58 protein-coding genes, 1 pseudogene and 1 riboswitch are annotated in these 56,146 nt (G+C 41.8%); of the genes and pseudogenes, 24 read left to right on the top strand and 35 right to left on the bottom strand.

What is annotated here, in order from left to right; translation table 11 throughout:
• Positions 1-64: 64 nt before the first annotated feature.
• Positions 65-856 (bottom strand): adenosylcobinamide-GDP ribazoletransferase, encoded by a 792-nt coding sequence (cobS, locus tag G3T18_RS08150; RefSeq protein WP_224410047.1) that lies wholly within the window; start codon positions 854-856, stop codon positions 65-67.
• Between the two features lie 261 nt (positions 857-1,117).
• Between cobS and G3T18_RS08145 the strand changes: the two genes are divergently transcribed.
• The 3 genes from G3T18_RS08145 (at position 1,118) to G3T18_RS08135 (ending at position 3,029) form a co-directional block, all read left to right on the top strand.
• Positions 1,118-1,567 carry a hypothetical protein gene (locus tag G3T18_RS08145; protein WP_224410046.1) on the top strand — a complete coding sequence of 150 codons (450 nt, stop codon included), beginning with the start codon at positions 1,118-1,120 and terminating at the stop codon, positions 1,565-1,567.
• Positions 1,568-1,729: 162 nt separating this feature from the next.
• Positions 1,730-2,842 (top strand): tRNA guanosine(34) transglycosylase Tgt, encoded by a 1,113-nt coding sequence (gene tgt, locus G3T18_RS08140; RefSeq protein ID WP_397333921.1) that lies wholly within the window; start codon positions 1,730-1,732, stop codon positions 2,840-2,842.
• Between the two features lie 49 nt (positions 2,843-2,891).
• On the top strand, positions 2,892-3,029 hold the full coding sequence (locus G3T18_RS08135) for a photosystem II reaction center protein K (protein ID WP_048868254.1): 138 nt from the start codon (positions 2,892-2,894) through the stop codon (positions 3,027-3,029).
• Between the two features lie 109 nt (positions 3,030-3,138).
• Here the strand turns inward: G3T18_RS08135 and G3T18_RS08130 are convergent, their stop codons facing one another.
• Both G3T18_RS08130 and G3T18_RS08125 read right to left on the bottom strand, forming a co-directional pair.
• Positions 3,139-3,693 carry a glutathione S-transferase family protein gene (locus G3T18_RS08130; protein WP_224410045.1) on the bottom strand — a complete coding sequence of 185 codons (555 nt, stop codon included), beginning with the start codon at positions 3,691-3,693 and terminating at the stop codon, positions 3,139-3,141.
• A gap of 13 nt (positions 3,694-3,706) precedes the next feature.
• On the bottom strand, positions 3,707-4,171 hold the full coding sequence (locus G3T18_RS08125) for a hypothetical protein (RefSeq protein ID WP_224410044.1): 465 nt from the start codon (positions 4,169-4,171) through the stop codon (positions 3,707-3,709).
• 309 nt (positions 4,172-4,480) lie between these two features.
• On the opposite strand from G3T18_RS08125, the gene G3T18_RS08120 reads away from it, so the two are divergent.
• The gene (locus G3T18_RS08120) at positions 4,481-5,197 is read left to right on the top strand and encodes a tetratricopeptide repeat protein (protein WP_224410043.1); all 717 of its coding nucleotides are present in this window, start codon (positions 4,481-4,483) and stop codon (positions 5,195-5,197) included.
• An 11-nt stretch (positions 5,198-5,208) separates the two neighbouring features.
• On the opposite strand, the gene G3T18_RS08115 is transcribed toward G3T18_RS08120, so the two are convergent.
• The gene (locus G3T18_RS08115) at positions 5,209-5,583 is read right to left on the bottom strand and encodes a slr1601 family putative cell division protein (RefSeq protein WP_224410042.1); all 375 of its coding nucleotides are present in this window, start codon (positions 5,581-5,583) and stop codon (positions 5,209-5,211) included.
• Between the two features lie 173 nt (positions 5,584-5,756).
• On the opposite strand from G3T18_RS08115, the gene G3T18_RS08110 reads away from it, so the two are divergent.
• Positions 5,757-5,951 (top strand): hypothetical protein, encoded by a 195-nt coding sequence (locus G3T18_RS08110; RefSeq protein ID WP_224410041.1) that lies wholly within the window; start codon positions 5,757-5,759, stop codon positions 5,949-5,951.
• A 263-nt stretch (positions 5,952-6,214) separates the two neighbouring features.
• On the opposite strand, the gene psaM is transcribed toward G3T18_RS08110, so the two are convergent.
• Positions 6,215-6,310: a photosystem I reaction center subunit XII gene (psaM, locus tag G3T18_RS08105; protein WP_224410040.1), complete on the bottom strand. Its 96-nt coding sequence runs from the start codon at positions 6,308-6,310 to the stop codon at positions 6,215-6,217.
• Positions 6,311-6,682: 372 nt separating this feature from the next.
• Between psaM and G3T18_RS08100 the strand changes: the two genes are divergently transcribed.
• Entirely contained in the window at positions 6,683-7,384 is a 702-nt protein-coding gene (locus G3T18_RS08100) for a TerC family protein (RefSeq protein WP_224410039.1), read from the top strand.
• Between the two features lie 110 nt (positions 7,385-7,494).
• Here G3T18_RS08100 and ndk read toward each other — a convergent pair whose 3' ends face one another.
• The 3 genes from ndk to G3T18_RS08085 all read right to left on the bottom strand — a co-directional run bounded on the left by ndk (position 7,495) and on the right by G3T18_RS08085 (position 10,482).
• Positions 7,495-7,950 carry a nucleoside-diphosphate kinase gene (ndk, locus tag G3T18_RS08095; protein WP_224410038.1) on the bottom strand — a complete coding sequence of 152 codons (456 nt, stop codon included), beginning with the start codon at positions 7,948-7,950 and terminating at the stop codon, positions 7,495-7,497.
• Between the two features lie 33 nt (positions 7,951-7,983).
• Positions 7,984-8,958, bottom strand: coding sequence for a sodium:calcium antiporter (locus G3T18_RS08090; RefSeq protein WP_224410037.1), 975 nt, complete (start codon positions 8,956-8,958; stop codon positions 7,984-7,986).
• Positions 8,959-9,435: 477 nt separating this feature from the next.
• Complete coding sequence (locus G3T18_RS08085) at positions 9,436-10,482, bottom strand: D-alanine--D-alanine ligase family protein (RefSeq protein WP_224410036.1); 1,047 nt, start codon at positions 10,480-10,482, stop codon at positions 9,436-9,438.
• A gap of 377 nt (positions 10,483-10,859) precedes the next feature.
• On the opposite strand from G3T18_RS08085, the gene G3T18_RS08080 reads away from it, so the two are divergent.
• On the top strand, positions 10,860-11,462 hold the full coding sequence (locus G3T18_RS08080) for a PEP-CTERM sorting domain-containing protein (RefSeq protein ID WP_224410035.1): 603 nt from the start codon (positions 10,860-10,862) through the stop codon (positions 11,460-11,462).
• A 70-nt stretch (positions 11,463-11,532) separates the two neighbouring features.
• Here the strand turns inward: G3T18_RS08080 and miaB are convergent, their stop codons facing one another.
• Positions 11,533-12,891: a tRNA (N6-isopentenyl adenosine(37)-C2)-methylthiotransferase MiaB gene (gene miaB / locus G3T18_RS08075; RefSeq protein ID WP_224410034.1), complete on the bottom strand. Its 1,359-nt coding sequence runs from the start codon at positions 12,889-12,891 to the stop codon at positions 11,533-11,535.
• 402 nt (positions 12,892-13,293) lie between these two features.
• Here miaB and hpsJ-A point away from each other — a divergent pair, with 402 nt between their 5' ends.
• Genes hpsJ-A through G3T18_RS08055 form a run of 4 tightly spaced genes read left to right on the top strand, consistent with a single transcriptional unit; the run spans position 13,294 to position 16,594 of the window.
• Positions 13,294-14,109 carry an HpsJ-like protein, cyanoexosortase A-associated gene (gene hpsJ-A / locus G3T18_RS08070; RefSeq protein ID WP_224410033.1) on the top strand — a complete coding sequence of 272 codons (816 nt, stop codon included), beginning with the start codon at positions 13,294-13,296 and terminating at the stop codon, positions 14,107-14,109.
• 7 nt (positions 14,110-14,116) lie between these two features.
• A complete protein-coding gene (gene crtA, locus G3T18_RS08065; protein ID WP_224410032.1) occupies positions 14,117-14,995 on the top strand; it encodes a cyanoexosortase A in 879 nt (292 codons plus the stop codon).
• The gene (locus tag G3T18_RS08060) at positions 14,992-15,678 is read left to right on the top strand and encodes a cyanoexosortase A system-associated protein (RefSeq protein WP_224410031.1); all 687 of its coding nucleotides are present in this window, start codon (positions 14,992-14,994) and stop codon (positions 15,676-15,678) included. The genes crtA and G3T18_RS08060 overlap by 4 nt, the downstream gene beginning before the upstream one ends.
• A 43-nt stretch (positions 15,679-15,721) precedes the next feature.
• Positions 15,722-16,594 carry a PFE-CTERM domain-containing protein gene (locus G3T18_RS08055; protein ID WP_224410030.1) on the top strand — a complete coding sequence of 291 codons (873 nt, stop codon included), beginning with the start codon at positions 15,722-15,724 and terminating at the stop codon, positions 16,592-16,594.
• Positions 16,595-16,605: 11 nt separating this feature from the next.
• Here the strand turns inward: G3T18_RS08055 and G3T18_RS08050 are convergent, their stop codons facing one another.
• The 5 genes from G3T18_RS08050 to G3T18_RS08030 all read right to left on the bottom strand — a co-directional run bounded on the left by G3T18_RS08050 (position 16,606) and on the right by G3T18_RS08030 (position 20,980).
• Positions 16,606-18,039 (bottom strand): carotenoid oxygenase family protein, encoded by a 1,434-nt coding sequence (locus G3T18_RS08050; RefSeq protein WP_224410029.1) that lies wholly within the window; start codon positions 18,037-18,039, stop codon positions 16,606-16,608.
• Positions 18,040-18,168: 129 nt separating this feature from the next.
• A complete protein-coding gene (locus G3T18_RS08045; protein ID WP_224410028.1) occupies positions 18,169-19,230 on the bottom strand; it encodes a hemolysin family protein in 1,062 nt (353 codons plus the stop codon).
• A gap of 89 nt (positions 19,231-19,319) precedes the next feature.
• The gene (gloA, locus tag G3T18_RS08040) at positions 19,320-19,748 is read right to left on the bottom strand and encodes a lactoylglutathione lyase (protein ID WP_224410027.1); all 429 of its coding nucleotides are present in this window, start codon (positions 19,746-19,748) and stop codon (positions 19,320-19,322) included.
• A 157-nt stretch (positions 19,749-19,905) separates the two neighbouring features.
• Positions 19,906-20,448, bottom strand: coding sequence for an FHA domain-containing protein (locus G3T18_RS25735; protein WP_224410026.1), 543 nt, complete (start codon positions 20,446-20,448; stop codon positions 19,906-19,908).
• Positions 20,342-20,980: an SPFH domain-containing protein gene (locus tag G3T18_RS08030; RefSeq protein ID WP_224410025.1), complete on the bottom strand. Its 639-nt coding sequence runs from the start codon at positions 20,978-20,980 to the stop codon at positions 20,342-20,344. Before G3T18_RS08030 ends, G3T18_RS25735 begins: the two co-directional genes overlap by 107 nt.
• A gap of 22 nt (positions 20,981-21,002) precedes the next feature.
• Between G3T18_RS08030 and G3T18_RS08025 the strand changes: the two genes are divergently transcribed.
• Positions 21,003-21,155 (top strand): hypothetical protein, encoded by a 153-nt coding sequence (locus tag G3T18_RS08025; RefSeq protein ID WP_224410024.1) that lies wholly within the window; start codon positions 21,003-21,005, stop codon positions 21,153-21,155.
• Between the two features lie 16 nt (positions 21,156-21,171).
• Here G3T18_RS08025 and G3T18_RS08020 read toward each other — a convergent pair whose 3' ends face one another.
• From G3T18_RS08020 to G3T18_RS08010, 3 genes are all read right to left on the bottom strand, one after another.
• Positions 21,172-22,254: an ATP-dependent 6-phosphofructokinase gene (locus G3T18_RS08020; protein WP_224410023.1), complete on the bottom strand. Its 1,083-nt coding sequence runs from the start codon at positions 22,252-22,254 to the stop codon at positions 21,172-21,174.
• A 74-nt stretch (positions 22,255-22,328) separates the two neighbouring features.
• Positions 22,329-23,036 carry a ferritin-like domain-containing protein gene (locus G3T18_RS08015; protein WP_224410022.1) on the bottom strand — a complete coding sequence of 236 codons (708 nt, stop codon included), beginning with the start codon at positions 23,034-23,036 and terminating at the stop codon, positions 22,329-22,331.
• 208 nt (positions 23,037-23,244) lie between these two features.
• A complete protein-coding gene (locus tag G3T18_RS08010) occupies positions 23,245-24,243 on the bottom strand; it encodes a hypothetical protein (protein WP_224410021.1) in 999 nt (332 codons plus the stop codon).
• Between the two features lie 376 nt (positions 24,244-24,619).
• On the opposite strand from G3T18_RS08010, the gene G3T18_RS08005 reads away from it, so the two are divergent.
• A complete protein-coding gene (locus tag G3T18_RS08005; protein ID WP_224410020.1) occupies positions 24,620-25,081 on the top strand; it encodes a hypothetical protein in 462 nt (153 codons plus the stop codon).
• A gap of 111 nt (positions 25,082-25,192) precedes the next feature.
• Here G3T18_RS08005 and G3T18_RS08000 read toward each other — a convergent pair whose 3' ends face one another.
• The 3 genes from G3T18_RS08000 to queG all read right to left on the bottom strand — a co-directional run bounded on the left by G3T18_RS08000 (position 25,193) and on the right by queG (position 27,865).
• Entirely contained in the window at positions 25,193-25,837 is a 645-nt protein-coding gene (locus G3T18_RS08000) for an HAD-IA family hydrolase (protein ID WP_224410019.1), read from the bottom strand.
• Between the two features lie 207 nt (positions 25,838-26,044).
• Positions 26,045-26,818 (bottom strand): PFE-CTERM domain-containing protein, encoded by a 774-nt coding sequence (locus tag G3T18_RS07995; protein WP_224410018.1) that lies wholly within the window; start codon positions 26,816-26,818, stop codon positions 26,045-26,047.
• A 117-nt stretch (positions 26,819-26,935) separates the two neighbouring features.
• On the bottom strand, positions 26,936-27,865 hold the full coding sequence (gene queG, locus G3T18_RS07990; protein WP_224410057.1) for a tRNA epoxyqueuosine(34) reductase QueG: 930 nt from the start codon (positions 27,863-27,865) through the stop codon (positions 26,936-26,938).
• Between the two features lie 172 nt (positions 27,866-28,037).
• On the opposite strand from queG, the gene G3T18_RS07985 reads away from it, so the two are divergent.
• Positions 28,038-28,541 carry an orange carotenoid protein N-terminal domain-containing protein gene (locus tag G3T18_RS07985; RefSeq protein ID WP_224410017.1) on the top strand — a complete coding sequence of 168 codons (504 nt, stop codon included), beginning with the start codon at positions 28,038-28,040 and terminating at the stop codon, positions 28,539-28,541.
• 102 nt (positions 28,542-28,643) lie between these two features.
• A complete protein-coding gene (locus G3T18_RS07980) occupies positions 28,644-29,060 on the top strand; it encodes a nuclear transport factor 2 family protein (protein WP_224410016.1) in 417 nt (138 codons plus the stop codon).
• A 32-nt stretch (positions 29,061-29,092) separates the two neighbouring features.
• On the opposite strand, the gene G3T18_RS07975 is transcribed toward G3T18_RS07980, so the two are convergent.
• The 4 genes from G3T18_RS07975 to G3T18_RS07960 all read right to left on the bottom strand — a co-directional run bounded on the left by G3T18_RS07975 (position 29,093) and on the right by G3T18_RS07960 (position 33,190).
• Positions 29,093-29,527 carry a hypothetical protein gene (locus G3T18_RS07975; protein ID WP_224410015.1) on the bottom strand — a complete coding sequence of 145 codons (435 nt, stop codon included), beginning with the start codon at positions 29,525-29,527 and terminating at the stop codon, positions 29,093-29,095.
• A gap of 396 nt (positions 29,528-29,923) precedes the next feature.
• On the bottom strand, positions 29,924-30,352 hold the full coding sequence (locus tag G3T18_RS07970) for an ATP-binding protein (protein WP_224410014.1): 429 nt from the start codon (positions 30,350-30,352) through the stop codon (positions 29,924-29,926).
• A gap of 3 nt (positions 30,353-30,355) precedes the next feature.
• Positions 30,356-32,086 (bottom strand): SpoIIE family protein phosphatase, encoded by a 1,731-nt coding sequence (locus tag G3T18_RS07965; protein ID WP_224410013.1) that lies wholly within the window; start codon positions 32,084-32,086, stop codon positions 30,356-30,358.
• A 384-nt stretch (positions 32,087-32,470) separates the two neighbouring features.
• Positions 32,471-33,190: a response regulator transcription factor gene (locus G3T18_RS07960; protein ID WP_224410012.1), complete on the bottom strand. Its 720-nt coding sequence runs from the start codon at positions 33,188-33,190 to the stop codon at positions 32,471-32,473.
• 766 nt (positions 33,191-33,956) lie between these two features.
• On the opposite strand from G3T18_RS07960, the gene G3T18_RS07955 reads away from it, so the two are divergent.
• Positions 33,957-36,740, top strand: a complete 2,784-nt coding sequence (locus G3T18_RS07955; RefSeq protein ID WP_224410011.1) for an ATP-binding protein — start codon at positions 33,957-33,959, stop codon at positions 36,738-36,740.
• Between the two features lie 27 nt (positions 36,741-36,767).
• On the opposite strand, the gene rsmH is transcribed toward G3T18_RS07955, so the two are convergent.
• On the bottom strand, positions 36,768-37,652 hold the full coding sequence (gene rsmH / locus G3T18_RS07950) for a 16S rRNA (cytosine(1402)-N(4))-methyltransferase RsmH (protein WP_224410010.1): 885 nt from the start codon (positions 37,650-37,652) through the stop codon (positions 36,768-36,770).
• A 392-nt stretch (positions 37,653-38,044) separates the two neighbouring features.
• Between rsmH and G3T18_RS07945 the strand changes: the two genes are divergently transcribed.
• A complete protein-coding gene (locus G3T18_RS07945) occupies positions 38,045-39,229 on the top strand; it encodes an NAD(P)H-quinone oxidoreductase subunit H (protein WP_224410009.1) in 1,185 nt (394 codons plus the stop codon).
• 500 nt (positions 39,230-39,729) lie between these two features.
• Here G3T18_RS07945 and G3T18_RS07940 read toward each other — a convergent pair whose 3' ends face one another.
• The 5 genes from G3T18_RS07940 to G3T18_RS25465 form a co-directional block, all read right to left on the bottom strand.
• Positions 39,730-40,629 carry a WD40 repeat domain-containing protein gene (locus G3T18_RS07940; RefSeq protein ID WP_224410008.1) on the bottom strand — a complete coding sequence of 300 codons (900 nt, stop codon included), beginning with the start codon at positions 40,627-40,629 and terminating at the stop codon, positions 39,730-39,732.
• Positions 40,630-40,822: 193 nt separating this feature from the next.
• The gene (locus G3T18_RS07935) at positions 40,823-41,584 is read right to left on the bottom strand and encodes a class II aldolase/adducin family protein (RefSeq protein ID WP_224410007.1); all 762 of its coding nucleotides are present in this window, start codon (positions 41,582-41,584) and stop codon (positions 40,823-40,825) included.
• A gap of 72 nt (positions 41,585-41,656) precedes the next feature.
• Positions 41,657-41,899: an HNH endonuclease gene (locus G3T18_RS07930; protein WP_224410006.1), complete on the bottom strand. Its 243-nt coding sequence runs from the start codon at positions 41,897-41,899 to the stop codon at positions 41,657-41,659.
• A complete protein-coding gene (locus tag G3T18_RS07925; RefSeq protein ID WP_224410005.1) occupies positions 41,892-42,314 on the bottom strand; it encodes a KGK domain-containing protein in 423 nt (140 codons plus the stop codon). Before G3T18_RS07925 ends, G3T18_RS07930 begins: the two co-directional genes overlap by 8 nt.
• 124 nt (positions 42,315-42,438) lie before the next feature.
• A complete protein-coding gene (locus G3T18_RS25465) occupies positions 42,439-44,925 on the bottom strand; it encodes a dynamin family protein (RefSeq protein ID WP_263480316.1) in 2,487 nt (828 codons plus the stop codon).
• A gap of 116 nt (positions 44,926-45,041) precedes the next feature.
• Here G3T18_RS25465 and G3T18_RS07910 point away from each other — a divergent pair, with 116 nt between their 5' ends.
• From G3T18_RS07910 to G3T18_RS07885, 6 genes are all read left to right on the top strand, one after another.
• Complete coding sequence (locus G3T18_RS07910) at positions 45,042-45,278, top strand: DUF6887 family protein (RefSeq protein ID WP_224410004.1); 237 nt, start codon at positions 45,042-45,044, stop codon at positions 45,276-45,278.
• A 27-nt stretch (positions 45,279-45,305) separates the two neighbouring features.
• On the top strand, positions 45,306-45,773 hold the full coding sequence (locus G3T18_RS07905; protein WP_224410003.1) for a CYTH domain-containing protein: 468 nt from the start codon (positions 45,306-45,308) through the stop codon (positions 45,771-45,773).
• Positions 45,774-45,969: 196 nt separating this feature from the next.
• Positions 45,970-46,114: riboswitch (guanidine-I (ykkC/yxkD leader) on the top strand.
• A gap of 73 nt (positions 46,115-46,187) precedes the next feature.
• Complete coding sequence (locus tag G3T18_RS07900; RefSeq protein WP_224410002.1) at positions 46,188-47,381, top strand: agmatinase family protein; 1,194 nt, start codon at positions 46,188-46,190, stop codon at positions 47,379-47,381.
• A gap of 76 nt (positions 47,382-47,457) precedes the next feature.
• Positions 47,458-47,814 carry a hydrogenase maturation nickel metallochaperone HypA gene (hypA, locus tag G3T18_RS07895; RefSeq protein WP_224410001.1) on the top strand — a complete coding sequence of 119 codons (357 nt, stop codon included), beginning with the start codon at positions 47,458-47,460 and terminating at the stop codon, positions 47,812-47,814.
• Between the two features lie 163 nt (positions 47,815-47,977).
• Positions 47,978-48,676, top strand: a complete 699-nt coding sequence (gene hypB, locus G3T18_RS07890) for a hydrogenase nickel incorporation protein HypB (protein ID WP_224410000.1) — start codon at positions 47,978-47,980, stop codon at positions 48,674-48,676.
• A 95-nt stretch (positions 48,677-48,771) separates the two neighbouring features.
• Positions 48,772-50,271, top strand: coding sequence for a sodium:solute symporter family protein (locus G3T18_RS07885; RefSeq protein ID WP_224409999.1), 1,500 nt, complete (start codon positions 48,772-48,774; stop codon positions 50,269-50,271).
• 180 nt (positions 50,272-50,451) lie between these two features.
• On the opposite strand, the gene G3T18_RS07880 is transcribed toward G3T18_RS07885, so the two are convergent.
• The 5 genes from G3T18_RS07880 to nuoH form a co-directional block, all read right to left on the bottom strand.
• On the bottom strand, positions 50,452-51,771 hold the full coding sequence (locus tag G3T18_RS07880; RefSeq protein ID WP_224409998.1) for a 3-isopropylmalate dehydratase large subunit: 1,320 nt from the start codon (positions 51,769-51,771) through the stop codon (positions 50,452-50,454).
• A 226-nt stretch (positions 51,772-51,997) separates the two neighbouring features.
• Positions 51,998-52,309, bottom strand: coding sequence for an NADH-quinone oxidoreductase subunit NuoK (gene nuoK / locus G3T18_RS07875; RefSeq protein WP_224409997.1), 312 nt, complete (start codon positions 52,307-52,309; stop codon positions 51,998-52,000).
• A gap of 63 nt (positions 52,310-52,372) precedes the next feature.
• Positions 52,373-52,996, bottom strand: a complete 624-nt coding sequence (locus G3T18_RS07870) for an NADH-quinone oxidoreductase subunit J (protein ID WP_224409996.1) — start codon at positions 52,994-52,996, stop codon at positions 52,373-52,375.
• 86 nt (positions 52,997-53,082) lie between these two features.
• Positions 53,083-53,700, bottom strand: coding sequence for an NAD(P)H-quinone oxidoreductase subunit I (ndhI, locus tag G3T18_RS07865; protein WP_224409995.1), 618 nt, complete (start codon positions 53,698-53,700; stop codon positions 53,083-53,085).
• Between the two features lie 221 nt (positions 53,701-53,921).
• The gene (gene nuoH, locus G3T18_RS07860) at positions 53,922-55,040 is read right to left on the bottom strand and encodes an NADH-quinone oxidoreductase subunit NuoH (RefSeq protein ID WP_224409994.1); all 1,119 of its coding nucleotides are present in this window, start codon (positions 55,038-55,040) and stop codon (positions 53,922-53,924) included.
• A 215-nt stretch (positions 55,041-55,255) separates the two neighbouring features.
• Here nuoH and G3T18_RS07855 point away from each other — a divergent pair.
• Positions 55,256-56,146, top strand: a pseudogene (locus G3T18_RS07855) (hypothetical protein); the annotation flags it as partial.

The following is a 56,146-nucleotide window of genomic DNA, read 5'->3' as shown; positions in this document are numbered from 1 at the left end:
GACAATTCTTGTTAATTATGTTAAATACGGACAATTACTTTTTCTGGTTTACTGTTCGCTGATTTCAGAAAAATATGGTCAGCAAACAAAGAAAAATTGCTTCTGTCCACTCGACAACAGCACCGTAAACGTCACCAGTAAATCCACTGAACTGCCAATAAAAAAAGGTACCAGTAATTACCGCGATCGCAGCTCCAGCAAAAGCGAGTAAAATTCCTTTCCACCAGCGAACCGGATCGAGCCAAGTTACTACTCCACTGACAGTAAACAACAATACCAGTCCGAAAGCAAGATCGCTCAAGGGACGAATAGTTTCTTTGTGGAAAGCACCTTTACCAGTAGGTTTAAGATAAGGGTAAAAGGCGATCGCTACAACTTGTCCCCAACGTCCCCAACCAGCAACCGCCATTAAAGCTAACCAGCGCGGGGAACCGAGATCGCTCAAAGCCACAGTTTTCAGCAACAATAATAATACCGCCGCGATCGCGCCAAAAGCACCAGCCGCACTATCCTGCATCACCTCCAAACGTCGCTGTTTATCTAACACAGCTAAACCATCGGCGGTATCCATCGCACCATCTAAATGCAATCCTCCCGTCAAACCCAGCCAAACTGCCACGACTACAGCACTACGAGTTAAAATCGGCATTCCCAGCCACTGTAAACTCCACTCGAGTAAACCCAATAATCCTCCTAACAGTAAACCAATCCCAGTAGCCCAACGTGCAACCCGCGTAAAATCCATTTGCCAAGTTTGAGGTAGAGGAATAACAGTGTAAAAAATAACCGCTCCCAACAGCGATCGCGTCCATCTTTCGACTAATTCTTTTATTTGGTGAAGCTGAAATTCCCTCATCTCAATTAAATAAGCAAATTTTCGGGTAACAGTGCAGAAAACTTAGGCTAAGATTGTGTCGTAGCCTACTGTAATTAACAGCAGGATTTGTACCTTATTTGCTGCTAAGTGCAAAAGTTAAACCTAACTTTTGTAGCTTACCAGCGATCGCGGTAAGATTTTTATGCTAGCCCTCAAAAAAAAATTGAGGGTCTGAGCTATCTATCTTTTTTGCTCATTTTATGGCAATCTAAGCCCAGTTCCCACAAATAGCTTTTTTCTATGAGTTACGACAAGTTTTCCCACCAACTACCTGCACCCTGCATCATCGAAACTGGCATTATCGTCAATAAAGACGATATGCGACGCTTGTTAACTAATTTAGGTAGGGTTCGTTACGTTCATTTTCTTGATGGCAAGATAGTAAATGAAGGTGAGGGTTGCATTTTAGAAGTCTTTTCTGACTCTCAACAATCTACCTTAATTGCTAATTATTCTCTCTATATCAACGTCCAAAGTTTTGATTACTTACATCTGTGTCAGTCTTCAGAAAAAGAAACTTATTTGGAGTTAGTACAAGATAATCGTCAGCTTCGACTCACTCCTTGTCTAAATCCTTTACAAGACTCCAGAACGCAAAATTTGGATGCGGCTGAACTTGAAGCGATGGTAACGCAAGTTCTTTCTGCTAAGTGGGACGTACAAATAGATGAGGATGATTGCCCATTTTAAAAGTTATCTTGTCTTGTCTAGTCATCGAATACCCGGACGAAAATCACTCTAGGGCAGAGATTAGGAACTTGAAGCTAATTTCTCTCCTAGAGTCTCATATTTTTATTGATTTTTAACTACTTATTTTGTTATCTTATTTTTTTTGTACTGAGTAATTTACAAGTGGGATTTTCTTTTCAATCTCAAAGCTGTTGCAGTCGCACTCGGGCAAGAGTGGGTGTTTTTCATACTCCTCATGGAATTATGGAAACTCCTCGGTTTATGCCTGTGGGAACTGTGGGTACAGTTAAGGGTGTGACGCCAGCCCAGTTAAAAGCGGCAGGGGCGCAAACAATCTTGGCAAATACTTATCATCTGCATTTGCAACCTGGAGAGGCGATTATTGAAGCCGCAGGTGGGTTGCATCGCTTTATGGGTTGGAATAGTCCGATTTTGACTGATTCGGGTGGCTTTCAAGTATTTAGTCTGAGCGAGTTGCGGCAAATTACGGATGCAGGTGTAACTTTTCGCTCGCCAAGGGATGGGAGAATTATTGATTTTACACCAGAGCGATCGATCGCGATTCAAAATGCTCTCGGTGCGGATATTATTATGGCTTTTGATGAATGTCCTCCTTATCCGGCGACTGAGGAAGAGGTAATCGTCGCTACCGAACGTACTTATCGTTGGTTGGAGCGCTGTATTAAGGCTCACCAGCGCCCTCAAGAGCAAGCTTTGTTTGGTATCGTTCAAGGTGGTGTGTATCCAGAGTTGCGTATCGCTGCGGCGAAGTCTTTGGCAGAATTTGACCTTCCTGGTTATGCGATCGGTGGGGTGAGTGTGGGGGAACCTCCAGAGTTGATTAATAATATTGTCAGAGCAACTGCGCCTTATTTGCCTCAAGATAAGCCGAGATATTTAATGGGAGTGGGTACTTATCGCGAAATGGCGCAGGCGATCGCTGCGGGTGTGGATATGTTTGATTGCGTGATCCCTACTCGTTTAGGACGACATGGTACGGCTTTGGTGCGAGGAGAACGTTGGAATCTGAAAAATGCTCGGTTTCGCGAAGATTTTCAACCTTTAGATGAAAGTTGTACTTGTTATGCTTGCCAACATTTTACTCGCGCTTACTTAAATCATTTGGTGCGATCGCGCGAAATGCTTGGTTATATTTTACTTTCTCTTCACAACATTACAGAATTGATTCGCTTTACTGTGGAAATTCGAGCAGCAATTTTAGGCGATCGCTTTGTTTCTGAGTTCGGTCATTGGCTCGAAACCGCTTCATGTTAAAATTTTTATCATAAATTCAGAAAACTGTGTTGGAAAGGAACATAAATTCATGGAAGCAGCACTGCTTTTAGCCAAACTTCCCGAAGCTTACCAAATTTTTGACCCGCTTGTGGATGTTTTACCACTCATTCCTTTATTCTTTCTGTTGCTAGCCTTCGTTTGGCAAGCCGCAGTTGGGTTCCGTTAAGATTAAATTTAAAAGACAAAAAGGCATCCTTAAAAAAGGATGCTTTTTCCGTCTTCTTGGTTAAGAATTATTACTCATTAACCACCCAAAAGTCTTGACAATTTTTCAGTTATCTGCTACCAATAGCTTTTTGAAAAGGATCTCGCTGGGTGATACGCTTAATGTAATCCATGACTGCGGGATAATCGCTCAAATCTAATTGCAGCATCATCGGGATATAAGCTAAATAAGAACCCACAGCCACATCAGCGACAGTAAACTCTTCTCCCAGCACAAACGGTTTCTGCTCAAAAATATGGTTTAATGCACTCATCAGTTTCGGCATTTCCCGTTCCCGGTTGGCTTCGACAAAAATTCCCACCCCCAGAGTTGCATTAGCAAATAATACCCATTGGGTAATTTCCGCTTTTTGTTCGAGAGAATCAGGCATTTTGCCATATTTTTCCGCCAGATAAAGCAAAATTGCTCCCGACTCCCAAAGCTTAAAATCCCCTTCAACAATTGCTGGCACTTTCCCAAAAGGATTGATTGCCAAAAATTCCGGTTGCCGATGTTCCCCTGCTTGCATATCCAGCAACACATATTCGTAAGGAACATTAATTTCTTCCAGATACCATTGAACGATTGATGCCCGACTCCGGGAACCACCATAAAGTTTTAACATAGTAAGCTAAAATCTAGAGAACTTGATGAGTGTAGGCGTGCTGTTTAACATTGTCTTCAGTGCTAACGATGTTAACATTATTGAGAACTCGCTTGCGCTCAAGAGAATAGTTAAAATCGTCCTTAGTTGTACCCAAAGGAAGATGTTTTTGCGCTTCTGGACGATGTTTATAGCTACGTGCTGCGGCGACAACTCGCTCAGTAAAATTATCGCTAAATTGGGCTGATGGAGGAAATTCAGCAGGCTTTTGCAAATTTTCATCAGCAAAAAACTCGCCTATTGGTTTTGCACAAGCGAACTTGTAAGAAGTAGGAATACCTTTAAGAATCGCTTCCAAAGCGGCTGAAGGGATCGGTTCGATAACTTGAACTTCGGTTATTTCTCCCTCATCGCGGAGGAAGCAAGTAGCTAAACCAAAGATGCAGTAATCATCGGCGGAAACGTCTGGTGCATTAGGAAACAAAGTTGCTGTTGCCATAGGACGATAAATTTCGATACTGGGTGAATTTTACCAACGATCGCGATCCTCTGGCTAGCCACAAAGAGGTGACAATTCCGAAAACGTCACCGAGATCGCTGTAGTTTTTTGTCAGCAAGGGATCGAGGCTGCTATTGCCGAAACGCCAATTTGGCGCGATCGTTCTTGGTTATTGAAGGTTGCCGAAAAAGCGAGAGAATCTGTGTTATTCAGGACAAATTCTACTCTGACACAACTTGCATAATCCCAAAAAAACAACCTATTAGCCTGAGAGTAGATAAGAAGACTAGATCGATTATTTAGGATACTATGAACGCTAAAATTTTATTAGATCAACACCAGCAGGTCAATGGCTACTTGGTACCGGGAAACAAGTTGTATAACGCACTTATCAAACGTTTATATCCGATCCAAGCCACATTTGTCCAGAATCAACAGCAATCAGAGTCAGATTTACAAGCTAAGGTGCGAGAACAAGTGGAACAGGGTAAATACGCCGAAGCGATCGCAACTCTTTCTCAACTGATTGCTCGCCAGCCGCAAAATGCCGCTCACTATAATAACCGAGGATTGCTGCATTTTAAAAATCATCAATTTTTGCAAGCCTTAGCAGATTATAACCAAGCCATAGAAATCGATCCCCGACTTGATAGTGCTTATAATAACCGAGCTAATTACTATGCAGCAGTAGGCGATTTAGCTGCGGCGATCGCCGATTATGACCAAGCTTTAGATTATAATCCAGCTAATCTCCGCGCCCGGATCAATCTAGCGATCGCTTGGCGCGAACTGGGGATATACGATCTCGCCCTCGAAAACCTCGATCTCGCCTTAATGTTAGGACAGCGCTATCAAGGACGCATTTATACCGAAAGAGGACGTACTTATCATTTGCGAGGAGATTGGAACTGCGCGATCGCCGATTATCAACACGCCCTTTCCCTGCTTCAAAACGATCGAGGCTCAGTTTTGCACTCACAGCGAGTACAAAACTGGTTAAATGAGTTACTCAAACCCATCCAATAAGGTTAAAAAAACTAATCAGTTTTCTTCTCTAACCAAACAACGCGAAGTTGATTCGGCTGAACTCGCCCTGTTTGCTCCTGCATAATATTTTGCGTTTGATGAGGATCGAAACTATAACTAAAGCGATCGCGTAACTCATTAACTCGCTGTTCGGTACGCTTCACTTCAGTACGAACCTCGCGTAGTTTAGCTTGTTGAGAGAGATGGTAAGGTAAAAGTTTCAGCAAAGCCGCGATCGCTGCTGCTGATAATACCCCATTGACCAGTATTTTCACGGTAATTTCCGCGACAACCGCGCCCTGAGAGTAACGGCGACGATGTCGAGGTCGGCGGGTAGTTCGACGACGAGGTTCTTCTAAAGGTCTTGTAGTTTGAAGTGCGTTCATTATGAGGTAACCATGTGGTAAAAGCAGCAATTTGCCGCCCGAACAAGAAAAATATGGTCAACAGTAGCTAGCAAACGCCATGACTATCAATAGCATCTTGCTATCTTCTCTTGGTGTCTAGAGATCGGTGAGTTGCCTAACCTACGATACCTTTTTCATTTGCAGTTTGCTAGTTGGCAGCCAAAATCCGGGTTCGGCGATCGCCGAATAGCAAGTATAACAGGCAAATTGATGTTATCAGACAATGTACAGTAATTGACGAAAATAATCGGGAAATTAGCGAAAAAAGTAATTTTGTGGCTTTCTTTTTCACCTTTCACTCTCTTTTAACTCACAAAAAACAGTCTACCCTAATTACTCAAAGCTAAGAAGGGCAGACTGTCTTGGTTTTGTCGTGATTACTGCCACCACTAACTGCTTAGGCTGTATAGTGGTGGCTTCTAATCTCGCGATTGGATCTTGCTGCCCTATGCCACTTATCTAGGTAAAATGCCCCTGACAGCTTGACTTGACAGCTAATTTCTTTTCCCCAAATTCCTTGGGTACTATTTTGTCTATACCTCGATTACACAGTTCTGGGAGTGCTTTAGTAGCCTCACTCAAGCTATCTAAGACTCCTTTCTCGCTTAATCTACTTATAGAGTTCTGTTGATAAGCGGAAAGCAAGAATACCGGGGATTAGCGCAATAACTAAAGCAACCAGAACTTGAGTGTCAGATATACCCATATTAGATAAACTCCTATTTTGCTGAGATTCTTACCCGAAGATTTTCTCAGGATTTTAGATAAGTATGGGCGATTGTAAAGCTTAGATGAAACGAATCGTAACAATACTCAATATAAATACCAGTTATTGGGGATTAGGGTTTTCAGCGAACAGCGAACAGTTAGCACTTAGCAGTAGAGATTGGAGACAACAAGCAATTAGCGAATAAACTTTTCACTGTTTACTGATAACTGAACCCAATCCCCTCCTCCCCAATCCCCTAAAGGACAAAATTTTTGATTAGTCTGACTCAAACCGTTAAGCTGAGTAATAGTAGGAGCTAAATAAGCTTTTTTTTTGCCATGTACTGCCCTTGCCGTTAAAACACCATTAATGCTAGACCACGCTCTCGACATTCCTTTGGAAATCGGATTTCACACTCCGTTAATTTTGCTGATCCTCGTCCTGCTAGAAGCAGTATTATCAGCAGACAATGCAGTTGCTTTGGCATCTATTGCCCAAGGACTAGAAGACCCTAAACTTCAGCGTAGCGCCCTCAATTTTGGCTTAGTAGCAGCTTATGTGCTGCGGATCGCTTTGATTATTACTGCCACCTGGGTAGTTCAGTTCTGGCAGTTTGAGGTGGCGGGGGCTGCTTATTTACTTTGGCTAGTTTTTAATTACTTTAGCTCTCCAGAAGATGAAGACCACAATCGTAAAGGAAGCCAGTTTTCAACGCTTTGGCAAGCAATTCCGATTATCGCAATTACGGATTTAGCTTTTTCTCTCGATAGTGTGACTACAGCGATCGCGGTTTCCGATCAAACTTGGTTAATTATTGCTGGTGGCACTATGGGGGTGATCGCTTTGAGATTTTTGGCGGGATTGTTTATTCGCTGGCTCGATGAATATACTCACTTAGAAGATGCTGGTTACATCACTGTGGGATTTGTGGGGATCAGACTTTTGCTCAAAGCACTTAAACCAGATTTTGTTCCTCCCGAATGGGTGATGATTGTGGCGATCGCGGCTGTCTTTATCTGGGGTTTCTCTCAACGAACTGAAGCCAAATCTTCTCCTCAAACTGAAGAATAAATTGGGGAGCGATCGCTTAAATCTCTTTTTTCTCTCAGTCGTAACCAATACCCGCGATCGTAATTGTTCCCAAATTTCCAGGGATAATTGCGGGTACTGGCAAATCGTGACTAGTTTTCTTCGTAGAGCCAGGATTTTATACTTGGTTCCCAACTCACCAGTTCTTCATCTTTAAACCAAAGGTCAATTTCTCGCTGTGCGGTTTCAATTGCATCGCTTCCGTGGATCAGGTTCCGACCTATGCTAATACCATAGTCGCCGCGAATAGTTCCTGGTTCAGCCGCAAGGGGGTTGGTTGCACCAATGATTTTTCGCGATGAAGCAACAACTCCCTCTCCCTCCCAGACGGTAGCAACTACTGGACCGGAGGTGATAAATTCCACTAAACCTTTGAAAAAAGGTCTTTCTTTGTGGACATCGTAGTGTTTCTCCGCCAGTTCGTGGGAGACTGACATCATTTTTAAACCTACTAAAGTAAAGCCTTTTGCTTCCAGACGCTTGATTACCTCACCAACTAGGTTGCGCTGTACGCCGTCAGGCTTAATCATAATAAATGTCCGTTCCAAGGCGATCTCCTTTTAATTTACAAACAGTAACAACTAACCAAAAACTCGCAAAACTCCAAATAAGATAATACACAGATAAGCGACATAAATACCATTCAGTACCAGCACTTCCCAAAGTTCAAAACTGTTTTTCTCGCTTCCCCAATAAATAAATCCTGCATAAACTACTGCTAGCAAGCCCACAAAAGTTAAATTAACTGAAAATAAGAGTAAATTTTCGATGGGTAACGTTACTAGTGCTAAAGGGAAAAAAGCTAGGGTCATCGTTGCGGTATTGTCAGCAATCACGCTTGTGGTTGCTGCTGTTATCTGTCCGCTTTTCGCCACATTCCAAGTCGCAAAAACTTCTGGGGCGATACTTAAAGTGGAAGCGATCAACAATCCGCCAATTAGCTCGGAAATGCCTAAAATAGTCACAATTTGCTCGGTAGCAGTGACGATTAAATAAGCACCCGCAGCTAATACCAATACACCTAAAAAAGCTACCAAAATCTCTTTTCGCTGCCAATTAACTTCTTGAGCGCTTTGTCGCTGACGGATAATTGCCTGAGCGAGGTAAACTAAATAAGCTGCGAGCATGATCCAACCATCAATGGGTTGTAAACCTCGCCAAGGTGCGGGTAAAGTCAAGATAGCGGCGATCGCGATAATTATTAAATAAGGGATTGCTTGGATCGTCAAGGCTTCGGGTTTGATGCGTAAAGGTATTCCTCGTCCTTGATATTTTTGCGAGGCGATATAAGCTACAGTTACGATCGCTGGAACTGAAATAATATTAGAACCAAGTAAATTTCCTAATCCAATATCTGACAAACCTTGGATAGCACTCGCCGTATTTGTCCCTATTTCTGGACTAGCTGTAGCTAAAGCCACAAATGCAGCACCCGCCGCTTCTGTCAAGCCCCACCTTCGCCGCAATTTTTGCAAGGGATCTGCTAATTGATCGGAACCCCAATGTGCTGCCCCTACAGAAGCAATTAATACGAGAAACCAGAAAATTAATTTCATTTTCCTTTTTTAATTACTTGAAAAGAATTATTCAAATCAAACTTAATCAATACGCGATCGCCTTTAAGCAATCATGAAAAAAGGCGATACCTCAGCGAGAGGGTATCGTAGACATCCTCATGATAATCGCCAAATAGACAAAACAATTTCTAACTGTTAGCATGAAATTATCTAATAATTTTTTGAAAATATTATGCTCAGTCTGAGTGAAATTTATCCTCTCTCGGAGTTTCAACAAAAGTATTGAAGAATTTGAGCAAGGGAAAGGGATACCTCTGAAGCAAGCGTTTACTGAACTTCGGGAAAAATATGGCTTACCAGATTGAAATATCTCCTACGGCGGTAGCCGATCTACTTCTGCCCACAAAACAGCGATCGTTTAGACTTTAGAACTTTAGATTTTGGCTTGAAAAATCTAAAGTCTAAAATCAAGAATGAAGCTACACAGAGCGCTGCGTTTACTTAATAATTAAAGCCCTATCTTTCTAAAGCAAACTGAATTAAGCGATCGACTAATTGAGGAAATTCTACCCCCGATGATTGCCAAAGACGAGGATACATACTGGTAGCAGTAAAACCAGGTAAAGTATTAATTTCGTTCAGCAAAAGTTCGCCAGTTTCTTCTACATAGAAAAAGTCTACTCTAGAAAGTCCCGCAGCGTCAATGGCAGCGAAAGCAGCTAAAGATATTTCCCGAATTTGTGTGGCAATATTTTCTGGTATTGGTGCTGGAATTAGTAATTGGGCGAGTCCTTCAGTATATTTAGTTTCGTAGTCGTAAAAATCGCTATTGTAGGTAATTTCGCCAATAACTGAAGCTTTGGGGTTATCGTTACCTAAAACTGCACATTCGACTTCTCTCGCGACAACTCCCGCTTCGATAATAATACGGCGATCGTAGCTAGCAGCGCTATCGAGAGCAGTTTCTAATTGGCTACGCGAGGTAACTTTTGTTATTCCTACCGATGAGCCGAGGTTAGCTGGTTTAATAAAGCAAGGATAGTCTAACGTAGCTTCAATTTCGTCGCAAAGTTTGGGAAAAACGCAGGGACTCGACCAAATTTGAGAACGATTAACTACCATATATTTTACTTGGGGCAGTCCTGCTTGGGCGAAGGCAGTTTTCATGGCAATTTTATCCATTCCCACAGCCGAACCTAACACGCCGCTACCCACGAAGGGAACTTGCATTAAACTCAACAATCCTTGAATTGTGCCATCTTCGCCGTTTGGACCGTGTAAAATCGGAAACCAAACGTCTATTTGGGTTACTTGCGAGGGAAATTGCCAAAGTTGTTGTTTCTCGGTTTCCCCTTGCAAGGGTTTTCCTGTGTCTAAGACTTGTTGAGCAACTTCCCCGGCTTGCCAAATGCCGTCTTTTTGGATGTAAACTGGCAGTAGTTCGTATTTTGTCTGATTTGTGTCTGCTTGCAGGGCTGCGGCGATCGCGCGTGCGGAACTTATCGAAACTTCATGTTCCCCAGAACGTCCCCCAAACAACAATCCTACCAACTTTTTCGTCATTTTTTTACCTCGTCCACTCCTCAATGCCGCTAGGGTAGCATAAACTACTGGTCGCGTAACTTAGTTTTTCTCTTCGTTGAGATAGTGACTGTTACTTTTGTTTATCTAAAAACTACTTTTCAAGTTGAACTAAATATTTAATTTAATTAAGAACTGAAAGAAACAGCTTCATCAAATCTTCATCAAAACGCTGAGGATTTTGCTGCTATTTGACTCAATCCTATTTCTAGAGAATATTTTAGCTCAGTTGCTTTTGTTTCACTTTTCTTAATAATTTAAAGATGAGATAAAGATTTGTTCGGTATCTACTTAGGTGATATTCAGGTGCCAAAGCCAGATATATAATAAATTTATTTCAAAAATAAGTGGAAATACTGATGAAAATTTTAAGAAATATTACCGCAGGTTTGGTTGGAACCGCTTTAGTTAGCTTGGGAAGTATGGTTACTCAACCAGTTTTGGCGATTACTTTTGATTTTGAAGGAACCTACGAACAGGGAAGCTTTTCGGGAAGCTATGCTATTGATGAGGATGAATATGAAGAGGCTGTTAAATTCGGTGGTACATCAACATTTTTAGATACTTTTTCTTTTGAGTTATTTCTTGATAGAGATTTATTTACTTCAACAGGAAGTTTCGCAATCTTGAAAAATTTTGGTGGTGATGAATTAGATCCAGAAATAAATTTTTTATTCCAAATTGATAAAGACGGAAATAACGGGGTTTTTAGTATTAGTAATATTGCTTCGCCTTTAAGTTGTTTAACAACTGTTTGCGAAGGAATTCCCTCGTCTTACGATGGAGAAATTGGTGTTTTAAATATTTTTGATGGACAATTTTCCTCATTAACAATAACTTCCTACTCGCAAAAGCCAAGAACAAAATCTGTTCCCGAACCATCTCTAATTTTAGGAATGTTGTTGCTAGGGGTTGCTGGGGGATTTTCTCAGCTCAAAACTCAACTGCAAAAAGGTAATTGATTTGAGATAATAGCGATCGCTACCGAAAAGAAAAAATTGCTAGTCAGCGCTTCAGCGCTGACTACTAACTTTAAGCTAAAACTGGAGCATAAACTGGCTCTCCTGTCAAGCTAAAAGCACGTACTTCAGTAATTTTCACCTGAATTAGTTTACCTTTGAGTTCGTCAATGTTACCGGGAAAGAACGTCAAATGATTGGTACGAGTACGTCCCATAACTTGGGAGGTATCTTTGGGATTTTGGTCTTCTACCAATATTTCTTCAATTCTGCCAGCATAACGCTGCGATCGCGTGGCGGCTTTGACAGCGACGAGATGGTTAAGACGTTGGAGGCGATCGCTTTTTACTTCTTCGCTAAGTTGATTTTCCCATAGCGCCGCAGGTGTACCGGGACGAGGAGAATAAGCCGCAGTATTCAACCGATCGAAACCAAGATCGGCAACTAATTTTAAGGTATTCTCAAACTGGGCTTCAGTCTCCCCAGGAAAACCAACAATTGCATCAGCACTAATTGCTGCATCGGGCATATATTCGCGAATTTTATCAATAATTCGCCGATATTTTTCTTGCGTATAACCTCGCGCCATTGCTTTAAGAACTTCGTTATCTCCCGACTGAAAAGGAATGTGGAAATGTTCGCAAACTTTTGGTAATTCGTAGCAAGCGCGAATCAATCTTTCGGTAAAATAACGCGGGTGACTGGTCGCAAAGCGAATGCGTTCAATTCCCGGTACATCATGCACAAAATAAAGTAAATCTGTCAGAGTATGTTGGTGTCTTCCTGACTCAGTAGTACCAGGTAAATCTCTACCGTAAGCGTCAATATTTTGTCCCAACAAAGTTATTTCTTTATAACCTTGTCTTCCTAACTCTTCTATTTCTGTACGAATTGCTTCAGGAGTGCGAGATTGTTCTGTTCCGCGTACATTAGGAACCACACAATAAGTACAGCGTTCGTTACAACCGTAAATTACATTTACCCAAGCTGTCACTTTACTGTCACGACGCGGTTTAGTAATATCTTCAACAATATGAATTGGTTCGGTAGCCACAATTTGATTCCCAGCAAATACTTGTTCCAATAAATCTTGCAAGCGATTTGCGTGTTGGGGACCCATTACCAAATCTAATTCTGGCACGCGACGCAGCAATTGTTCGCCTTCCTGCTGGGCTACGCAACCAGCAACAATTAAAGTGAGATCCGGTTGTTCGTGTTTGCGCTTTGCTTGTTTTCCTAAATAAGAATAAACTTTTTGCTCCGCATTATCCCGGATCGTACAGGTATTATAGAGAACTACGTCAGCTTGATTAGGGTCTTCTGACCATTGCCAGCCCATATCTTCTAAGATACCAGCCATGCGTTCGGAGTCAGCTTTATTCATCTGACAGCCGAAAGTAGTAATGTGATAGCGACGAGAATTAGTTTTCACGATCTGTTACGAGGAAAATCCGAGATAGGTTTGCAATCTTTCTCAATTATAAGTATTTAGCCGAGGTATTTGGGGCAGTTGCAGTTCCGGAAACTGTTTTCACAAACTTGAATGAAGTAAATATCGGGTTCTTTGGGGGTAAGCAAGTTAACTAGGAGTACCAAGGAAAAAGGAAGTGTTTGAGTGAGACAACCTCGCAGTACGAACTTTTCCTCAATTCGGGTAAATTCTTTCCTAGGACAATAATTACCCAACAAAATATTTAGGTAAAGTTTAACACTTATTCTGTTTGATTGTTCTCAATTATTTCTTGTTTAAAATATCATAAAATTATATTTTTGGCAACTAGCTAAATACAGAAAATATCTGTATGCTAGAGAAAAATAATTATCGCTAGAAAATATGAACGAACAAAATCAACTTAACCAAGAAACAGAGCAGTCTCCCCAAGCTTTAGCAGCAGGTAAAGCAAAAACTTCACCGAAAAAAAATCAACCTAATCCCCGTAAGAAAAAACAATCGCTGCTGATCTCCGAAATAGTTACCCAAAGATCGGCTTCAATTATGCACTTAGTGGGCTACGGTTTATTACTATTAAGCTTATTCGACTTCGTGCAAATTATTTTCCCACCACAATTGAAAAATCCAGTTTGGGAATTTCAAACTATCGGGCAGCTAGTGGAAAGAGTACCCGTTCCTTTGCTAGCTTTACTATTTATATTTTACCGTATTTCGGGTGAAATCATTGAAAAAAAACAAATTTATTTGCTCAGATTTTTATCTTGGATGAGCTTATTGATTGGTATATTATATTTGTTAATAATCCCTTTAGGGATCGGCAATACTTTTCGGATAAATCGAGCTAACAATAGACAAATAGACGATCGACTCAGCCAACAAAACCAGCAGTTAGAACAGTTACAAACGCAGATTGAAGGAGCAACCGACGCACAACTACAAAACTTTATAGCCTCCCTCAATCAACAAGGTGCAACACCACAAATAGATAATACTAAAGAATTTAAACAGCAATTGCTAACGCAATTAGAAAATAATCAAAAAAGTCTAGAACAGCAAGGACAAAATACCAAAAAGAATCAGAAACTAACTTTGATTAAAAACTCTGTGAAATGGAATCTAGGAGCTTTAGTCTCCGGATTTTTATTTATCTGGATGTGGCATCTAACCCGTTGGGTACGAGTGAGAAACTACGAATAATTTGTTTATGAAAATCAACTCAATTATTTGGCTGAAAGAATTACAAAATTCTCAATTATATTTAGGAGGACTTGCCGTTGCTTTAGCAGTGCTTCATCTCATTTTAAGTTGGAAAGTAGTTAGCGATATTGATCGCGCGATCGTTTCAGTTTTATTCTGGGCAGCAATCCTTTCATTACTTTGGCGTAAAAGAGATAAACTAAACCTAGACAGCGATATTTTCTCTAGTTTTCTAGGTTCAATTATTCTCGTATTGATGCTCGTCAAAAGTCTAAATTTATTTTGGTTTGAATCTTCTTTTTTAAAGATAATTCCCCTTTTTTTAAGTCTGAGTTTAGGCTTGTTAGCTTCTGGATTTCGGGGATTAAAGCAATACTGGCGAGAATTTATTTTAGTATTGCTTCTTTGCTTACCAGATCTTTATCTCGAAAGTAAAATAAATGAAAATTTTCCCCTTAGCCTTTTAACAGCACAAAATGCTAGTTTTCTGCTGTGGTACTTAGGGTTTGACGTAGTAAGAAACGGAGTCAAACTTATTCTCCCCAACGGTGCTGTAGAAGTATTTCATCCTTGTACCGGAACGGCATCGATGATTTTACTTTTAAAGCTGACAATAGTTTTTCTTTTGGTTTTTCCTACTAAGAAATTACCGAAAATTCTGCTTGTTTTAGCTGGTCTGGGAATTGGCTTTTTTTCTGGGGTTATCAGAGTAGGAATTATGGCGCTAGTAGTTTCTAACGAGCAAGCTTTTGCCTATTGGCATGGTCATCAAGGTGCGTCAATATTTTCTACTATTTCCATTGTGCTTTTTGGGCTGGTTTGCCAGTATTTACTGCAACAAAATTCGAGAAATAACGCAAAAGCGAGGGAAGTAGAACAGCTATGAAAAACTGGCAAAAATATCGACAAGTGCTTTTAGCTACTAGCTTTTTTAGCGTTTCCTTGACTATAATTTCTTTGCTAGTAATTCCTGCTGCTGGCAACCGACAAGTGAGACATTATGAGTTTCCAGAAAAAGTGCCATTTCCGGGATGGGTAGAAGTAGAAAATTTCCCTTTAGATGAACCAATTGATAGAGATAAAAAAGCTTATGAAGCCGTCTTAGCGGGGAGAAAATATCAATATCAACAAGATGAGCGTAAATTACAAATTGAAATGCGCTATGTAGTAGGAACTTTAGGCAGCGATCGCACTTATCTCAAACTACATCCGGAATTAGCTGTAAAAATGAGGAAGTTACCCTTCAAGCAGCAGAAAAAAACCACAATTGGTCACTATCTGCTTTTTGAATATGACGATCGCGCTCATCTACTCTCCTGTATTAATCCCAGAGGAAGTAGTACCGTCCAAATTCAACAATTTATGGCAAATCGTCGCACTTATGATTTAAAAATAGAGCGGTTGCTTCCTTGGTTATTAGGACAAGAAAGTTTACGCGATCGCCGTTGTTTGTGGACGCATTTATCTACCCCTCTTAATAGTGAATCTGCTGAGTCTAGTTATCGAATGCTAGAAACAGCTTACCTATCTTGGTACGAATATTGGAGACAACACTTTCCAAAGCATTAAATATTTGCCAAACTTAAACAAATTAAATCGGAGATCGCAAACGGTGAAAAAGACACTGAGTTTAATTACTGTCAGTTTATCTTTATTTTTCGGAGCGGGTAGCGCCCAGGCTGCATCAATTACTCTTTATGATGGTTCGTTAGGAACTGCACCCCTGAGTCAAGGAGAGCTTATTCCAGGTGCTATTCAGTCAAATGGTTCTCCGACAATAATCAGCGAAAATCTTGTCTCTGGAGGAGTACAAGTAGACACTGATGCTAATAGTGCTGAATACTCTGGCTACAGCAACTATAATCCTGCGACCAGCACATTTGTTAATCCCTCATTTCCCACTCTGGATGATACTGTAGGCTATAGTCTCTTTTTCAATGCTTCTCTCGATTCTACTACTAGCAATAGTAACGATCGCGCTGCTTTTAGTGTACTCGTGACTGGTGCAGGCAACCAAGCCATTGAAATAGCTTTTGAAAACGGTTTAATTTTCGGTCAGAATGCTAACTTCACTCGTGGAGAAAACGCTGCATTTGATACTACCTCAAACACCAACTATGAAATCAGAGTTAGCAGTGGTAATTACACGCTTTTCGGTGGAGGTTCGCCAATTATAACTGGTGCGTTGCGTCAATATGTTTTTAACCCAGCAACTAGCCAACCTCCGTTGATATTTAATCCCTATCAAATTCCTAACTTTATTGCTTTTGCTGATAATACAGGTCAAGAAGATGGTGTATTTACTTTTAGGTCGGCTTCGGTGACGACTGCGGCTGCGGTTCCCTTTGAATTTTCACCTGGATTGGGTTTATTAATTCTGGGTGCGTGGCTAACAGTTTTTCAACTGAAAAATCGGAAAAAACAGTCACAAACACCAAAAAAAGTGTGCCAACTGGTTGAAGTTGGCGGTAGCAAAAAAGATTAATCAACTAATTTTTAAGCTGGTTTCCACGCACCATGAAAAGTGGGCGGAATAACGCTTGGTAATCCGAGGCGACAGACAGGTTCATTTTCTAATCTGTCGCTGTCGTAAATCCAAACTTCGCTAGTATTAGTATTGCCATCGTAAACTACTGTTAGTAGCCAACCTAGTTCGGAATTATCCCAGTCTGGCACGTAAATTGGTTCGGAAGGATAGCGATTTTTTCCGGAATCGGCTATTGACAAATGATTAGTTTTATGGTCAAAACGCGCGATCGCGCCCAACAATTCCTTACTAATATCCACTCCATCCCGATAGACAGATAAATAAGTATAGCGCCAAGGTTTGCCTACTTGAGACGCTTTTACTATCGGAAATTCGCAACTACGGTCTAACAATTGTTCCCTCGAAACTACTTTACCAGATTGGGGATCGAGACGAATTTGCCAGAGAGTTCCTTGAGCAAAAGTTTTCGTTTGACCGCTAGCAACTTCTTGCAAATACTGATTAGTTTTGAAATCGGGATATTGGACAATTTCAGTAACTACAAATCCCTCATTATCCACATAACCATTAGCAAAATGCCACTGATACCAAGCATCTGTTTGACTGCGACTTTTTAAAGAAAGATTTTCAAGATTAACTACTAAAACCTCTGTTCCTAACTCTGGTTTCCAAGTTAACGAATCGCTATAACTACTAATACCCAAAAGAATAGAAACAAAATTTAAGCGCACTGGTGAAACGAAAAAGATTAAATACTGACCGACAAAAACACACTCATGAATTAAAGGCGTACCATCTAATTCAATTGTATTTTTTTGGACAATCTTGCCTGTAGGATCGCTTTTATAAATATTGAGTTTAGCATTGCGTCCTGGCGTGACACCAAAGTTAAAAATTTCGCCTGTATTGGGGTCTATTTTGGGATGGGCAGAAAAAGGTTCCCTTGATGTTAATTTTGATAAAGAATCTACTCCAAAAGTTGTTAAATCATCTAGATCGAGGGCGTAAGGATTGCCACCTTCCCACAAAGCTAACAATTTTGTCGGCAATGGTAACACGGAAATATTAGCAGTATTTTTAACAGGTTTAAGCCAATTATTCCAAAACGGACCTGCCGCCGTCATGCCATAGTTAGGGTAGATATATCGATTTTCCTCACTTTCTTTAAGGTAGCCTTTGGTTTGCACATAGCGATAAGTTGCTGTTACTTCCTCTTCGTTAAAATGTACGGCTAAAATTGCACCATCACCATCAAACCAATGTCCAACTTTCTCACCGCCTCGTTCTAAGTTTGCTGGACCATTTCGATATAATGAACCTCTTATTCCCGAGGGAATTTTGCCTGACAATACTTCCAAACGAGTAAGAGGAAATTCTTGGGGTGGTGAGAGAATTGCTTGCGCCCAGGCTGGTTTATTTGTAGGTTTAGTAACTGTTGGCATAAAAGTTTTTAGTTGCTAACTGAATTAGGATTTTAGAAGATTTTTCTCCAGAATGGATCTACCAATAGTTAGGTAATTTTTAGCTAAAAAAGTAGTTCGCACCCAGGGGCTAAGTCATTCAGGTAAATATTAAGCCTGAATTGCCGGTACACTTGCTTCAAAACCTTTAACTGTTAACAATTTTGTTCGATTTCGTATGGCAATTTTCCGCAAATTTACGGTGCGATCTGTTTCGTCAACAATTTCGCCAGTTAGGACTTCAATAACGTCTTCTAATGTTACTACGCCGGCAACTCCTCCGTATTTATCTAAAACGACAGCGAGATGTTCGTGACTAGATTGAAAGGCTTTTAGCAGTCGATCTGTTCGCAATGTTTCGGGTACAAAGTGAACTTTACGGGCGAGATTGACTATTTTTTCGTCGCTTTTTCCTTCTAGCATAGCGATGAGTAAATCGTCTTTTAAAGCTATTCCGAGAACATTATCAATTGATTCGCCAATTATGAGCATTCGCGTGTGAGTAGAAGCAATAATTTTTTCTTTAGCTTCAGCTAAAGTTGCATCCCCCGATAAATAAGTAGTGGTAACTCTAGGAGTCATGATATCGCTTGCTTTCAGGTCATTTAAACGAAAAACGCGATTAATCATTTCCGCTTCGTCGCCTTCAATAACTCCTTGTTGAAAACCGAGTTTGGTTAAAAATTTAATTTCTGATTCATCGGCGGTCAATTTCTGTTCTTCGGAAGTAAAAGGTAGGGTTACTTTTTCCAAAATCCAGACTAGAGGAATAAAGAGAAAAGTGAGGTTTTTCACAGGTATAGCTACGCATAAAGATATTTGTTCAGTGTAGCGATCGCCAATGGTTTTGGGGATGATTTCGCTAAAAATAACAATCAAGAACGTCAAAACCCCAGAAAATACACCTAGCCAAGCATTTCCCAATACTTCAGCAGCAATTTTACCGATAAAAATACTACCCAGAATATTGAAAAAATTGTTAACAATGACAATAGTAACGATCGCGCGATTCATATTCTCACAAATCCATAGTAGCGCTAAAGCCCTTTTTTCTTTCGACTGCGCTAATTGCTGTACTTTCAACGCCGAAATTGAAAATAACGCGGCTTCCGTACCAGCACAAATTGCTGAACCGACGATGACAGTAAATACGAGAATTGTAAGCTCGATCATTCTATCCACTAAAGAGAAAAATTGGCTTTAACAAGGGTAGGAGCTTTGATTCACTCCTACCCAAAAAATTAAGATTGTTTGTTTGTAGTTCAGCTAGCTGTAGCTGCGGTTTCCTTTTTCTCAGCAAAACCTTGAGTACCAAGCTGAATCAACTCAATTTTGTAACCATTGGGATCTTCCACAAAAGCAATCACCGTCGAACCATGTTTCATTGGTCCTGGTTCCCTAGTTACTTTACCGCCAAGTTTTCTAATTTGTTCGCAAGTATTGTAAATATCATCTACACCGATCGCGATGTGACCGTAAGCATTACCGAGATCGTAACTATCCGTACCCCAGTTGTAAGTTAATTCTAGTACCGTATGGTCGGACTCGTCGCCATAACCGACAAAAGCGAGAGTAAATTCACCACCGGGATAATCTTTTTGACGTAGCAACTTCATACCGAGTACATCGCAGTAGAACTTCAGCGACTCATCCAAGTTACCGACGCGCAGCATTGTATGTAACATTCGCATGGCGATAGTATGACTCCTTTTGCTTGTCTCCTGTTTTTGATTTTACCCAGCGATCGCCTCTTTTTTTGTCTGTCCGCAGGATGGAGTTGGAAAAAACCCGACTAATCACGCTATGAAGCTCACCCCACCTCGTGCGAGCAGGTGGGGGAATGCGTCGCTATTTTTGTTCAAAAGTCCATTTCTGATGACCGATGCGAATAACTTGACCCGAACTAAGCCAAAATGGTTGATTAGCAGTAAGTTTTTCTTCGTCTACAAATGTACCGTTAGAACTACCAATATCGATTAACTGATAGCGAATTTCGCCGTTATTTTGGGTAATTTGTTTAATTTGGGCGTGACGACGGGCAGATTGGGGATCTGGTAAGACAAGGCTGCTAGTGGGTTCTCTACCAATGGTAAAAGGATTGGCTTGGATAGAGATTACATTACCCGAAGCTTGATGAATCACAGATGCGAGATCCTCGCTGGTTGCAGCTAATACTGTCGGTGCTAATACTGGTGTATCTTGGGGTAAAGGTAGAGAAGCTTGATTTGCTGTACCTTCGATCCGCACAACTTTTTCACTGCTTGCAGATTGACCGGGAATAAAGTTAACTTGCTGTACGGGAGGTTCGATCGCTGGACGACCTGCTTGAGCTACTTGCGCTTGTAATCTCGCTTGATATTCGGCTTCTTCTCTGGCGCTTAAACCCTCCACTTGGCGAATAATGCCTTTTGGGGAAGTTAATATCACTGACACGCACGTCTTCCAGGCTAAAACCGAGGGTATAGGAAGTTTCCGCATTATTGAGTAGATATTCGCGAATTAATACTCGTCCGTTGTTAACCAGTCGCTCTACCCCCAATTGACCGACAGTCATACCTAAACTATCTTTGATTGCACTGGTTAAAGCAGCGATCGGGTCTGATAATTCGATCGCTACTCGTCTCGGATCGATGACTTGATAAACTATATTGAGCGAGATATTGAGCAAAAATTGATCTTTTGAGAGAAAATCGCCTTGAGAAGTAATGCTCAGGTTTCGTAGCTTAGTATCGACTAAAATTAAATTGCACTTATCCAGCCAGGGTAGCGCAAAACTGAAATGTCTGCCAGGGATAAGAGTCCGCACGACTTTACCATTTTTGACTAGCAGCCCAGTATAACCTGCATCGATGAAGTCCATACTCAACCCGGCAAACCTTTCAGGAGTTAAAGTTTGGATGAGAGGAGGTGACTGGTTGTTCATAAGACTGAGGTAACTACTTTTATTGAGATCCCAAACTAAGTTTGTAGACGACAGTGCCAGATTTGACGTTTCTACAATATCCTCTAATCTAGGGGCGATCGCTTCAAATTCAAGAATTGCGATCGCCCCTATAATTTTAGCTTCCGGCGATCGCCAAAATTCACCGAAAAACTGAGTCTGAAGTTTCTTTGTCAGTTACCCAAACAAATTCCTAAACCTCTTGCAGTTTGGATCAGTGTATCATTGGGGTCTACTGCTCGATAAGTCTTAATTGCTTCAGCGATCGGGACGCTTCTGACTTGACGGTTTTGCCAAGTAACCATTTCTCCATACTTACCCTGAGCAATTAAATCTACCGCCGCGACACCAAAAGAAGAACCAAGCAAGCGATCGAGAGGAGAAGGAATACCACCTCGTTGAACGTGACCTAAAACAGTCACTCTGGTTTCCGCGCCGTTACATTCAGCAATGCGTTTAGCGAGATATTGACCGATCCCACCCAAACGACATTCGCCAAATTGTTCCATTTTAGTCACAGTTTCACCTTGTTCGGTACAAACTGCCTCTGAGACAATTACGATCGAGAAATTTAATCCTAATGCTTGACGTTCTTTGATTTTACGGCAAACACAATCTATTGTATAAGGAATTTCTGGGAGCAAAATTATATGTGCGCCACCAGCAATTCCCGCATGAAGAGCAATATGTCCCGCATCTCGTCCCATCACTTCTAAAATCATCACGCGATTATGACTAGCGGCAGTAAAGTGAAGGCGATCGAGAGCTTCTGTGGCTATATTTACGGCAGTATCAAAACCTGTGGAATATTCTGTACTACCAACGTCGTTATCAATAGTTTTAGGAATAGCAACTAAATTGATGTTTCCTTGCTGAGCGAGACGGTGGAGGATAGCTAAACTACCGTCTCCACCAATGCCAATCAGGGCATCTAAGCCTAAAATACGGTAGCCCTCAATAATTTCTTCTGAGCGATCGCACTCTTTCCCGTTCGGCATCGGAAAAGCAAAAGGATTTCCTTTATTTGTCGTCCCTAAAACTGTTCCTCCCATTGTCAGTAAAGGATCGACTTTATCAAGTTCTAAGCTCATAATTTCTGGGGGACGACTCATCAAGCCGTGGGTAGCGCGACAAATACCCACTACTTTCCAACCATAACAGCCCACAGCACGATGGACTACAGCGCGGATAATGGGGTTTAATCCCGCACAATCACCGCCACTGGTGAGAATGCCAATCTTTTTTTGTTCTCCCATATTTCACTTTCACCTAAGCGATCGATCTATTTTCGCGCCGATCGGTCTGTTGGCGATCGCTCAGACAAAGAAACTTATACTTCTTTTTCTAAAGTTTGCATAATTACATCCAAAGCATTACCAGGAGTACGTTTAGCATTATTCAAATCCCACTGATCGAAGAGAAACTGTTGAAAACTATCGGTGGTAGTAGCGATCGCGACTACGTCTTCTACCGCAGCTTTAGCCGCTTGTCTGTCAGGATGAGTTTGCAATGCTTTTAAAGCAAAAACATGATGGCGAGTTTCGTCTCTACTGAGTAGTCTCATCATTTTGCTTAAACCATAAGCCTCAAAATCCGCCACTCCGTCTTCTAAATATTCGCGACGGGTATTCCATTCGTCAATCGCTAAAGCAGCCCAAACGTGAAGTTCGCTTTTGAATAAACAACGATAAAATTTCTCGCGCATTTGAACAACTTCTACACTCGGAACAAAAGAATCAACCCAGCGATCGGGTAAACCTAAATAAGCTCCCATACGATGAAAAGCCTCAGAATGACGCATTTCGTCTTGCAACCAAAGGGGAGCAAAAATTTGCCAACCTTCAGATGTCGCGACACAACTAGCAGCTTGAAAAAGATTAATTGAATCTGCTTCGTTTTGTTGACCAACGCGACACCAATCGATAATATTCTCGTCAGGAGCTAACCTAGGCGGTTTTTTCGGGATTAAAGCCGCAGGTTGCCAAGAAGTGCGTAAAGCAGAACTTACATAATCATGCCAAAAGCTTTTTTCTAACATTTATTTCTCCTTCTTATGGGGATTGGGGTTGTCAGTGAACAGCGAACAGTTACCAGTTACCAGTCAGTGGAAGAGATTAAAGAATGTGGAACTAACAGATTCAAGGGTATAAAAACTGCTAACTTTTCACTGATAGCTTGTAGAGGCGGGTACGTGCTAACTTCTCCCCGATCGCTGCTCACTGTTAACTGATAACCGGTAACTGAAGCTAACCGCCTCTTCTGCGTCTATTTCTCGTAGGACGACTCGAAACATCGTATTCTAGAGCAGCACCCATTGCAAAGAGTACGCCAGAAAAAATAAAAAATACTTCTAGCAACGAACCACTTTCGTATTCTGTTGATAAAGTGGCTGCATACTTAAACCACATATCAGCAATATAAAGAGAAAACGCCGCCGCCGCGATCATCCGCCAAGATTGTGCAAAACGTCCGCCCCAAAAAGCTAATAACAAAGCGCTAGCGATGATTAAGAAAATTACGTCGCCAACAATGTAGAAAAAATTAACTGGTCGAGAAAACTTACTGAGAAAATTATCCATTGCTACTAGCCATTCAGGAAGATCTTTTTCTGATACTTCTTCAGCTTCTACTGTTGGTGCTGGGCTAGCATCTTCTGTATTGGCTGAAGTAGGTTGACTTACCTCCTCAGTTGTAGCAGAAGGAATGGCTTCAACTGTTTCTAAATCCCTTGGTGTAGCAAGTGTAACCCAAATAGCAAAGAGAATACCCACACCAGCGATCGCCGCGATCGCGATCCACTGGGACATCTCTAAATTTAATCGTCTGGGGAGTACGGCGAGAAACATTCCCCAACCAACAAAGGCGTAAAATGCTAGATAAAACAAATCTGCTGGTGAAACATCGGGATCGAGTTCCCAATAAAGCTCCCAAATCCCAAAAATAAAGTTACCGATAAAAAAACATAGCATCCCTAATCCCATACCTAGCCAGACATTACGCCCGCTAGCAATTTGGGGACTGCGCCAATTGCGGTAACAAAGCCATGCACCGATTAGAAAAGGCAGACTTTCGAGAATATAAGTTCCTAGGGAGTACCACAGGGGAACTTCTTCTCCAGGGACGGGAATGCTAAACAGTAAAAAGAACAATAGCGATACTACTCCCCAGGCTATTCCAGCATAGACGATGTTTTGACCGCTAAGGAGTTGTTGCGATTTTGATGATTTTTTGCTTGCGCTATTCATTTTTTTGAGAGTTAACATTGGGTTGGTGGCTTCTGCTAACTAGGTTTTAGCCCCATGAAAATAGATTCAGTTCGATCTATTCGTTTATAGTTTACAGAACTCGACACTTAATGCCTATTTTCGCTTTTCTGGTGGTTGGATTTGGCGATCGCCCCAAAAATCTTCCTTGGGAAACAGATCGAAACTGAAATTGTCTGTCTACTTAACCCTAGTGGCTTTTTTGGGTTGTAACCCGTACCTGACGATGTACAGACTTCCTCCTATCATCAAACTAAGAAGACCGATAAAATGAGTATCGGGAAACGTCAAACCCTAAATTTGACTTACATTAAAATTAACTTCGGTGTAATTAAACCGTATTTTAGGAGAAATAAATATGACTACCGATCCCCAAGTCCCTCAAGATCAAGCGCTTGCACCTCTGGATGTCAGCCCGGAAACTCAAGAGATGGTTAGACGAGAAATGCCGGAGGCGACTGAACAGGCGAAAAATGAGACAATGGCGCTGATTGAAGCGATTAAGAGAAAAGCGCAGCTACAAGCGCAGCAAATGCAGGCTGAGGCGGAAAAAGCTAGCGAAATTACTGTAGAAAAATACCTCGAAGCTATACGCACGGCGCGTCGAGAAGTAGAACAAATGGATTTATTCGATCCGGAACGCATTGAATATTCGATTAAATTGATGCAAATGGATGCCGAGCAAAATTGGGAAAATTTGGTTAAAGAAATATCTACTCTTGGCGATCGCCTGAATGATGCTGCTAAGGCTGCTTGGGAAGCCCTGACTGCCCCTCGTCCGGATTATTCCGATACTATTGATGAATCTAAGCAATTGTAAGCGTTCTTGGCGACAATTTTCCTAAATTTAGCCAAGTCTCGCGCCAAAATCATCAGCTTTGGCTTTCAAAGCAAACCAACTTACCCTGTCTTGACAACTGTGGCGACAGGGTTATCTTTTTTCAAAATTATTCACTAGTTCTACCAAAGCTTTCGGTTCGTTAACTAAATAATCTGGCTCGTACTCTGCCAAAACTGCTTCCGAATTGAAACCCCAACTTACAGCAATAACTTTAACTCCACTTTTCTTAGCAGCTTCTATATCTCTTGTTTCATCTCCTACATAAACAATATTTTCCGCTCTAAGCTGATACTCTTTAAACAATTTATTGATTACTTTGTCTTTGCCGAAAAAGCTCGTTCCTGAATAAATAAAATTAAACGCTGTTTCTAAGTTATTTTTCTCTAAAAAAGCAACTACATTCTCTTTAATATTAGAAGTGATAATTCCTAATTGATAACCTTTTTTGCTGATTTCTTCTACTGTTTTTGCCATTTCTTCTACAGGCTTTAAATTGGTAATTTCCTTACCTAACTCAACTTTAGCTCTTCGCAAAAGTAAAGGGATTTTCACTACAGAAATTTGCGACTGCTTGATAATTTCTCTCGAACTTAAATTTTTCAGCTCTAATGCTTCTTGTTCGCTAACAGGTTGATAACCAAATTCTCCTGACAAATTATTTAAAATCTTGACAAAAGCTTCACGAGTATCAGCTATTGTGCCATCAAAATCAAAAACAATTACTTTAATAGTCATTTTTTTAGTTTGTTAATTAATTGGCTAACTCGTAACAATAAATTCAGACTAAGAATATTTAAGTTAAATTTAATTTTACCTTAATTTATCTTTGAGAGAACAATTAAATTACTCTGAATTAGCAAATTAACCAGCAAGCAAAGGAGAGGAGGATCTGTTTTTCATCCTCCCCTCAACCATACCAAGGATCTCAATCGGGAAAAGGTATCATTTATTAACTTTGCTAGTTTGTTTTAACTTGCCAAACATGACCCATCCACCGAAAATAATTAATCCTAAGCTAGGAGAAAATTCAAAGGGAATAGCGGTAGGAACAACATTATTCAGGGCGACTGCATAAGTAATATCAGGATCGAATCTACCTGATGGATAAGTTATATTTCCACCTAGCGAACCGGTATTAGGTGTAACTCCTCCGCCGAGAAAACCTTGTCCTCCTGCTCCTACTGTATCACTGCTTATTAAGTTAGCAATGCGAATGGCAATAATACTTTCCCCAATAGCAATACCAAAGCTATCTAAATCAAATGCTGTAGCAAAGGTTTGATTTTCAAAATTATCGCTGAATTGGTACAAAAAGTTAGTAAAGCTTCCTCCTTTTTGTTTGACAGCGACGGCAAATGCTTCTGGTGCGTTAGCAGCACCATTTTCGTAAATAACAAAGTCGTTACCGGCAAGGTTTTCTAGCAGGGAACCACCCCAACTAAGTTCAATAATTCCTCGATTGGTGTTATCCCCTAAATTCACAGTTGATTTGTTAGGAAATCCGAGAGTAGTACCGACTGTATTATCGACGGGAAAACCAGTTAAGCTAAAGGAAATCCCAGGATTTTGCACAATTGAGCCGTTGGTGACAGCATTATTTGAATCCCAAGTAAATCCAGCTTGGGTAACTGTGGCGGCTTTGGCTAGATTGCAGCTAGCGAAAGAGGCGATCGCCAAACTACCTAAAAGTAAACCAGTTTGATGATTTAATTTCATCCGAGATTTTTCACTCCATTTTTTAGTTTTTGAGGAGAATAATTACTTAGTAATTATGCTAATTTCAAGTCTAAAAAATTACGCTTAAAAAATAAACTTTTTTGCGAACTTTCAAAGTTATTTTTCCAGATTGGCACGAGCATTTCTCCGCAGCATCTCAGGTTTAATTCTTCGCAAAGCTGAAGCGGGAAAATGACGATTCCACTCTTCTTCAGAAATTTGGGCTAATTCTGTTAGTTTTGGGGCAATATTTTGGGGATAAGGTTGAAATTCAGTGAGATCGGTTTCTTGGGCGAAGCGTTGATTCCAGGGACAGACATCTTGACAAATGTCGCAACCTGCAACCCAACCTTCTAATTTGGTAGCGATCGCGGCTGGTAATTCTTCGGCACGATTCTCGATGGTATGATAAGCAATACAGCGATTGGCATCAACTACGAAGGGTTTGGCGATCGCGTTTGTCGGACAAGCTTCTACACAACGAGTACAAGTACCGCAATGTTCTGTATGAGGCTTATCTGGTGTTAATACTAGATTGGTTAAGATTTCTCCTAAAAATACCCAGCTACCATATTCTCTGGTAATAACGTTACCATTCTTGGCAATCCAACCAATTCCCGCCCTCTGCGCCCAAACTTTATCTTGTACGGGTCCAGTATCGGCATAGTAACGGGCTTTGATGTCTTCTCCTTGGGCTTCCAACCAATGAGTAAACGCTTTCAATTTTTTCTCCATGACTTTGTGATAGTCTCTTCCCCAGCCATAACGGGAGATTTTGGCATATTCTGCACTTGGGGGACGCTGGTGAGGTGTGTAGTAGTTTAACGCAACGCAAATAACTGACTGTACTTCTGGCAGACAAGCGCGAATATCGAAACGTTTAGGATTTGCCATCCACGCCAGATCTGCTTGATAACCCAATGCTAACCAGGCTTTGAGGTGTTCTCTGGCTGAATCTTCAGCTTGAGCGTTTACTGGAGCAATGCCTACTTTATGGAAGCCTAAAGATTTAGCTTTGTGTTTGATCTGATTACTGGTAACAACCATTAAAAGTGACTGTGACACAGATCGCAATTTAGCAAAAATACTCCCTAATGGTGAGATTTCTGCAATTACGTTGCAAGACTTTACAAAAGTTTGCATAATGTAACTGAAGCGGCAAAACAAAATTTTCTGTTGTCGTTGGAAGCATACACACTCAAGAATCTCCTACACGACTATGACTTACACTACAGATACAACCCCAAATCTTTTGTTTAACATCGATTCGGCTGACGCTGTTTCCGTTCTCACCGCACAATTCAAGCGTCTCAGCGTTGACGATCGCCTCGCTTTACTTTGGTTCGTTTACACAGAAATTGGTCGCTCAATTACTCCGGCGGCTCCTGGTGCAGCACGGCTACAATTAGCAGAAGGCTTACTCAACACAATCAAGCAAATGCAACCCCAAGAGCAGTTGCAGGTAATGCGCGACTTAATTAATAAAGTTAATACACCCATCACTCGTTCCTACGGAGTTTTGAGCGCTAATACTAAGCTTGCTTTTTGGTATCAACTGGCAGAATACATGAAGGAAGGTAAAGTCATTCAAGTGCCTTCTGGCTATAAGATGAGCAACAATGCTCTGAAGGTAATGAATGGGATCGAGCAGCTAGATTTTAATCAACAAATTACCGTTTTGCGTAATGCTGCGGCTGATCTGGGTGTAGATCCTTTGGCTTAGTTAAAATTACACCTTATTTTCCGCCAAAATCTCTCTAAAAGAGCAGGAAATTGCCTGCTCTTTTGTTGAATACTGATTGCAGAATATCTAGCCATACAGCTTATGACACTTGCTAAATCCAATCCTGATACTAATTGTTTAACAATCGAGGGCATTACCGAACCAGTCATTCTCGATTATTTTGAAACTTTGAATGCTGGAGATTTTGAGGGGACTGCGGCATTATTTGCTGCTGACGGAGTAATGTACCCGCCTTTTGAGTCAGCGATCGCCGCAGCAGATCTTGCTGACTACTTGGAAGCGGAAGCTGTGGGGATGACGCTTTATCCTCAGCAAGGTATCCTCAAAAATCTCGCAGAAGATCGTCAAATCGAAGTTCGAGTTACTGGTAAAGTAGACACGCCCTATTTCAGCGTGAATGTGGCTTGGTCATTTGTTCTCAACTCCGAGCGAGAAATCCTTGCTGTAGAAATCAAGCTGTTAGCGTCTCCCCAAGAATTACTCAATCTTCGACGTTAGCAATTTTTCCTACACACAAAATTAGCTTTTTGTCAAGCAAACGCAGGTTGTGCAAAAGAATCTGCGAGCATTTCACGTCCGAAATCGAGATCTTTCGGGCTAGGTTGCCAGTCTGGATGTGCTGTCATTAACAAACTTTCTAAGGTTTCTCGATCGAATAAATGCCAGACTTTTGCTGTAGCGACTTCAGCTTCTATGGCATAACAATTAGAGCTAATGCAATGAATTATCATCTTAGTAGCAATTCGCTCGATTTGCATTTTCTTTGCGGGTTGAAGAGAGCGAAATTGCCGGATTGTTTGCTTCCACTCGGATAGAGAAGATACCGTTAATCCGGGAATGGCTACCTGAAGATCGCGATCGCCGTTTACAGCAATCCAGTAGTTGCGACTGGGATCTATTGCTTCTAACCAAGGAGAGCGATCGTCAAGACGGTAGCGAGGAGAAAGGATAAACGGTTGTGTCATTGGCTTCAACTTCACTGAATACTTCGATTTCGTCAACAAGAATTGTTAATTAAAAAAGACAAACTTTGCTGTCAGATAACAGCTAGGCTGGGATATCTTGAAAAATCTCCGTAGCCGAAAATAGCGTTAAATAACCCGATTTGATTGTCTGGTAATTGCCTCGATCTGAGAACAATTACTATTAATTTTTTTTACTTATGTATTATTTAAATTTTACAAATCAGTTTTTGGAGTGCCAGTTAACTTAACAAAAATTATAAATTTTGCCGAAAAAAGGCAATTTCTTGACTTTCTGTCACAAAAAACGAGAAATAATTTCGCCAACTGAGTTAGGAAAGTAGCGAAGAGGAAAAGAGGGGGAAGGGAGCGACGGCCGTACGCCCCCACCATTCCCAATCAACTTGGTTTCAATTCCGGTAAACTAGTTTCCAATTTCAGACAATTGCGACCATTAACTTGTAAGCGATATTCCACCCGATCCATCAGCCGATTCATAATCAGCCAACCATAGCCGCTTTCCTGCTTATCATCTGGCTTTGGTGGCAAGTAAGTTGAGAGATCGAACCCTTTGCCATGATCCCAAATTTCCAAAGCAATGTCGCGCTCTTTAAGTTCCAGACGTAGCAACACCGGTAAATTTGGTTGATTTTTGTGCGCGTGACGCACCACATTCGAGTAAGCTTCCACGAGTGCCAAGCGTAAGCGATTCGACTGACGAGGCCAATCTACTGACTCACCTAGCTCGAGTTCTAGACAGTCAAGCAACCAGCGCTCAACGACAGTGAGAAATTTGAGATCGCTTGGTACGTGCAGTTCTGTTCTCATCAACTACAGAACCTCCAGAGAGAGAATAGTTTGGTCGTCTTCCTGAATCTTATTCGTGTACTCGCGAAGGCGAGTTAAGAGATTATTGAGATCGAAGGGATCTTGCTCTTGAAGAATCAATTGCCAAAGACCCTCTTGATTAAGCATCGAACTAGAGCTTTGTCGATCTGAATTTGTCCCACCGGACACCTGCTTCATCTCCTTAGTCAAAGTTGCTTCTGTAATTCCATCACTGGTTAAGAGGAAAGTAGATCCTTCTTGCAAAGTCAAATTTCCTGCTTTTGCTTTCCAGTGTGGCAAAATTCCCACGGGAACGCCACGAACTTTGAGATAATTTGGTGTCACGGTAATTTCTTGGCTTGTGGAGCTTCTTTGCTCGACGAGCGTTCGGTGAGACCAAACCATCGGATAAATATGACCTGCATTAGCATAAACTAACTCCTTTGTCTCAGGACGATAACGCGCCAAGACCATCGTAATAAAGCAGTTGTTACTAAATAAATCATCATTCATCGTGCGGTTGAGATTTTGCATGACAACATCTGGTTCAGGAGAAGTTTCTTGAGCCAGTTCTCGTCGCAAGATACTAATCGCACTTGCCATGAATAAAGCCGCCGGGACACCTTTACCAGAAACGTCTCCCACGGCTAGCCAGACATCTCCTTGGGGATGGAAATAGACTTCAAAAAAATCTCCTCCCACCGCTCGAGCCGGATAGCAGCTTGCTTGTAAGCGCACTCCTTCTACTTCGGGCAAAGTTTGTCTGAGTAAATTGTGTTGAATTTGTCGCGCTACTTCCAACTCAGCCCGCATTTGTTCGGCGAGGGTTTTGGTACGCTGATAAAGTTTTGCCTGAGAAACGGCTAAAGCGGCTTGTTCGGCGACAGCTTCTAGTAATTGCACGTCCGAGTTTTGCCAAGGATTAGCACTGCTACATTGATAAAGAGCAAGCACTGCCAAAGGTTCTTGTTGCACGATCAGAGGTACAGCCAGGAGATACCAGCGAGATCCATTTTCATCTTCTTCTTCCGCCGATCGAGTTTGACAGTTCGCTAATACTTCTTGCATGAGCGAGTCGCAATCGAAAAGTTGCCACTCATCCTCACTTTCCTCCTCTGTAGTAGCTGGTGCTGACGCTTGATAATAAAAAGCGTCAGAGACGAGTATACCTTCCTCTACTGCCTTGAGTATGCCTCCAGTTGCTTGAAAATTTTCCCCGATGCTGTTGACTATCGTTTGTAGCATACTGCGATAGTCTAAAGATTCGCGAATTGCACTGGTGATAACATTGAGTAATTCTTCTTGTCTGAGGGCGCGTCGCAGTTCATTTGTCCTGGCTTTGAGAACTTGATAGGTTTCCGCCGCTTGTTGAACTACTTCTTTGAGTTTTTCTGGATTCCAGGGCTTGGTGATGTATTTAAATACTTTACCGGAGTTAATTGCTTCAACCAGGTCTTCCACATCGGTGTACCCAGTTAGCAGAATGCGAATTGTCTCTGGAAAACGTTCGACGGTTTTGCCTAATAATTCTGTACCATTCATGACGGGCATTCTCTGGTCAGAAATAATTACTGCCATTTCACCTTCGGTGTCGAGAATTTCCAAAGCTTTGAGCGCACCGTCTGCTTTAAAAACATTAAACTCGCGTCGGAAAGTACGATAGAGCAGATCTAAATTGTCAGGCTCGTCATCCACCACCATTAGTTTGAGTTTGCGATTGCTTGCCTGACTCATTTGCTCACTCTTCCAATTGAATAAAAACTTGCGAGATTGTGTTTCTTCCCTACATATTTATTTAACGGCAACTCTTTTTCTGTTTGAGTTGCACTCCATACCATTTTTTTCATCTAGCCGTAATCGGAGATGTTGATTTTGTCGTCACCTGCTTTAACTTGAGCGAGATTTGATTTCTGACTACAACCAACTACGATATCAAAAATTTACCTAATTAGATCGCTGATTTGATGAATTTTCCTCGCAGGTGGGGCGGTTAGACAATTAATGCTTTGGTTTTTACCGCCTTGCTTTCTATAGCACATTTATGCTTTTTTTGTCAAGCTAGAGGAGGGAATTCTAGGGAATACCCACCTTCAGCCTATTGGTGAGGTGGGGAGGTTTTTAACCAACTAAACCAGAACGGAGAGCGCGGACAGCCGCTTGAGTGCGATCGTCAGCGCAAAGTTTGTTCAGAATATTGCGGACGTGAGTTTTCACGGTTCCCACAGTGATAAAAAGCTTTTCAGCAATTTCGGCGTTGCTACAACCTTCAACGATTAGTTGCAAAACTTCTAATTCTCGTTCAGTAAGAGGATAAGCTTCGATTAATTGACTGTATTCTGGTTCAGCAGCGTTAATTTTCACTGTTTTGTTAGTTACGGGAGGTTCGCTTTCTGGAACAGGTTTTTTCGCTTGAGAGAGGACAATTTTGGCGATCGCCGGATCGATCCAAGCATTACCTTCTTGGGTTGTCTTCAGTGCTTCGAGGAGGCGATCGAAGCTGATATTCTTCATACAGTAAGAGTCAGCACCTGCTGCAAAGGCTGCTAGCACCGCATCTTCGTTATCTTGTAACGTGAGAATCAAAATTCTCGTAACCCTTTCTTCAGTATTTTGCTGGGATTCCTTGAACTTCCTAGTTAACTCAATTCCATCCATGTCTGGCAGACCGATATCGACAATGCCAATATCTGGTCTATATTGTTCTAAAATATTCATTCCTTCGGTAGCATTTGCCGCCTCACCTACTAAATCGATCTCGCTACGCTGTTGTAGTGCTGTTCTCAGTCCGACTCTTGTCAGTTCGTGATCTTCAATTAGAGCAACCCGAATTTTATTCATTTTGAAACCGCTTCCTCAAACAAAGTAAACAATTATCAACAAATATCAACACACATAGTGTCAATTTTACCTAGGGGCTGCGATGAGGCAGCTAAGAACTGACACTAGCTCAGTTTAGATATTTTCACGCCTATAGTGAGTAGCATTTTCCCGGTGTTTCAGGTAGGGTTTTCTCTCACCTGGGACAATTTTTTCAATTTGCTCTTTTGGTTTTAGTACAAATTAACTTGATCAGAAATTTAACTCAAAACTGTAATTATAATACGGAAACCTAATTTATTTCCGTATTCCAGAGGAAAACAAGCTTGGAATTCGCAGTGTAGTGTGAAGGTCAGGCGATCGCCTGCCGAGATCGCTCCCGCAGAGTCAATTATCTAAGTTAAACCTGAAACAAATCGCTCTTGGGAGAGAGACTAGATAGATTCAAAACAAGACACAATTTATAATGAAAGGCTAATTTGGGCTAATATTTACAGGACTTGAGACAAAAGACAACAGTCAGAAAAATTCATGCTTTGTAATTTCCTCGTTCAATAAAATCAAAAAATAGCCAATATTCAGATTACAATTCTTGGTGGAGGAAGTCTAAATTAGCAAAACAGCGAATTTGCTTAAGTTATTGGTGATTTATTCGTTGAGAAACGAAAAAAATGGTACGGTGCGAGTAAATATATTTACCTAGCAAAATGAGGCAAAATGATTTTCACACAGTGGATTTCTGGCGATCGGGGATATTCCTCCATCCAGCAGCAATTTTTAGCTCGCTATGATCGATGAAACACTAAAAATCCTGATAATAGAAGATTCAGCAGAAACTCAAGCTGTAGTAGATCGCGCACTGACAGCAGCAGGAGTGAAAGTAAGGATCTCCGTAGTTAACGAGTGGGAAACTGCGAGGTCGTCTTTAGAAGAAAATTTATTTGAGTGTATTTTTCTGGATGAGCAACTATCTCAAGATTCCACCCTCGAATTAGTTAAAAAATTTCGCGCTGCGGGAATCAATGTTCCCATCGTCGTTCTCATGGAAGATGGAGACGAACAAACTGCGGTGGAGTTGATGAAAGCTGGAGCATCAGATTGTCTTAAAAAAGCTAAGGTTTCCCCAGAAAATATTTCCCGTAGCTTATCGAATGCAATTCGCCTTTACCGAGCAGAACAAGAAGCAGCACGAGCTAATCAGCGCTTGCGAGAAAGTGAAGAACGTTATCGCTTTATTTTAGAAGGTTCTTATGATGGAATTTGGGACTGGGATTTCAACCGACAGGAAATTTATGGTAACGATCGCCTCTTAGAAATTGTCGGTCTTTCTCCAGAAATTACTACTACCCCAAAACTATTTTGCTCTTTAGTACATCCGGAAGATTACTCGAAAGTATTTCAAGCAGTTCAACTTCATCTTAACGAACAAATAGAACTAGAAGTGCAGTTTCGCCTGCGTCATAGTAGTGGAGAATATCGTTACTGTGTTGCTCGTGGTAAAGCTCAAAGAGATCGCTACGGTAAACCATTTCGGATGTCTGGTATTCTCAGCGATATTACTGAGCAAAAATTTCGAGAGCAGCGAGATAGTTTTTTGGTCGAAGCTAGTAGTTTGCTCGGTGCTTGTTTGGATTATAAATCGACGCTTAATAATCTCGCTCAATTAGCAGTTACTTGTTTTGCTGACTGGTGCGCGATCGATCTTCTTGAGGAGCGTAATTCTTACCGTCGTGTGGCTTTTGCTTATGTAGATCCTCAGCAAGAAAAGCTCATTTCTCAGCTAGAACCTTGGTCGTTAACTACTAATAATGACGGGGAATTGATCGTGGCAAAAATGCTCTACATTGGCTCATTTAACAACGATTTGAATTTTGCTGATTCGCTGTTGGTTGAGATGGCAAAAAATGAGCGGCAACAAGAATTGTTAGAACAATTAGCAATTCGCTCTTATATTTCTGTACCATTATTAGCAGGAGAGCGTAATTTAGGTTCGCTGTTGTTTGTACGCAGTTCTGCGATTAATTACTATACTCAAGCTGATTTAGAAGTAGCAGAAGATTTAGCACAACGCACTGCTTTAGCGATCGAAAATGCAAGATTGTATGATTCGGCTCAATTTGCTAACCGTAATTATCGCAAAGCAATCCAAATTTTAGGAGAACAAGAACAACAACTGCGTACTCTCCAACAACTGACAAATTTGCTCAATCAACGCTTGACAAATTTGCCCGATTTGTTAAGAGTAATGGCTAGCGCAGTTTGTGACGCGATCGCGGGAGCGGAAATTTGTTTTATCACTCTGTTTAATTCTCAGTGCGATCGCCTGATTTTAACGATCGCTGCCGGACAAGGTACTGATAATTTAAAATTAGAAAATATTTCTGAGGAAAATTGGTTGCGTCAGGTGTTTTTAACCGGAGATTCTCACTTAGTTCAAGGTGTCGCGACGGACAATAGTAATTTACCTGCGGCAATTTATGCTGTAGCTATTGAATCAGTGAAAGCGGGAAGATTAGGCGTTTTAGCAGTTGGGAATTGGGAAGATGTTAAGGCTTTTAATTGGGAAGACCAACATTTGCTATCAGCAGTGGGAGAACAAGCTGCGATCGCTATTGATAATGCTCGTTTAATTAAAACTTTAGAGGAACGCGAGGAACGTCTCGAAGAACAAAATAAAATCTTCGCTCAACAAAATACTGAACTCGCAAATCAACGTCAACAAATTCAGTTACAAAACCTTCAATTGCTAGAAGCAGCTCGGATTAAAACTCAATTTTTGGCTACTATTTCTCATCACTTACGCACGCCTTTAAATGCAATTATTGGTTTTTGTCAACTACTTTTACGTGGCAAAAATGATGGTTTTACTGCACAGCAAAACCAGATGCTAGAACGAATTTTAGCAAATAGTAAAGAATTGTTGGAAGTTATTGATAATATTCTCGATTTGTGTAAAATTCAAGGAGAACGGTTGGAGTTACAACTCGAACAATTAAATTTGGTTCAACTTGTAGCAACAATTGTTGAAGATGTTCGCGAAATTGCTGAAGAAAAAAATCTGGTTTTAGCTTTTAATTCGAGTTTAGAAAATGTTCGCGTAATTAATGATAGTTTTCGTTTGCGGCAAATTATTCTGAGTTTGCTTTCCAATGCGATTAAGTTCACCGATCGCGGTAGTATTGAAGTTGGGCTAAAAGAAGTCTCAGAAGATCGCATTGAATTAATGGTTAAAGATACGGGAATCGGTATTGCTGAAGAGGAAAGAAGCTATATCTTTGAAGAGTTTGGTAAAGTAGACCAAACTTTAAATCGTAAGTATTATGGTACGGGTTTGGGACTAACGATTACTGATTCTTTAGTTCAGTTAATGCAAGGAAAGATTACTGTCGAAAGTCAGCTTGGTCAGGGTTCTACTTTTCGAGTAGAATTACCTCGCAATGTTGGTAATTTTGTTTCTGAATTTACTAGCACATTACCTGAAACAAGTCAAGCTGTTAAGCAAAAGTCTTCCGGTGATAATTCTCTGTTGCTGAAGCTAGCAAATATGAAAAAAACGAAGAAACTTTATTAAATTTAATTAGGTGTCAACCAGGGAAAGTTAAGAAAAAATTCGTTCAGCAAATCTAAGTTTAGCAGAGCGAGAACGAGGATTTTTAGCTTCTTCGTCAGGTTGTGCAGTTATGGGTTTTTTAGTTAGCACTTTTAAAGAAGATGAGTCACGCAAACGATGTTTGACAAGGCGATCTTCTAAACTATGAAAACTAATAATGCCAATTCTGCCCCCGATTTTGAGCCATTGAGGAGCAATTTCGAGAAAACGTTCTAAAGATTCAAGTTCAGCATTAACGGCAATTCGCAAAGCTTGAAAAGTGCGAGTAGCGGGGTGAATTCTACCATAGCGGTATTTGCGAGGGACACTATGGGCGATCGCCGCAGCTAATTCAGTGGTAGTCTGAAAAGGACGTTCTTGCACGATACGTCGGGCGATGCGTCGAGAAAGTCTTTCTTCGCCATATTGATAGATAAGATTAGCTAAATCTTGTTCGTCCCAGTGATTAACAATTTCGGCTGCGGTAAGGGACTGAGAACGATCCATTCGCATATCCAGACTAGCCTCTTGTTGGAAACTGAAACCGCGCGATCCAATATCCAGTTGAGCCGAACTGACACCCAAATCCGCGATAATTCCATCAAACTCAAGCTTACCAGGATTGTAGTCAGCAAAATTACCCTGCCAAAATTGTACTCGTTCCTCACCGTAGGAAGATAACTTAATTTTAGCTGCCGCGATCGCACTCTCATCGCGATCGATCGCCATCAGCCGCACATCCTCAAAAGCAGCTAAAATCAACTCACTGTGTCCCCCACCACCCACAGTAGCATCCAAATAATGTCCCCCCGGACGAACATTTAACCATTCGCTTAACTCTCGACTCAAAACCGGGACATGAAAAAATTCTTGTTTCTCTATTTCCTGACTCAAAACCCTATCTCTAACTCAGTTATCACGTACCCGCATTTACCAGTTATCAGTTTATCTTCTAATTCCTCCCCCTCTCCCTGGTCTTCCCCCTCTCTCCCAATCCCCAATGAACAGTGAACTGTTACCAATGAGCAGTTACCAGTTTACTCTCGAATCAGTGGTTCTTCTAATTCCACCTTCTTTAATCTCTCCAATTGGCAATCCCGACTGTTCACTGATAACTGGTAACTGATAACTGAAAACCCCAATCCCCCTATAATAATTACAAGAAAGCAACAAAAATAAACATAAGGTGCTGCTAATTTTAGGCATCTGGAGAACAACTTTAAGATCGCCCATTCTAGCAAAAAACGCACCAGCCGAATTCTTCAAGAGGGAGAAAGCGCCTATTTATGGCACAAATTGAAACCAGAACCGACCCAATGGTACTCAATATGGGTCCCCACCATCCCTCGATGCACGGGGTATTGCGTCTCATTGTCACACTCGATGGTGAAGATGTAATCGATTGCGAACCCGCGATCGGCTATCTCCACCGGGGGATGGAAAAAATCGCCGAAAATCGCACCAACATCATGTACGTTCCCTACGTTAGCCGTTGGGACTACGCAGCCGGGATGTTTAACGAAGCGATTACGGTTAACGCACCAGAAAAATTAGCCGGAATTGAAGTGCCAAAACGCGCTCAATACATCCGCGTCATCATGTTAGAGTTGAACCGCATCGCCAATCACCTGCTGTGGTTGGGACCCTTTTTAGCTGATGTGGGCGCACAAACGCCATTTTTCTACATTTTCCGCGAACGGGAATTAATTTACGACCTCTGGGAAGCCGCATCCGGTTATCGCATGGTCAACAATAATTACTTCCGCATCGGTGGTGTAGCAGTGGATTTACCCTACGGTTGGGTAGACAAATGCGAAGACTTCTGCGACTACTTTGAACCCAAAGTTGACGAGTACGAAAAGTTAATCACCGATAACCCAATTTTCCGCCGTCGCGTTGAAGGTATTGGGACAATTACTCGCGAAGAAGCAATTAACTGGGGACTTAGCGGTCCGATGTTACGCGCTTCGGGAGTTAAATGGGACTTGCGGAAAGTTGACCATTACGAATGCTATGACGATTTCGACTGGGACGTTCAGTGGGAAACTGCTGGAGACTGTTTTGCAAGGTATGTAGTCAGGATTCGCGAAATGCGCGAGTCTGTCAAAATACTCCGTCAAGCCCTCAAAGCTTTACCAGGCGGTCCCTACGAAAACCTCGAAGCCAAGCGAATGGCAGAAGGGAAGAAATCCAAGTGGAATGATTTTGAATACCAGTACATCGCCAAAAAAGTTCCACCTACTTTTAAAATTCCTGCTGGCGAACATTATGTCCGTCTCGAAAGCGGTAAAGGCGAACTGGGTATCTTTATTATTGGTAACGATAATGTCTTCCCTTGGCGTTGGAAAATTCGTGCTGCTGATTTCAACAACTTGCAAATTTTGCCCCACTTGCTGAAAGGGATGAAAGTTGCTGATATCATGGCAATTCTCGGTAGTATCGACATCATTATGGGGTCGGTTGACCGTTAGAAACTCCAACAACTAAGCCCGCGCAGGCGGGCTTAGTTGTTGGATAATCGCTGTCATGTTGAGCGAAGCGAAACATCTCACCGCCAAATTGCTTCTGATACCATTTACCAAAAAAAATGGGTTTAAAGCCTCGCTGTTCTACGGCGACTTTGATTGAAAAGAAACTAGAAAGTTAGTACAATAGTCGATCGCGAGTAAAACTAAAATCTACGTGATTCTTCGCTCTAGTAGGTCGAAATCCCGGTAAGTAAGAAACAACGGTTAGATTGGCTCTAACGGCAGTATGACTAAACCACTGCAAGCTTTCTTCAGAGCGAGGAGCGTACTAAACTAGCTGAGTGATGGATGTTTGAAAGCATAAAACTCAAAAAAGTAAGCGCAATATATGCGGCTATATGTCAACATATTGAGCGTCTAGAGGCAACTTGACTGTGCCTGCAAGAGGAAAGAGAACTACTTGTGAATCCCCTCCCTTTAGCAACGCGGAGGGAGGGGAGTAGTCAAATAACACCCTTTCCAACAACATCAGCAATAGCGAGGAGCTTTCCATCCGGGGAAAACCTCACTTCTTCGACTGTACCGTAGGAACCATATTGAATCTCTCCTGAATTAATAGGGGCTACTTCTTCACCCTCCAGTGTCCAGATTTTGAATCCATAATCATCAATCTCAACCAAACCAGTAGCGAAGAGTTTGCCGTCTGGAGAAAAACTCACATCATCGACCGCATTTTTGTGTGCAGGAAGAGTGAGCATTTCTGGACTCTCAAGCGTCCAGATTTTGGCAGTTCCCCCACCAGCAGTAGCGAGGAGTTTTCCGTCTGGGGAAAAGCTGATACTATCGAAAGTAGTATTCCCTCCGAGAGTGACAACTTCTTGATTATCGATAGTCCAGATTTCCGCTACGAACGGATTACTGATAGCGAGTAGTTTGCCGTCGGGAGAAAAGCTGATATCTTGGATTGACCAATTTTCTCTTTCTAAGCGATTTTTTTCTCTAATTTTGGGCGCGAAGGCTTGATTAATAACGAGTTTCAGGTCTTGTTCTACTTCGGCTTTGTCGGGGAAAGGTAGTTTTCCCCATCCGGTTCGCAATTTTTTTGCGGCACGTAAACCTTCTAGTAGGCTATCAAATTCGGATGTGGTTTCTCGCTTTAGCTGTGCTGAAACTGTGAGAGTTTTGATTTCTTGTTTGGTGGCTTTGAGTGTGGAGGCGATCGCGATCGCTGATAAAATAATTATGACTAACCCGGCGGCGAGTGTCCCGAAGGAAGCTTTTTGCAGCAGACGAGTGTATTTTGCTTCGCTAAAGTTTTCGGGTTGTTTGAATGATTGTTCTGAGTTTAGTGAGATAATAATTTTAACGAAAGAGCGATGCGACAAAGTAAGTGCGCTAGACAAATTGAGCGATCGCTAATCTAACAGACTAAATTGAGCTATGTCACTGAATTTCTTGATATTTTCACCGCAAGATAATTTTTTGTTACAGATTGGCTGCGAGATCCTCGGTTAATAAAATATACTGGGCTGAGTTGAGCGCGATCGCTACTTTTTTTCCAGACAAGCAAAACTCATAAATTTTTCAAACTAAAATTTATTCCAGCAAATCTGGTTCTTCGCGAACAATTTTCTCGTAAAGTGATTGAAAGCTAAACCAACCCATGAAATGAGAACCAATTTGACTATAAGTAAGACTCGCAATTTCTGGGTCAATTAATTTTGGTTTTCCTACAGCTTCGGCGAGTAATTGGGCTTGACAAGTTCGCTCCATTGTGATAAACCACCAAGCAGTTTCATCAACCGTGTGACCGACAGTTAGCAAGCCGTGGTTACGCAAAATCACAGCTTTTCTTTCTCCGAGGGTAGCCGCAATGCGTTTACCTTCTTCCAGGTCGAGAACTACCCCTGTATAATCATCAAACAAAGCATGATCCTCGTAAAAAGAACAAGCATCTTGAGTCAGAGGGTCGAGGGTTCGCCCCAAACTCGACCAAGCTTTACCGTACACAGAATGGGCGTGGGCGGCGGCAACTACGTCAGGGCGGGCTTGGTGGACTTGAGAGTGGATAGCAAAAGCGGCAGCGTTGACGGGTTTATCGCCTTGGATAACCTCGCCTTTGTGGTTAACCAGTAGCAAGTCTGAGACACTGATGTGACCAAAATACATTCCGAACGGGTTAACCCAGAAATGGTCGAGGTTTTCGGGGTCGCGGGCGGTGATATGTCCCGCAACACCTTCATCAAAGCCGTAACGGGCGAAAAGACGAAATGCAGCCGCTAAACGCTGTTTGCGGTGGTGGCGTTCATCTTCTACAGAATTAAACGTTGGTGGTTCAGGAAGTTGTAGTTCAGGCATAATTTTTTAATTCAAGTATATTACTAAGAAAAAGTTCGTAGTGAGGACTTTAATCCTCCTAAAAAATTTAACCTAGCTAAAGCGACGCTGGAAGCGAGAGTCAAGATAATCTCTTTTCTTTTGATTACAGCTACAACAAAGTGTTTGTAAGTTGCTGATGTCATTACTACCACCTTTCGCTAGAGGAATAATGTGGTCGATGTTGAGAATAGTTTGCTGGCTAGTTTTGCCGCAACTTTGACAGCAATAATTATCGCGTGCAAAGACATATTTTCTAACTACTAGCGGAATAAAAATGCGTGGAGTTTTAGCCATTTAGATGATTATAAATATCAGCACTTACGGTAGGTGTATCATAATCAAACTCTGGTTCAGTTTCTATTTCTGGTTCTGATTCGGTAGTTTCTATTTCTGAAACAGGATTTAACTCTAGTTCAAGTTTAATTTTGACTTTCGCCTTACGCCAACCTTGACCATCAGTTTTAAGGATTTCGCAATCTATACCATCATCAAACCACTGGGTATAATCTTCGTTATTTCCTTGGGGACTGATGACTTTTTTGTCTATTCTGACACCTTGATTAGCAAGTAAGCCTAATAAGGCGTAACCAATATCGTAGCCGAATGCTTCCTGTACTGCTTTCCTGAATTTCCCAATTCTAAAAGTATCTTCTCCAAAGGAAATTACATCATCTTCTTTACACTCTAAAAAATCGTTTTGCTTGTTCATAATGCACTCCGGTATTAGCACTCACTGGTTAATTGTCAACTAAGAAAAAGGATACGTTGTTTTCTTAAAAATAACGAGAAAGATTGGTGGTTACACTCAACGCATTCTCTGGGCTTTTCTTAAGTTAAAATTCTTCCGTTACTTCTGCGGTTAATTCTTCATTTTCTTCAACAAATTCTCCGAACTCTACAGGATAAAACTCAGGATTAACTAGCACAAAATTCAGGTCTGATTCTCGGATGGGAGGCAATTTTTCCCGGTCTAATTTCATTGCTTCCAAACAAGAATTTATTCCGGCAACTGCTTGGTTGTATGCGGCGATCTTACTTTGAATATTATCTTGCGATCGCTGATTATTAGCTATTTTTGCTTCTGCTTCTTTTTCGAGAGTTTGTTCTAGGTAAGTACGGGCTTCACTGTATTGTTGTAAAATGGCTTCAGCTTGTTGTCCTGCTGCTGGTAAAAGATGAGTTTTTAGGGTTTGGTTAATTGTTTGACGGAAAATACGATTAACGGTTTGGGAAACTTTGGGATCGAAATCAAGCTTGAGCAATTGACGAATTGCTGGCTCTGCTTCTACCATACTTTGATAGTCGAAGCTACGACAAGACTCTTGTAAAGTTTGGTGAAGCTGCCACATAGAAACGGAACCTTGTGAGTAAAATTGAGGACGTTCGCGAATGTAGCGATCGCATTCGGTTCTGGTTTCGTTAGCTAAGGCGCGATCTACTTGGATTTCCAGTTGTTTTAAGTTACGCTCAATGCCGCTATCATTTCCTAGTAAACGATAAATTTCTCGGTAGTATTCTTGTTGTCTAACTTGGCTTTGCAAGCGTTCAAAAAATTTGATGACTAGGGTTTGAGAAGCAGCAAGCAAGACATCTTCTAATTCGTTGGCTAAGTAATAGAAAGCTTCGGCTAAAATTGAGAGTAAGGGAACTACTGAATTGCGCGGATGGGCTTCGACTGCGCGGCGATGGGCTGTGGCTACGGAAAATTTAGTTAATAAGCTATCTAAACAACTTACCATTGCTAATTTTAGCTCTTGGAAATCGGCTTCAAAACCTGAGTTATCGCCGTTGAGAATATCGCTAATTTCTTTCGCTATGTGGGCTTGAAATTGGTCGCCAACTTGCTTGAGTTGCTGACTTAGTTTTGCCAACTCCTGTTGTTTCATTGCTTCAATTTCTTGGGGTTGGCTGTCTAAATCTCGCTGAAAAGAAAGGTAATATTGTTTGAGACTAATACACAAAGGTTGCAAGTCGTCAGCGAGATTTTCAAACAATTGGGGACGTTTTTCTTCGGTAAGATAGCGCGTAATTGCTTGGCTAAAAGTGCTAATTCCGCTATCTTTGATTAATTGATCGATGAGATCGTTGCCGAAATCTTTCAGCAAACGAACGTATTTCGCATTTTGGGTAGGATTTTCGCGACTGTCGATAAAAATGGGAAATTTGTTGGTGGGTAATTTTTCCGAAATAAAACAGTAGCGATTGAATTCGTAAACAAATTGAGGTGTTTCTTCTTGTCCGTCTAAACCCTTTACAGTTTGGGCAAATAAAGAATCTAAACCAAAACGATCGCTGGCTGTGGTATGCTTAATTTGACTGCCATAAAAACCGAGTAAAGCACTGGTTTTGTAGATGCGATTAGTCGAATTAAACTGTGAATTGATCAAGTGATTGAGGCGATCGCGTAATTGGGTGTTGTACCAAGTTTCGTCTACGCGGTTGAAAACGTAAAAAACGCGATCGCGTATTCCCGGATTAGTTCGCATTGTTTCCAGTAATTCTGTTTCTGATGCTGTCATATCCCCGGCTGAAGCTGGTTTCAGGACACAAATTACCGCAGAAGTATCGGGATCGGCAATCTTATCGTAAGTTAATTGGCGGTCTTTGGCAATTGGCGCATCAATTCCAGGCGTATCGATAATTACGTTACCATCTTCTAGCAAGGGATGGTGACAGTAATATGCTAATTTCTTCAAAACAGCACTATTACTACCTCGTCGCGCATAACTAGCTGCTTCTTGCAAGTTAGAAAAATTAAAAGCTTCCATTGCATAAGTTGCATTTTGCAAAGTGTGAATGCGCGATCGGTTAGCTTCAAATCCGGCAATTAATAATTTTAAAGCATTTGCTTGTTTCGCGCGTTCGGATTTACTTTCTCCTCCTTCTTGTTGAATAATTTTCTCGCTTTCTTGATGCAGTTTGTTTCTCACTTCCGCTTGGTTAAGATTTACAGGTGATGGTAATCCTAAACTTTGAGAAAGAGTGTTTGCTTGTGCGCCAATTTCTGCTTCACTAAGGAAAGTTAAGACTACACGCTCGTTATCCGGTTCAGCATAGGAAAGATAACATTCTGTACCTGTAGCATGACCTTCTGCACTATAAAGCAATTCGCGCTCTAGCAGGGCATTGATTAACATTGATTTACCCGCGCTAAAAGCACCCGCAAAGACAATTTCAAATCGCGGTGACACTGCTTTTTTGAGCGAGGCTTCGACAGTCGTGGTATCCTGCTGTCTGAGAGCAGGTTCTTCTTGCAGCAGTTGCAGCAAACTGTTAACTTGCTCTTGGAGGTTGTCACACTGGGGTAGTTGTTGTGTCATGTCCTCTATTTAGGGAGAGATACTATACTTCTGTTATAGTTCCCTTTTGCAAGAGGATTATTGCGAAATAGCGCGATCGCGTCTTCAAACTTTATTTTCTTGAAATCTAAAGACAATTGCTTCAAAGATCTTGTGAAGATCGTAATTGTCTGAATAAGCCTAATTTTGCTACCATGTCAATGAGTGAAATTAGCGAATACGTCCGCAAAAATAGCAAACCTTGTGCCGAAATGAGCTTTCAAGAATTAAAAGAATACTTATTGACAATTACTGACGATAAAGAAGCGGAAAAAGAATATGTTAAACGTTCAACTGCTCAATTTTTAGCTAAACAAAAATCTCAAAGGAAATAAAGTTTTTTTTAATTACTTTTAGACAAAATGCCCTTAGAAATAGAACGCAAATTTTTAGTTAAAAATGACGATTGGCGGAAACTTGCTACTGGTGTAATTTATCGCCAAGGTTATATTTCCCGCACTCCCGAAAAAACCGTGCGCGTGCGGGTCGTGGGAAGCCAAGGTTATCTCACTATTAAAGGTAAAACTATCGGAAGATCCAGAGCAGAATTTGAATATTTAATTCCTGGAGAAGATGCCGAAGAAATGTTGGCGACTTTATGCGAAAAGCCACTAATTGAAAAAACGAGATATAAACTAATTCAAGGCGAATTAATTTGGGAAATAGACGAATTTTTGGGCGAAAATCAAGGTTTAATTATCGCAGAAGTTGAACTAAAAAATGAAAATCAAGTTATTGAATTACCCGCTTGGCTGGGTCAAGAAGTAACCGACGATCCTCGCTATTTTAACGCTAATTTAGTTACCAATCCTTATCGTAATTGGCAGTAAAAATAAATAATAAATAAATGTAAATAGACTCTTGACAAAAACGCCTAAATCCAAAGCATAGGGGCAACCCCCCGCGATCGCCCCCAACTTTAAAGTCATCAAATGCCAACAATTAGCGGCAAATAAACTGATATTTCGTAGTATTCGATACATTTTTTTGATAAATACTACTGATACTATGCAAGTATTACATTTTAAACAAAGCTTCTAGGGTTCCGACTTCCAAACTTATACGGGAAGTGACAGGTCCGAGAGAAGCAAGCTACCAAACAAACTTTTGTCAGAACAGTAAAGAACTTCTTACATTGGTAGCTACACGGCGGGAAAAAAGCCCGGGAGGAATTGACGTATCAGCAGGCGCGTCAACCTCTTGGGCTTTTTTCCTATTTCAGGTGACTTTTGAGGAGAAAATGAATGAGTGAAAATACACCATTTCAACCGCCAAACAGTAATCATAACGGCTATTCTAGCGAAGCCAAACGCGCCTTAGAGCGAGAAAATAAACTGCCTTTGACAGGATGGCAACAAGAAGTAGATCGGGGTTTAGAATATGGTTTAGAAGCGGCTGAGAGTATCCGCGATCGCCGCATTCCTAACTTCTCTCGTGGCGAATTACCCCACTATGCCGGAATCAACACTTTCCTCAAAGCCCCCTATTTAGAAGATGTACGTCAAGTGGGGAACTACGACGTCGCAATTGTAGGCGTTCCCCATGACTCCGGAACCACCTATCGCCCCGGTACTCGTTTCGGACCCCAAGGAATTCGCCGCATTTCTGCCCTTTATACACCCTACAATTTTGAATTAGGTGTAGATTTGCGCGAACAAATAACTCTTTGCGATGTTGGCGATATTTTCACCATTCCAGCTAATAATGAAAAATCCTTCGATCAAATTTCCAAAGGTGTTGCCCACGTCTTTAGTTCCGGCGCATTCCCGATAATTTTAGGCGGCGATCATTCCATTGGTTTTCCCACAGTTCGCGGAATTTGTCGCCATTTAGGAGATAAAAAAGTAGGTATAATTCACTTCGATCGCCACGTCGATACCCAAGAAACAGACCTCGACGAAAGGATGCACACTTGCCCTTGGTTTCACGCTACAAACATTAAAAATGCCCCCGCAAAAAACCTCGTTCAACTTGGAATTGGTGGCTGGCAAGTACCTCGCGAAGGCGTAAAAGTTTGTCGCGAACGAGCCACGAATATTTTAACTGTAACCGATATTACAGAAATGGGGCTAGATGCTGCGGCAGACTTTGCCTTAGAGCGGGCATTAGATGGCACAGATTGCGTCTGGATTAGTTTTGATATCGATTGTATTGATGCTGGTTTCGTACCTGGAACCGGGTGGCCCGAACCGGGTGGTCTACTACCTCGTGAAGCTCTCTATTTACTCAAGAAAATTGTCCAAAATGCGCCCGTTTGTGGCTTAGAAGTTGTAGAAGTTTCACCTCCTTATGATATTAGCGATATTACGTCTTTAATGGCGACTCGCGTAATTTGTGACACGATGGCACATTTAGTTGTTTCTGGACAATTACCTCGCCAGCAAAAACCCGCTTATATTCATCCCGAAGCCCAACTCGAATTAGCCGAGTGGAAATAAAAATGTAGGGACGTTGCGTGCAACGTCTCTAGAGATAAATTTTTGTTTGAGGTGAAATTTAACAGCGAGGTGAAACGTGCATGAAACTGACATGACAAAAGCATTAATTATGACGGTTCGAGATTGGTATTCAAGTCAACCAGAACAGCCAAAAATCGACAAAATCCACTTGATTGTTGGTGAATTCACTTGTGTCGAACCTGCTAGTTTAGAATTTGCTTTCGAGGTGCAAACGCAAAACACCTTTTTAGCAGGAGCAAAACTAGCAATTCAGTCTAAACCTTTGATTGCTTTTTGTCATCAATGTCAAGCAGAATATAAACCAGAAATTGGCTTACATTATGCTTGTCCAACTTGCCATTCGCCAATGGAAGATATCCGTTCGGGACGAGAACTAAAAATCGATCGCTTGGAATATAGTAATTCTCAATGATTGGTTAAATGTTTGATTTTCATAAATAAATCAATCAAAAGCGGGCAAGATACCTGCACTACAAAGATACGAACAATTAAAGCCTATAAAAGCAAGATTTTCGCTAGATTTCCAAGTTCAAACTGATAACTGATAACTGATAACTGTTCACTGGTAACTGAATATGCACCAAACATTTGATGCCGCTTTAGAAATTAATTTACTTCATGCTAATCAACAAGGCGCAGACCATAATCGCGCTCATTTTGATGAATGGGGAATTACTTGTTTAAATCTTATGAGTAGTCCCGGTGCCGGAAAAACTGTCCTTTTAGAACGCACTCTTGCCACCTTAAATCAAGAATTGAAAATGGCAGTAATTGAAGGCGATATGACGACAGAATTAGATGCCGAACGCCTGCGTCAATATGACGTTCCAGTTATTGCAATTAATACCGGGCGTTCCTGTCACCTTGACTCAAAAATGGTGTCCGGTGGAATTCATCGATTAGCCCATGAATATAACCCGACTGAATTCGACCTTGTTTTAGTAGAAAATGTGGGAAATTTAGTTTGTCCGGCAGAATTTGAAGTCGGAGAACACGCGAAAGTTGCTTTATTAAGCGTGACTGAAGGAGAAGATAAACCCTTAAAATATCCGGTTATGTTTCAAGAAGCAGATTGCTTATTGATTACCAAAATGGACTTAGCGCCTCACCTGGATATTGACTTAGAAAAGCTTGAATTTAACGTGCGGCAAATAAACCCTCACGTCACAATTATTCCTGTAGCTGCGAAAACAGGCGAGGGATTAGAAACTTGGTTCGCTTGGTTGCGAAATCAAGTGCAAAAATCTCCAACCAAACAATTAGCTACAGCTTAAAAAAAAGGAGCTATCCCACATCCTGCCAAGATTACAGATAGCTCCAAACTCCAAACACTGAATCCGAATTAAAAACAGACTCAGGATTAATTATTATGACAGATAAACTTCTTTTTTGGGGAATTGTTTTATTCCTCTTCGGAACTCTAGGCATTGGTGTCTGGGCTGCAAAGCAAATTAAAGGCGATAGTGTTAACTATCTAGTAGCTGGACGAGGTTTGGTTTTGCCGTTGGCGGCAGCGACGCTAATGGCACAGTCAGTGGATTCTAATGCTACTTTAGGAAATACTGACTTGGCTGCGGAATTTGGCTTTTGGGCGGGTGCTTCTTTACCAATTGGTTTAGCACTTTGTTTGTTGATGACGGCGCTTTTCTTTGCGAAACCAATGAACCGCATGGGTTTAATTACGTTACCGGATTTTTATCGGGTTAAATACTGTCGCAAAACTGAATGGATAGCTTCAATTATTATGGTTTTGAGCTTTTCATTTTTGCTAGCGGGTAATCTGGTTGCGGGAGGATATTTGTTTGAAGCTTTTCTGGGAACGAGTTACACGGCGGGAGTAATGTTAATTGCGATTATTGTCTTGATTTATACTGCCAGTGGGGGATTATTCGCCGTAGCTTATACCGATGCGATTCAAGTAGCGATCGCCTTTTTTGGTACTTTACTCTTAATTGGTTTTATTGCCATCAATTTTGGGCTACACATCCCGGCTGGTAGCGGTCCGTTTGCTTTTGAACAACTCACTAACCCCGCTTCCGGTGCAGCAATTAATTGGGCGACGCTTCTCGCGTTAGGATTAGGCGATATTGTCGCAATTGACTTTATGGCGCGGGTATTTGCTGCGGAAAGCCCAGAAACAGCCCAGAGAGCTTGTTTAATTGGTTCTGCGGGAACAATTATTATCGGCGTTCCTTTTTCTATTCTTGCCCTCTCAGCTAACGATATTCTCAGCCAAGCTGGTATCAGCGCCGATGGTCCGCTACTTTTCTCACTTCTCAAAGGTGTCGTTCCCCCAATACTCGGTCTTTTGGTGATTATGGCGATTCTTTCGGCTTCCCTTTCCACTGCCGACGGAGCAATTTTAGGAACCTCATCGGTGATGGCGCATAATATTCTCGGCGTTCGTCACGATGACCATAATGCCGGGGGAGACAGACTGTTATTAATTACCCGCATCATGGCTGTGGTTATCACCTCATTGGGCATTTTTTTCGCCTTGAAAGTGCCAGAAACAGGGATTTTGCTTTTGCTAGCCTTCGACATCGGTTTTGCCGGGTTGCTGGTTCCCCTAGCGGGAGGTCTTTATTGGCTGAATGCAAACAGATTCGGCGCGATCGCCTGTATCCTTAGTGGTACGCTGACAAGATTAATCTTCTTCGTCTTGATGCCGACAACTTTCGGGATTGACAATACACTTTTGTACATCCCAAACAACATTTTTACCAGCGATTTTGACGGTTTTCCCACTTTAATCAGTCCTCTTGTCGGTTTAGTCGCTTTCATTACAGTGTCGAAGTTAACCGGAGGAGGAAGAAGACTTCAACAACGAGAGTTGGAAATTCCCGAACAACAACCCCAAGTTTATTGATTAGGGATTGGGGACTGGGGACTGGGGACTGGGGACTGGGGACTGGGGATTAGGGATTGGGAATTATCAGTGAACAGTTAGCAGTGAACAGTTATCAGTTTATCCTCCTCCTTGTCCCCCTTGTTCTCCCCCTCTCCCTTGTCTCCCTTGTCCTCCCCCTCTTCCCAGTCCCCAGTTCCCTTAAATAAACTCGCGGGGGTCGGTAACATAGCCAGTTAAGGCTGATGCAGCCGCAGTGTAAGGCGAAGCTAAATAAATTTGGGCTTTTTTATCGCCCATGCGACCGGGGAAGTTACGATTTGTGGTGGAAACACAAACTTCTGGTTTGTTCATCCGCCCGAAGGTGTCTTTCGGACCGCCTAAGCAAGCGGCGCAGGAAGGTGCGGTAGGTTCGATACAATCAGCTTCTATGAAGATTTCTGATAAAGTTTCGCCCTCGTATTTGACGGTAAATAAGTCATCGTAGACTTTTTGAGTGGCGGGAACGATGTAGGTAGGAACCTTGACTTTGCGTCCTTTGAGGACTCGTGCCGCGTTGAGAAAGTCGCTGGTTTTGCCTCCGGTGCAAGAACCAATATAAACGCGGTCTATCTTGACATCGCGGCATTCTCGTGCTAAAGCGCGATTGTCAGGAGAATGAGGTTTAGCGACAACAGGTTCGAGTTGAGAGACATCATAAGTGCGATCGCTATAGAATTTTGCGTCAGGATCGTTGTAAACTGCTTGGAAAGGTTTATCGGTGCGCGATCGCACGTAGTCGAAAGTTGTCTCATCCGGAGCAATTACACCATTTTTACCCCCCGCTTCAATGACCATGTTACAAAGAGTCATTCTTTCTTCCATTGTCATGTTTTGGACGGCTTCCCCAGCAAATTCCATTGTCCGGTAAGTTGCCCCAGAAACGCTAATATCGCCGATAATTTGTAAAATTAGGTCTTTTGCTAACAAATAATCCGGCATTTCCCCATCGAGGACAAAACGCATTGTCGCGGGGACTTTAATTAATAGTTTGCCAGTTCCCATGATAAAACCAGCATCAGTGTTACCAATACCCGTAGCAAATTGACCAAAAGCGCCAGCATTACAAGTGTGAGAGTCAGTCCCAAATAAGACTTCTCCGGGACGAGTGTGACCTTCTTGGGCTAGGGCAATGTGACAGACACCTTTATAATCAGGATTAGCTTTAAAATTAGAGCGATCGCGAATATCGTAGAAATATTTAATTCCTTGTTCGTGAGCAAAATCGCGTAAAATATCCACATTGCGATTTGCCCGTGCATCCTCAGTAAAAATATAATGATCCGGGATTAAGACAATTTTGTCTGCATCCCAAACCTGAGCATTTTCACCAAATTCGCGCTTAAAAACGCCAATTGTCCCCGGACCACAGACATCATGAGTCATGAGGACATCAACATTAACCCAAACATTTTCTCCCGGTTCGACCTGGACGCGATCGGCAGCACGAGCGATAATTTTTTCAGTTAAAGTCATTCCCATAATAATTTGCTCCTATATAAAGTTGGGGACTGGGGATTGGGGACTGGGGACTGGGGACTGGGGATTAGGAATAGCACCTTATCAGTTTGTATTATCGTCCTCCTTGTCTCCCCCCTCCTCCTTGTCCTCCTTGTCCTCCTTGTCCTCCTTGTCTCCCCCCTCTTCCCAATCCCTAATCACCAATCGCCAATCCCCAATCACCAATCCCCAATCCCCAATTCCCAAATTACCATTTGAGCAGATTAAACTGCTCCATATCAATTGTGTAGCGATTGCGATAAATCGCCAAAACAATTGCCAAACCCACAGCCGCTTCTGCTGCGGCAACAGTAATCACAAACACCGTAAAAACCTGACCTTTAATCGCTACGGGGTCTAAATAATTAGAAAACCCCATCAAATTCAGGTTAACTGCATTCAGCATTAACTCAATCGACATCAGCACGCGCACTGCATTCCGACTGGTAATTAAACCAAAAATGCCGATGCAAAACAGTGCCGCCGATAACAGTAAGAAAAATTCTAATTGTAGTTGCATTGATTACCTCTTGAAAAATGCGATTGCTGCGCCGACCTTGCGGTACGCTATTTTGCCAAAATCTTATTGATTATTTTCCCCAGAATTGCTACCCAGAGAAGCCAGTTCGCGAGGTCTTTCGGGCAAAGTTAACGCTGTGGTGCGTCTTTCTTCCGGTAACAATTCTTCGGGGATAAAGTCCCGACGAGCAATAATAATTGCGCCTACCATTGCCATCAATAACAACACCGAAGCTAACTCAAAAGGTAACAAAAAGTCGCTAAAGAAATGTTCGCCGATCGTAACAACTGTATTTTCTACTAATGCTGGTGACTCCGCAGACAAATTCCAAGGAGTGATAAATACCATTGTGGTCAGCAAGACCAACAAACCCGCACAAACCAAACCAGTTGCGGCTTTACGAATCCAATCTTTCGGTCGGTTGGTAAAAACTTCACCCTTGTTTACTAACATAATCGCGAACAAAATTAGCACGTTAACCGCACCAACATAAATCAGCACTTGTGCTGCGGCGACAAAATCAGCATTCAGCAGAAGATATAAACCAGAAATACTGATAAAAACGCCACCCAGCAAAAAAGCTGAGTAGACAATATTTTCCAGGAGGACAACTCCTAAAGCTGTCACAATCATCATCGTGGCGAGGATGCCAAACGAAACTATTTGAACGCCTTCAGCTAAATTCACGTTCTGCCAAATCTCCTTAACTTCTTTCTCTACATTTGGCTTGATGGTAAAGGAAAAATTTCCCTACCATCAGTCCAGTTTTTTCTTTAGTTACTTGCTGCTTTTTCTTCTGCTTCGACTTGGGGTTCCATCTCTTCGAGAATTTCTTCAGGACGTTTTCCTGCACGTTTGGAACCCGGAGGTAAGTCGTGGGAGTCTGTAACACCTTTCGGCAGATAACCCAACTCTCGCAATGGAGTTACCATTGGGTCTTGAGTAACTTTATAAGGCAAGCGTCCGAGTGCCACATTATCATAATTGAGTTCGTGGCGATCGTAAGCTGCTAGTTCGTATTCTTCTGTCATCGAAAGACAATTGGTGGGACAATATTCAACGCAATTGCCGCAAAAAATACAAACGCCGAAGTCGATACTGTAATGATTGAGCTTTTTCTTTTTGCTTGCCCGGTCAAATTCCCAATCTACTACAGGTAGGTTAATCGGACAAACCCGCACGCAGACTTCACAAGAAATACACTTATCAAATTCAAAGTGAATTCTACCCCGAAAACGTTCTGAGGGAATCAGTTTTTCGTAAGGATATTGCACTGTAACCGGACGGCGCTGCATATGGTCGAAGGTGACAGAAAGTCCTTGACCGATGTATTTTGCTGCTTGTACTGTTCCTTTGGCGTAGTTGCCTACTTGTTTGAGAAATTTGAACATAGTTTCTTATTTGGTAATCAGTATTTGGGGATTAGCGATCGGGGATTAGGGATTTCAGTGAACAGTGACCAGTGAACAGTGACCAGTGAACAGTGACCAGTGAACAGTGACCAGTTAACAGTGAACAGTTAACAGTTTATTCCCTAATTCCTGCTTGTCTTCCCCCTCTCCCCCCTCTCCCAAGTCCTCCCCCTCATCAGTCCCCAATCCCCAGTCCCCATTTAGCCACCAAAAGCAAAGGGAAATGCTAACTTCAAACCTGCGGTTAAAAGTAAATTGACTAAGCTAACTGGGAGCAAAAATTTCCAACCTAAATCGAGTAGTTGGTCGATGCGAACGCGGGGAACTGTCCAACGTAGCAGAATAGCGATAAAGACGAGAAAATAAGCTTTGAGTACGGTCATGGTAATGCCGAGAGAAGCGGTGATTACCTGTAACCAAGAACTTGTTTCGCTTACGCCTAACCAGTTAGATAGTTGGTCGAGGGGAATGGGAAATTCCCAACCGCCAAGGTACAAAATGGCAAATACGAGGGCGGAGAGAACGAGGTTAACGTAGGAACCGATATAAAATAAGCCAAATTTCATTCCGGCGTATTCGGTTTGATAGCCAGCGACCAATTCTTCTTCGGCTTCGGGAAGGTCAAAAGGTAGGCGTTCGCATTCAGCTAAAGCGGCAATCCAAAAAATGAAGAAGCCTACGGGTTGTCGCCAAATGTTCCAGCCGAGAATGCCGTAACCTGATTGTTGTTCTACGATGTCGATAGTGCTGAGGCTGTTGGACATCATGACAACTGCTAACACGGAAAGTGCTAGGGGAATTTCGTAGCTAATTGATTGGGCGGCTGCTCTCAAACCACCGAGAAGCGAGTATTTGTTGTTGGAAGCGTAACCAGACATCAGCAAACCGATGGGAGTGATGCTGGAAAGGGTAATCCAGAGGAAAATACCGATGTTAATATCGCTGATGAGGAGATTCTGCCCGAAGGGTATGATGAGGAAGGACAGAAATACTGGAATAACGACTAAGATCGGACCGAGGGTAAACAATCCTCTGTCAGCTTTGGCGGGTACGATGTCTTCTTTGAAAACTAGCTTCAAACCGTCTGCTACTGGTTGTAATACGCCCAAGGGTCCGGCGTATTCGGGACCGATACGTTGTTGGGCGGCGGCTGAAATTTTTCGTTCGAGCCAAACTACGACTAATACGCCTACGGTGGCACCAATGATAATTAAAAACATTGGTAGGGGCATCCAGATGGCTTTGGCTGCACCTGGTGGGATGCCTAATTTGGTGAGCGTTTCGATAAAACTTCCTTGTAGGTCAATTCCTGAATTCATTTGTTTGTTTTCGATTCGCGAGCTAGTATACTGGCTTGGTATGCCTGTTGCTGTGTGATTGTGAAGATTTTTTGCTTTCTACTGCTTTACAGTATATCGCTGTTGCGATCGCCGCTCTAGCTATTTGCTAAGAAATTCTACTTATCTCCTTGGTTAGTGTTTGTTAACTGGGCAAAATTGCACAATAAAGCCAATTAAGTTTTTGTTGCTAGTTTATGACACTACTAAATAATTTTGATGAGAACGCTGTCGCTGTTACTTTGTCTGAGTTATTACCGATCGCCGATCTTGAGGTTAAGGTTAAGCCGAAGGATAATTCTTTACAGGTGATGCTGGTTGGGGCGGAAGTGCCCGATCGCCAAATGGTTGTTCCTTTGATTGGGGAAGGATTACTGGCGCTGGAAATTAGCGATCTAGCTCAGGTTAATATTTATGGACGCGATCGCCGAGATGAAATTCCTGATTGGCATCAAGAATTAAATTTAACTGAACATAAAAAGGTTTATTTGTCAAAGAAAAAGTTAGGCAAAAAACTGCCCAAATCCTTTTTCAATCAATTGTTGAAAAATGTTGCCGAGACGACAGAAAATGTCGGCGATGTGGCATCAGTGACGGGAAAAATTATGTTAGAGAGGGTTGCTGATGCGGCAGAAGTGGCTGGTAGTGCGGCAAACCAAGCTGGACAAACTGTAGCAGGTAAAGCGAAAGAGTTGGGCGAAGTGGTTGGAGATGCGGCTAATCAAGCGGGAAAAGTTGTCGCTGGAGGTGCAATTAATGCTGGTGCAGCCGCGAAGGGTGCGGCGGTACAAGCAACGAAAAAAGTGGGTTCGGCGATCGACTGGATTGGCGATAATCCGATTTCGCGTAAGTTAACTCAAGCTTTGCCTTTAAAGTGGTTATTTGTGGTCGATCGCGTGGATATTGCGAAGGCTGAAGTTGAGGTAAGAAAGTTACAGCAAAAGTATCCTGATGAAAGTCCGCGAGAAATTTCTCATCGTTTGATGAGACAAAAAGCGCTCCTCAGTGGGGGTTCGGGTTTGGCGAGTAGCTTGATTCCTGGTGCGGCTGCGGCTTTGTTTGCGGTGGATTTGGCAACGAATTTGGCT

Source organism: Oscillatoria salina IIICB1 (assembly GCF_020144665.1).
Taxonomy (GTDB): domain Bacteria; phylum Cyanobacteriota; class Cyanobacteriia; order Cyanobacteriales; family SIO1D9; genus IIICB1.
This window is presented reverse-complemented; position numbering and strand designations above follow the sequence as displayed.

Bases quoted from the DNA above. Each gene is read 5' to 3' on its own strand.
- G3T18_RS08020 (WP_224410023.1), bottom strand. From the start codon at position 22,254: ATGGGAGAACAAAAAAAGATTGGCATTCTCACCAGTGGCGGTGATTGT.
- hpsJ-A (WP_224410033.1), top strand. From the start codon at position 13,294: ATGAACGAACAAAATCAACTTAACCAAGAAACAGAGCAGTCTCCCCAA.
- G3T18_RS08050 (WP_224410029.1), bottom strand. From the start codon at position 18,039: ATGCCAACAGTTACTAAACCTACAAATAAACCAGCCTGGGCGCAAGCA.
- G3T18_RS25465 (WP_263480316.1), bottom strand. From the start codon at position 44,925: ATGACACAACAACTACCCCAGTGTGACAACCTCCAAGAGCAAGTTAAC.
- nuoK (WP_224409997.1), bottom strand. From the start codon at position 52,309: ATGCAACTACAATTAGAATTTTTCTTACTGTTATCGGCGGCACTGTTT.
- G3T18_RS08135 (WP_048868254.1), top strand. From the start codon at position 2,892: ATGGAAGCAGCACTGCTTTTAGCCAAACTTCCCGAAGCTTACCAAATT.
- G3T18_RS07965 (WP_224410013.1), bottom strand. From the start codon at position 32,086: ATGAGTCAGGCAAGCAATCGCAAACTCAAACTAATGGTGGTGGATGAC.
- G3T18_RS07995 (WP_224410018.1), bottom strand. From the start codon at position 26,818: ATGAAATTAAATCATCAAACTGGTTTACTTTTAGGTAGTTTGGCGATC.
- G3T18_RS08000 (WP_224410019.1), bottom strand. From the start codon at position 25,837: ATGACTATTAAAGTAATTGTTTTTGATTTTGATGGCACAATAGCTGAT.
- G3T18_RS07960 (WP_224410012.1), bottom strand. From the start codon at position 33,190: ATGAATAAAATTCGGGTTGCTCTAATTGAAGATCACGAACTGACAAGA.
- cobS (WP_224410047.1), bottom strand. From the start codon at position 856: ATGAGGGAATTTCAGCTTCACCAAATAAAAGAATTAGTCGAAAGATGG.
- G3T18_RS07900 (WP_224410002.1), top strand. From the start codon at position 46,188: ATGAGTGAAAATACACCATTTCAACCGCCAAACAGTAATCATAACGGC.
- G3T18_RS08030 (WP_224410025.1), bottom strand. From the start codon at position 20,980: ATGAACAACCAGTCACCTCCTCTCATCCAAACTTTAACTCCTGAAAGG.
- nuoH (WP_224409994.1), bottom strand. From the start codon at position 55,040: ATGAATTCAGGAATTGACCTACAAGGAAGTTTTATCGAAACGCTCACC.
- G3T18_RS08060 (WP_224410031.1), top strand. From the start codon at position 14,992: ATGAAAAACTGGCAAAAATATCGACAAGTGCTTTTAGCTACTAGCTTT.
- queG (WP_224410057.1), bottom strand. From the start codon at position 27,865: ATGGTTGTTACCAGTAATCAGATCAAACACAAAGCTAAATCTTTAGGC.
- G3T18_RS08100 (WP_224410039.1), top strand. From the start codon at position 6,683: ATGCTAGACCACGCTCTCGACATTCCTTTGGAAATCGGATTTCACACT.
- G3T18_RS08010 (WP_224410021.1), bottom strand. From the start codon at position 24,243: ATGAATAGCGCAAGCAAAAAATCATCAAAATCGCAACAACTCCTTAGC.
- psaM (WP_224410040.1), bottom strand. From the start codon at position 6,310: ATGGGTATATCTGACACTCAAGTTCTGGTTGCTTTAGTTATTGCGCTA.
- G3T18_RS08005 (WP_224410020.1), top strand. From the start codon at position 24,620: ATGACTACCGATCCCCAAGTCCCTCAAGATCAAGCGCTTGCACCTCTG.
- G3T18_RS08120 (WP_224410043.1), top strand. From the start codon at position 4,481: ATGAACGCTAAAATTTTATTAGATCAACACCAGCAGGTCAATGGCTAC.
- G3T18_RS08045 (WP_224410028.1), bottom strand. From the start codon at position 19,230: ATGATCGAGCTTACAATTCTCGTATTTACTGTCATCGTCGGTTCAGCA.
- hypB (WP_224410000.1), top strand. From the start codon at position 47,978: ATGCACCAAACATTTGATGCCGCTTTAGAAATTAATTTACTTCATGCT.
- G3T18_RS07880 (WP_224409998.1), bottom strand. From the start codon at position 51,771: ATGGGAATGACTTTAACTGAAAAAATTATCGCTCGTGCTGCCGATCGC.
- G3T18_RS08145 (WP_224410046.1), top strand. From the start codon at position 1,118: ATGAGTTACGACAAGTTTTCCCACCAACTACCTGCACCCTGCATCATC.
- G3T18_RS07975 (WP_224410015.1), bottom strand. From the start codon at position 29,527: ATGACACAACCGTTTATCCTTTCTCCTCGCTACCGTCTTGACGATCGC.
- G3T18_RS07980 (WP_224410016.1), top strand. From the start codon at position 28,644: ATGACACTTGCTAAATCCAATCCTGATACTAATTGTTTAACAATCGAG.
- G3T18_RS07925 (WP_224410005.1), bottom strand. From the start codon at position 42,314: ATGAACAAGCAAAACGATTTTTTAGAGTGTAAAGAAGATGATGTAATT.
- G3T18_RS08085 (WP_224410036.1), bottom strand. From the start codon at position 10,482: ATGACGAAAAAGTTGGTAGGATTGTTGTTTGGGGGACGTTCTGGGGAA.
- G3T18_RS08080 (WP_224410035.1), top strand. From the start codon at position 10,860: ATGAAAATTTTAAGAAATATTACCGCAGGTTTGGTTGGAACCGCTTTA.
- G3T18_RS07930 (WP_224410006.1), bottom strand. From the start codon at position 41,899: ATGGCTAAAACTCCACGCATTTTTATTCCGCTAGTAGTTAGAAAATAT.
- ndhI (WP_224409995.1), bottom strand. From the start codon at position 53,700: ATGTTCAAATTTCTCAAACAAGTAGGCAACTACGCCAAAGGAACAGTA.
- G3T18_RS08130 (WP_224410045.1), bottom strand. From the start codon at position 3,693: ATGTTAAAACTTTATGGTGGTTCCCGGAGTCGGGCATCAATCGTTCAA.
- G3T18_RS07935 (WP_224410007.1), bottom strand. From the start codon at position 41,584: ATGCCTGAACTACAACTTCCTGAACCACCAACGTTTAATTCTGTAGAA.
- crtA (WP_224410032.1), top strand. From the start codon at position 14,117: ATGAAAATCAACTCAATTATTTGGCTGAAAGAATTACAAAATTCTCAA.
- G3T18_RS08125 (WP_224410044.1), bottom strand. From the start codon at position 4,171: ATGGCAACAGCAACTTTGTTTCCTAATGCACCAGACGTTTCCGCCGAT.
- G3T18_RS07955 (WP_224410011.1), top strand. From the start codon at position 33,957: ATGATCGATGAAACACTAAAAATCCTGATAATAGAAGATTCAGCAGAA.
- G3T18_RS07945 (WP_224410009.1), top strand. From the start codon at position 38,045: ATGGCACAAATTGAAACCAGAACCGACCCAATGGTACTCAATATGGGT.
- G3T18_RS07970 (WP_224410014.1), bottom strand. From the start codon at position 30,352: ATGAGAACAGAACTGCACGTACCAAGCGATCTCAAATTTCTCACTGTC.
- G3T18_RS08015 (WP_224410022.1), bottom strand. From the start codon at position 23,036: ATGTTAGAAAAAAGCTTTTGGCATGATTATGTAAGTTCTGCTTTACGC.
- G3T18_RS08090 (WP_224410037.1), bottom strand. From the start codon at position 8,958: ATGAAATTAATTTTCTGGTTTCTCGTATTAATTGCTTCTGTAGGGGCA.
- G3T18_RS07905 (WP_224410003.1), top strand. From the start codon at position 45,306: ATGCCCTTAGAAATAGAACGCAAATTTTTAGTTAAAAATGACGATTGG.
- G3T18_RS07985 (WP_224410017.1), top strand. From the start codon at position 28,038: ATGACTTACACTACAGATACAACCCCAAATCTTTTGTTTAACATCGAT.
- G3T18_RS07885 (WP_224409999.1), top strand. From the start codon at position 48,772: ATGACAGATAAACTTCTTTTTTGGGGAATTGTTTTATTCCTCTTCGGA.
- gloA (WP_224410027.1), bottom strand. From the start codon at position 19,748: ATGCGAATGTTACATACAATGCTGCGCGTCGGTAACTTGGATGAGTCG.
- G3T18_RS08115 (WP_224410042.1), bottom strand. From the start codon at position 5,583: ATGAACGCACTTCAAACTACAAGACCTTTAGAAGAACCTCGTCGTCGA.